The sequence below is a fragment of the Xenorhabdus japonica genome (genome assembly GCF_900115195.1).
In the GTDB taxonomy this organism is placed as follows: domain Bacteria; phylum Pseudomonadota; class Gammaproteobacteria; order Enterobacterales; family Enterobacteriaceae; genus Xenorhabdus; species Xenorhabdus japonica.
Genome location: NZ_FOVO01000011.1, coordinates 1 through 57,671, shown reverse-complemented (window position 1 = coordinate 57,671; position 57,671 = coordinate 1). Strand labels below are relative to the sequence as shown.

The window sequence follows — 57,671 nt, the reverse complement described above, 5'->3', positions numbered from 1 at the left end:
TTGCGATCAACGCCAACATATTTAGCTTCAACTTCATCGCCAACGTTCAGAACTTGAGTTGCATCTTCAACGCGGTCACGAGAAGCTTCTGATGCACGCATGTAACCTTCAACGCCGGCAGCTAATTCAACTGTAGCACCTTTTGCGTCAAGTGCGGTAACTTTACCAGTAACAATTGTGCCTTTCTTGTTTACAGACAGGTAATTGTTGAATGGATCTTCTGCCAGTTGTTTGATGCCCAGAGAGATACGCTCACGTTCTGCATCTACTTGCAGAACTACAGCAGCGATTTCGTCGCCTTTCTTGTATTCACGAACTGCTTCTTCACCTGCAACGTTCCAGGAGATGTCAGACAAGTGAACCAGACCATCAATGCCGCCGTCCAGACCGATGAAGATACCGAAGTCAGTGATAGACTTGATCTTACCTTCAACGCGATCGTTTTTGTTGTGAGTCTCAGCAAATTGCTGCCAAGGGTTAGATTTACACTGCTTCAGACCCAGGGAGATACGACGACGTTCTTCGTCGATATCCAGAACCATAACTTCCACAACATCACCAACGTTAACAACTTTGGATGGGTGGATGTTTTTGTTGGTCCAATCCATTTCTGAAACGTGCACCAGACCTTCAACGCCTTCTTCGATTTCAACAAAGCAACCGTAGTCAGTCAAATTAGTTACGCGACCAGTCAGTTTAGTACTTTCTGGATAACGCTTAGCGATTGCTACCCATGGATCTTCACCCAGTTGTTTCAGACCCAGAGATACGCGGGTACGCTCACGGTCGAATTTCAGTACCTTGACTGTGATTTCATCGCCCACATTGACGATTTCGCTTGGATGTTTAACGCGTTTCCAAGCCATATCAGTAATGTGCAGCAGGCCATCAACGCCGCCCAGATCAACGAATGCACCGTAATCAGTCAGGTTCTTAACGATACCTTTAACTTCCATACCTTCTTGCAGGTTTTCCAGCAGCTGATCGCGCTCTGCGCTGTTTTCAGATTCGATAACAGCACGACGGGAAACAACTACGTTGTTGCGTTTCTGATCCAGCTTGATGACTTTGAACTCAAGCTCTTTGCCTTCAAGGTGAGCAGTATCACGAACTGGACGAACGTCAACCAATGAACCAGGCAGGAACGCACGGATACCGTTCAGTTCTACAGTGAAGCCGCCTTTTACTTTGCCATTGATAACGCCAGTGACAGTTTCAGCTTCTTCGTATGCTTTTTCCAGCATCAGCCATGCTTCGTGACGTTTCGCTTTCTCACGGGACAGGATAGTTTCACCGAAACCATCTTCTACCGCATCCAGAGCTACATCAATTTCATCGCCAACTTGGATTTCCAGCTCGCCTTGAGCATTTTTGAATTGTTCTACAGGAATTGCAGATTCTGATTTCAGACCTGCATCAACCAATACAACGTCTTTATCGATAGCAACTACAACACCACGAACAATGGCACCTGGACGAGTTTCGATAACCTGTAGGGATTCTTCAAAGAGTTGAGCAAAAGATTCTGTCATGTTAATGATCTTCAAGGTTTTTAATTAACGTCCATTTAGCATCCAGCCGAATGGGGTTGTTTTACATACCTCACAACTTTTCCTTGTTATAAGGTGTTTTGGTGTACCAGCATATTTCACTACCAATACACCAGAATTCTATATACATCTTCTTGATACGCTACTGCAATAGCGTATTTGCGAAAATTAACGATTATGCAGGTATTTCCAGCGCGTTTTTCGCATAAGTCAGTGCTTTATTAATCACTTCTTCGATAGACATGCTGGTCGAATCTAAGATCAATGCATCTTGTGCAGGCACTAAAGGCGCAACTGCCCGATTGCGGTCTCGGAAGTCCCGCTCCTGTATTTCGGACAAAAGGCGGTCAAAGTTAACACTAAAACCATTCTCCTGCAACTGTAACATGCGTCTGCGGGCACGTTCTTCCGCACTTGCATCAAGAAATATTTTTACTGGTGCATCAGGAAATACAACAGTTCCCATATCACGACCGTCCGCTATCAGCCCTGGAGCAATGCGGAAAGCTCTCTGCCGACGTAAGAGCGCTTCACGGACGCGCGGGAATGTCGCTGTCTGTGAAGCCGTGTTTCCAACAGTTTCGGTACGAATTTCATTGCTGACATCTTCGCCTTCCAGAATAACCCGAAGTTTACCATTTGCAGGCATAAAACGAACATCCAGATTTGCAGCCAGAGGAACCAGAGCGTCTTCAGACTGGATATCCACCTGATGGTGAATGGCAGCCAATGCCAATACTCGATAAATGGCACCTGAATCAAGTAATTGCCAATCTAACGCTTCAGCCAACGCCTGACATAATGTTCCTTTGCCAGCACCACTTGGCCCATCAACGGTTATTACTGGAGCTATTGCCGCCATCATTATCCTCCTCTTCGCGTGACATTCGTATAACAGGCAGGTCATTTACCGAATGCATAAAATTGCTTAATTAGCAAGCAATAAAAAACCTGTCTTATTATACGCGCTCAGCAGATGAGAGAAACAGGCTTAGCACAATTATCCCCAAATTTCATATCGAGTCATTTTTTCACCACGAATTTTCCTTTAAAACCCATTTAGTTATATCTATTTTGTATATTGACTAAGTTTTTCAAGCTGATTGAAATAATCTGGGAATGTTTTTGCTGTACAACCCGGATCAAGGATGGTGACTGGTGTATCAGACAAAGCCACCAGCGAGAAACACATTGCAATTCGGTGATCATTATAGGTTTCAATTTCAGCATAATTGAGCTTTTCTGGTGGACAAACTCGAATATAGTCATGTCCCTCTTCCACTTCGGCACCTATTTTTCGTAATTCAGTTGCCATTGCATTGAGCCGATCTGTTTCTTTTACCCGCCAATTATAAATATTGCGGATAATTGTTTCTCCCTGCGCAAACAGCGCAGTTGTCGCAATAGTCATTGCAGCATCAGGAATCGCGTTCATATCCATATCAACGCCTGTCAATGTACCACGTTCACATTCGACAAAATCATCCCCCCAGCGAATAGTAGCTCCCATTTGTTCCAGCACATTGGCAAATTTGGCATCCCCTTGCAGGCTATTTCTGCCAATGCCAGTGACACGAACTATTCCACCTTTAATTGCTGCCGCTGCCAGAAAATAAGATGCCGATGAAGCATCACCTTCCACCAGATATTGTCCCGGAGACAAATATTGTTGCTGCCCTTTAATGTGAAAAATCTGATATTGTTCAATGTCTATCGTTACACCAAAACTTTTCATCAGTGCCAATGTAATATCAATATATGGTTTAGAGACCAAATCACCTTGTATATGAATTTCCGTGTCGTTTGCTGCCAATGGTGCTGCCATCAATAAAGCTGTCAGGAATTGGCTGGAAACACTGCCATCAACAGTAATTTTTCCACCTGAAAATCCCCCCTTGATATGTAAAGGCGGATAATTTTCTTGTTCAAGATAATCAATTTCGGCCCCCCCTTGACGCAGTGCGTCGACCAAATGACCAATCGGACGCTCTTTCATACGCGGTTCACCGGTCAACACCACGCTCATACCGCTATTTCCCAAACATAGCGCCGCTGCCAATGGGCGCATTGCTGTACCTGCATTGCCCAAGAACAGTTTAATTCCGCTTTTTCCGGTAATGTGGCCTCCAATACCATCTACTTCACAAATAGTACGATCGGCGGATAAACGATAGGAAATGCCCAAAGCAGTCAGCGCATTAAGCATGTAACGAATATCATCGCTGTCCAATAAATTGGTTAGCCGGGTAGTTCCTTTAGCAAAAGTCGCAAGTAACAAAGCGCGGTTAGAAACGCTTTTAGAGCCGGGCAAATTAATCGTTCCATTAATACGGGAAATAGGTTGTAACGTAAGGGATTGCATAATAGAGAGGAGTCTCCGGTTTTTAATTGGGATATATTTTTAACTTTTAGGATAAATTGAGGATTTTGAGATCGGGAGGTGTCATCTCTCCCGACGATAAAAATTAAGCGTTACGACGTTCAAAATCAGCCATAAATTCAACCAATGTTTTTACCCCCTCATAAGGCATGGCGTTATAAATAGAAGCACGAGCGCCTCCCGCCACTTTGTGCCCTTTCAACGCATGTAGCCCATGTGCATAGGCTTCTTCCAAGAACTGACCATCTAACATTGGGTTAGCTAGCTGGAATGGCACATTCATGATAGAACGATTTTGAGGGGCAACATGGTTGATATATAACTTGCTGTTATCAATGGCACGATAAAGATGTTCAGCTTTTGCAAGATTGCGTTTGCGGATTTCTTGTAACCCTCCCTGCTCTTTCAACCACTTAAATACCATGCCAGATAGATACCATGCAAATGTCGGTGGCGTATTGTACATAGAGTCGTATTGAACCTGTACAGTATAATCCAGGATCGACGGTGTATGCTGGTGTGCTTTACCCAGAAGATCTTCACGGATAATAACGACGGTAATCCCTGCTGGCCCAATATTTTTTTGTGCGCCAGCATAGATGACACCATAACAGCTAACATCAATAGGTGCAGAGAGAATGGTTGAAGAATAATCGGCAATCACAATCTTATCATCACCAAAATCAGGCTCTTCAAAAATAGCAATACCTTCAATAGTTTCATTAGGACAATAATGGACATAAGCAGCATCACTGCTCCAACCCCATTCACTCATTGGTTTCACACTGGTGATACCATCTATTTCTACTCTGATATCAATGACATTTGGTGTGCAATATTTTTTTGCTTCTTTCGCTGCACATTCAGACCAGTAACCACTAACGATATAATCTGCTGTTGATTTATCACCCAATAAGTTCTGTGGCAATGCCGAGAATTGTGCACGAGCCCCACCATGACAAAACAGCACCTTGTAATTCTCAGGTATCGATAATAAATCTCGGAGATCTTTTTCTGCTTCTGTTGCGACAGCCACGAATTCTTTGCTACGGTGGCTGATTTCCATCACAGATGTCCTCAGGCCGTGCCAGTTGCAAAGTTCCTGCTCTGCTCGTCGTAATACTTCTGCTGGCAACATAGCTGGACCAGCGCTGAAATTATATACCTGACTCATTAACCTCACCCTATCAATGGATACAATCAAATCGGATGCATTGGTTTTATCACTCCCGCTCTGCCGCTGCAATGGTTATTAAAAGATTGTTGCAAACTATTGTTACAGCCTATTGCATTACTGGCAGATAGATTGTGTTACCGGAAACTTAATTATCAAAAATACCAATAAGAAAGTCAGAATAAAATTTTTCAACCTATACAGAATGGTTAAAATTCACCTCAAGAATAATTTACATCTATAAATATAAACATATGGATATTTCGTTCTAATAAAAACATGAAAAAACAACATCCTAACAGATGATATATTAATTAATATAAAATGCATTAGTTAACAAAAGGGAAGTTGTTACCTTAAAAAATGAATTAACTGATTAATATATGAGATACTATTTTTAATATATAAGTAAGATAACCTTTTCTAATTTTCGTAACAGAAAATAGAAGTCTCCCATAAATATTGTTATTGGCCTCACCAATATTTTACTGACGTAATAAGGATATGTGATGATTAAAAAAATAGTTCCTGATTTCCATCAATTAGAACAAAAAAAAACACTGAATATGATTTAATTGATATTTTTATACAAAAAGCAAAAGAATATCCTGAACATCATGCAATCATTACTGAAGAACGTACTGTCAGTTATCGAAAACTTGCTCAGCAGGCGCAGTTACTGGCTGTTCATTTATATAAAATGGGCATACAACATGAAACTCCTGTCGCTGTTTTATTGGAGCCTGGAATTGAGCAAATCATTGCCCAAATCGCTATTTTACTGGTGGGAGGAAGCTGTGTTCCACTCGATACCACAATGCCTGATGACAGGCTGTGTTTTATGTTACAGGATTTACAAATAAACCTGACACTAACAATTCCTCAGTTTCAAGAACGCACCTTACCCACAGATTTTATCATTATTAATCAAGATGTACTGAAATCCCCAGAGACGGGGCACTTTCCTTTGGTTCATGGTGGGAAAAATCATCGAACTCATATTTTATTCACTTCGGGAACAACCGGAAGGCCCAAAGCAGTTGAAATTGAAGCTCAAGGTATTATCCAACTTATATAAACTTAAGCTGTACTGATAAAATAGCTTGCATTGCCAATCCTACATTTGATGCTTCTCTATTTGAAACTTGGGGAGCATTATTAAATGGAGCTTCCATAGTCATTATTCCGAGAAAAATGGTTGTCGATCCCTATCTGTTTCAAGCAATGTTAGAAAAATTCTCCGTCAGTTTTATGATTATTACTACATTATTCAATTTGGTCGCTAATACCTGCCCTCAAGCATTCCGTGGTCTACGCTACCTTATTCCCGGTGGAGAGGCACTAAACCCTTATACCTTGCGTCAAGTTTTGCAATCTGCTCCACCACAACATTTAATAAATGGTTATGGACCAACTGAAAGTACCGTCATGTCTTTAATTCATGAGATCACACTGGATCAACTGACAGAAGAAAATATACCAATTGGAAAGCCAATTGCTAATAGCGAAATTTATATTTTAGATGATCAACAACAGCTTGTTGCGCCGGGTCAAATCGGCGAAATCTGTCTTGGTGGAGAGGGATTAGCACGTGGCTATTGGAATCGCCCAGAAATAAACTCTCAGTGTTTCATTATGGTTGATATTGAAAACAATAATGAATTAAAAAGGATATACCGCACTGGTGATTTAGGCTGGCAGCGTTCTGATGGTATTTTTATGTATGCTGGGCGAATGGATAATCAGATAAAAATACGTGGTTATCGTATCGAGATTGGAGAGATAGAAACTCAGCTACTAAAAAGCCAGTTATTGAAATCAACAGCTGTATGTGTAGTAAAAAAAGAGAATATAGAACCTTATTTAATTGCTTTTATCGTTCCTAAAGATTTAAATACTTTTTCAACACAAATGTTAAAACAATGGATTAACCTCTATTTACCAGATTATATGCTGCCCAGACTTGTTGTTGTCGAGCATATCCCCCTCACCTTCAACGGAAAAACAGATAGGCCGCGCTTATTAGCAGAATATGCGGAGAATCAAAAACAACAACAACTATCTCAGCAAAAAACAAAAATGAGTAAAGAAGAATCAATCGTTTTAAATAGTTGGCGGCAAGCCTTAGATTCTTATGATATTACTCTAGATAGCAATTTCTTCCAGCTGGGCGGAAATTCATTACAGGCAACCAGACTCATTATTGATATTGGACGCCAGTTCCAGCGCAGTTTGCCGGTACAGCTCTTGTACGACTCTCCCACACCACGAAAATTAATAGAAGCTCTCCAACAAAATAAGCTAGAACCCGCTGATTTATGCAACATTATGCTCAAAGATAGTTTACTTCCTTCTCATATTCAGCCCTTGTCTCAGCCACTCCAGCCATGGTTAACACCTGATACCGGACGAGTGTTATTAACTGGCACAACCGGATTTTTAGGGGCTTTTCTCCTACGTGATCTTTTGTTACAAGCTGGGATTAATCAGATAACTTGTTTAGTTCGTGCGCACAATAATGATTCGGCTTTACTGAGAGTTAAAGATAATTTGAAGCAATATGGCCTGTGGAAAGACGAGTTTCTTTTTAAATTACAGGTTCTTGCCAGCGATCTTACCAAACCTAAGCTAGCACTTAGTCAACAGATTTATGAACAATTATCTGTAGAATGTGATGTCATTTTTCATTTGGCTGCTCATGTAAATTATATCCAACCTTATTCAGCTCATTATTCTGGAAATGTTTTGGGGACACTAAACGTATTACATTTTGCTGTCAGCAAGAAAATAAAACCTTTGCACTATGTATCCACTCTTGCTGTTTTTGGCCCAGCAAAACTCTGCTCATCTATAACCAGAATTTATGAGGATGATGACATCATAGCTTATTTGAATGGACTGAAATATGATTCAGGTTACTCACAAAGCCAATGGGTTGTTGAGCGAATGATATGGCAAGCCAGAGACAGAGGAATACCTCTTGCGGTATATCGACCTGGTTTTATTATGGGGGATAGTTTGACAGGAGCCAGTAACCCTAAAGATTTTGTCTCTAGATTAGTTCAAGGTTGCATAAAGATAGGCGCTTACCCATTATTAGCTAATCAACGAAAAGAATTCGTACCAGTAAATTATGTCAGCCAAGCCTTGCTTAATATTTCTATGGATAATCACAGATTGGGCAAAGCTTACCATTTAGGAACCCCTAATAATCAACAATCCGTCGATATGAATCCGTTTTTTGAGTTACTTAATCAATGTGGTTATCAGCTTAAAGGATTACATTACTCTGAATGGCTGGATAAATTAGAGTCAGATCCAAAACTGGTAGAAAATCCATTAATGCCATTGTTGCCTGTGTTATCCGAAAAAATTTATGGGCAACTTACCCGATGGGAAGTATACGAAAATATGCCCGTTTATGATGCAAAGAATACAGAGTCAGCTTTAAAGGGAAAATACGATTTATATTTACCTATGGATAATTATTTATTAGAACGCTATCTCTCTTATTGGATACAAACTGGTTTTATATCTTAATTAAATGATCTTTTTTCTCAAAAAATAGGAAGGTGCATAAAGCACTTTCCTATTTTTATAGATCAGGAATTAAATCAGAAATTAATACTTACTGAACATTTCCTGAATTTTTGCCACATCAGAAGTCTGTGTCAGAGCCAATTGCAGAAGAACTCGAGCTTTCTGTGGGTTCAGGCGTTCTGATGCCACAAATCCATATTTACTGTCGTTAACTTCAGCATTCTGAGTTGTATAGCCAAAAGGAATGCGGCTAGAGCGAACAACAACAACACCATCTTTAGCTGCTTGAACCAAAGTATCAAAAATGGACGTATGGATATTACCATTACCTACACCTGCGCTGATAATGCCTTTATAGCCGTTTTCAACAAAAGCTTTTGCTGGCAGATCAGATGCGTTGGAGTAGTTATAAACGATGCCAACTTTTGGCAATTCATCCAATTTGCTAACATCAAAAGCGGCTTTGCTGGCTTTTACTGGTGCCGCAGAATAGTAGTTCACTTTGCCGTTGTGAACGAAGCCTTGTGTACCAGCATTCACAGCCTGAAATGCCTGAACTTCAGTTGTGCTCAGCTTACTAATATCACGACCATGAATAACGGTATCATTCATCGCAAGCAGAACACCACGGTTTGCAGAATTTTTATCAGCAACAACAACAACAGCGTTGTACAAGTTCAGGGGGCCATCAGCACCCAGTGCAGTAGATGGACGCATTGCGCCAACCATCACGATAGGTTTCTGGCACTGAGTGGTCAGATCGAGGAAATAAGCGGTTTCTTCCATGGTATCAGTACCATGGGTAATAACAAAACCGTCGGTTTTGTCACAATCTGCATTGATTTTTTTCGCCAGAGTCAGCCACACCTGATCGTTCATGTCCTGAGAACCAATGCTGACAACCTGCTCGCCTTTCAAATCAGCAATGTTCTTAATTGCTGGTACAGCATTCAGCAGGACATCAATTCCCACTTTGCCAGCGGTATAATTAGATTGAGTTGCAGATTCACCACCACCAGCAATTGTGCCACCAGTTGCCAAAACAGTAATGCTTGGCAGAGCGAAAGCAGAGCCATTGACTAAAGCCAGAAAACCGACTATTGCTGTTATTTTAGTCTTTTTCATTATTCAACCTCTCGTAAAAAAAGCCATTTTATTATGTAAACTCAGAATAAAGAAACTCTGATTAACAATAATTTTGGGGGAACTAATAGAGCGGATGAAAAAAACGCCGTATGATATACGGCCTTTAACATAAATTGAAGTGAATCACTACGATGACGCAAACCTATATCCTAGGCAAAGACGCCGCGTTGGAAGACTCCATTAATCGTTTTCAGCATAAGCTGGAGTCTCTTGGTTTTAATATTGAAGAAGCCTCATGGCTGAATCCTGTCCCGAATGTCTGGTCAGTACATATCCGCGATCGTGACTGTCCTCTGTGCTTTACCAATGGCAAGGGGGCCAGCAAAAAAGCTGCGTTGGCTTCCGCATTGGGAGAATATTTTGAGCGTCTATCAACAAACTATTTCTTTGCTGACTTTTACCTCGGCGATACCGTTGCCAATGGCGAGTTTGTTCATTACCCAAATGAAAAATGGTTCCCGTTACCAGAAGATGATTCTCTGCCAGAAGGTATTTTAGACGAACGCCTGCATGATTTTTACAATCCAGATAACACGCTCTGTGCTAGCCAGTTAGTTGATCTGCAATCTGGTAATGAAGAACGGGGAATCTGTGCCCTGCCATTCACTCGCCAATCAGATAACCAATCTATTTATATTCCAATGAATATTGTCGGAAACCTATATGTTTCAAACGGAATGTCAGCTGGCAATACCATGAACGAAGCACGCGTTCAGGGATTATCTGAATTGTTTGAGCGATATGTGAAAAACCGCATTATCGCAGAATGCATCAGCTTGCCTGAAATTCCACAGGATATTATGAACCGCTACCCAAGTGTGGTTGAATCAGTCAATAAATTGCAGGAAGAAGGCTTCCCACTCTATTGTTACGATGCTTCGCTTGGTGGACAATTCCCGGTTATTTGCGTCATCCTGTTCAATCCTAATAATGGCACTTGTTTTGCGTCTTTCGGTGCTCATCCTGACTTTGGTGTTGCGCTGGAGCGTACAGTCACAGAATTACTACAAGGCCGTAGTCTAAAAGATCTTGATGTCTTTACTCCACCAAGTTTCGATGACGAGGAAGTTTCTGAACATACTAATCTGGAAACTCACTTTATTGATTCAAGCGGTGCAATCAGTTGGGATCTATTTAAGCAAGATGCTGATTATAAGTTTGCTGACTGGAATTTTAGCGGAACGACAGAAGAAGAATTTGCCACCCTGATGAGAATCTTCAATAAACTGGATGCTGAAGTTTACATTACTGATTATGAACATCTTGGTGTTTATGCCTGTCGTATTCTGGTTCCCGGTATATCAGATATTTATCCGGTCGAAGACCTGCATATTGCCAATAACACTATGGGAACTCATCTGCGTGACACTATTCTGGCATTGCCGGAAAGCCAATGGCAACCAAAAGAATATCTGGCTTTCCTCGAACAACTAGATGATGAAGGTTTGGATGACTTCACTCGTGTCCGTGAATTATTGGGGATTGCTGCGGGTAAAGATAATGGTTGGAGCAACCTGCGTATCGGTGAATTGAAATCCATGTTGGCACTGGCTGGTGGCGATTTGGAACAAGCGCTGATTTGGGTTGAATGGACACAGGATTTCAATGCCTCTGTTTTCACCGCCGAACGAGCTAACTATTATCGCTGTCTGCAAACGCTGTTACTGTTGACCCAAGAAGAAGATCGCAAACCAGAACAATATTATCAGGCATTTGTAAAAATGTACGGTCGAGACACTGTCGATGCTGCTTCTGCCACCATTGTCGGAGAAAACTGCTTCTATGGTTTATGGGCTATTGATTCGGAATTAAAAACATTGCCAACTCATCAAGCATTATTGAATGCTTATGAAAAACTGCAAAAAGCCAAGCGTGAATTTTGGGTCAATAAATAAACCATTAAATTAAAGTTTATTAATCATTAAAAGTAAAATTCAGGTTAAATATAATTCATTTTGAAATAACAAATAAATAACAATTTAACCTGTTATTTTACTTTTAGCGTCCAACATACCGAAATCATTTCTGAAAGATCAAAACCTGCTATATAAAATATTTTTATAAATTTTAAAAAATATTTTTTCTCTATAAATCATATTATTAAAATCAAATTACCACATTTAGGCAGCCATATTTCATCAGACTTTCAGTCTAACATGATCCATATCAAATTCAGGCCAATGTCCATTTGTTACTATCAATGAGTGCTATAATTAATTAAGGATAAAGAGAGTGTTAGGATGAAAACTGACAACCCTTTTAATTTATTTCCACCTGCTGTAATGGCACAAATCGCTGATGATAGTGGTGTATACAAAGTCAATAAACATCCCGCAGTGACTTATTTATCGGCAATCATGGCAGGTATGTTTATTTCCATTGCTTTTGTTTTTTATATTACGGCAACAACAGGAACTTCTTCCATTCCTTATGGATTGGCTAAATTAACTGGCGGGATCTGTTTTTCCCTTGGTTTGATGTTGGTAGTAATATGTGGTGTTGACCTCTTCACTTCCACAGTATTGACAATCATTTCAAAAGCAACAGGACGTATTACTTGGTCCCAAATGTTCAAAAACTGGATTAATGTTTATATCGGTAATCTGATTGGCGCACTATTTTTCGTGGCTTTAATTTGGTATTCCGGCCAATATGCCGTTGCCAATGGTGCTTGGGGTCTGAATGTATTACAGGCAGCAAACCATAAAATGCACCATTCTTTTATTGAAGCGGTATGCCTGGGCATTTTAGCGAATCTGATGGTATGCCTTGCGGTCTGGATGAGCTATGCCGGACGCAGCCTAATCGATAAATTATTCGCATTGATACTGCCAATTGGTATGTTTGTCGCCAGTGGCTTTGAACATAGTATCGCTAACATGTTTTTAATTCCGTTCGGGATCGTTATCAAAAATTTTGCACCAGATAAATTTTGGGTGAAAGCAGGAGCAACCCCTGAGCAGTTTCCTCAACTCAACATTTCAAATTTTATTACCGATAACTTAATTCCGGTGACAATAGGTAATATTATTGGTGGTGCGGTATTGGTTGGATTGACTTATTGGCTGATTTATTTACGTGGTGGTAAAAAACACTAATTCACCTCCGTGTCAGATTTCTTAAAAGTTCCACTGTTAAAAGGTAGAAGTATCATGTCCGAGTTAAACAAAAAATTTTCTGTAGCATGGCAAGGTTTTAACGAGGGTAGTTGGCAGAATGAAGTCAACGTTCGTGATTTCATCCAGAAAAACTATACCCCGTATGAAGGTGATGAATCATTCCTTGCAGGTGCCACAAAAGAGACAGATGTTTTGTGGGAAAAAGTAATGGAAGGTATTAAAATTGAAAACCGCACTCATGCGCCAGTGGATTTTGATACTGACGTTGCGTCTACAATTACTTCTCATGATGCTGGTTATATTGAAAAAGATCTGGAACAAATCGTTGGTCTGCAAACCGAAGCGCCTCTGAAACGTGCCATTATTCCATTTGGTGGCATTAAAATGGTTGAAGGTTCTTGTAAAGCCTACAATCGTGAGCTAAACCCGAAACTGAAACAAATTTTCACTGAATATCGTAAGACTCATAATCAGGGAGTATTCGATGTTTATACACCTGATATCCTGAAATGCCGTAAATCAGGTGTACTGACTGGTCTGCCTGATGCCTACGGTCGTGGCCGAATCATCGGCGATTATCGTCGTGTAGCATTGTATGGTATCGACTTCCTGCGTGATGAAAAATTTGCCCAATTCACTTCATTACAGGAAAAATTGGAAAACGGCGAAGATTTGGAATCTACTATCCGTCTACGCGAAGAACTTGCTGAACAGCACAGTGCTCTTGGTCAAATAAAAGCGATGGCCGCTAAATATGGCTATGACATTTCCAATCCTGCTACCAATGCTAAAGAAGCCGTACAATGGACTTATTTCGCTTATCTGGCAGCCGTTAAATCTCAAAACGGTGCTGCGATGTCTTTCGGTCGTGTTTCCAGCTTCTTGGATATCTATATCGAACGGGACATTCAAGCAAGTAAATTGACCGAACAACAAGCTCAAGAGCTGATCGACCATTTGGTCATGAAACTGCGCATGGTGCGTTTCTTGCGCACTCCTGAGTACGATGAACTGTTCTCAGGCGACCCGATTTGGGCAACTGAATCACTGGCCGGTATGGGCTTAGATGGCCGTACTCTTGTGACCAAAAGCAGTTTCCGTTTCCTGAATACGCTATACACCATGGGGCCATCCCCAGAGCCTAACATGACCATTCTGTGGTCTGAAAAACTACCAATTAGTTTTAAAAAGTTCGCAGCAAAAGTATCGATTGATACCTCATCCCTGCAATATGAAAATGATGACCTGATGCGTCCTGACTTCAACAGCGATGATTACGCTATCGCATGTTGTGTCAGCCCAATGATTGTTGGTAAACAAATGCAGTTCTTCGGTGCTCGCGCAAACTTGGCAAAAACCATGCTGTATGCCATCAACGGCGGTGTGGATGAAAAAATGAAAATGCAGGTTGGCCCGAAAGAGGAACCAATGAGAGATGCCATACTGGATTATGACAAGGTCATGGATCGTATGGATCACTTCATGGATTGGCTGGCAAAACAATATGTCACTGCTCTGAACATCATCCACTACATGCATGACAAATACAGTTATGAAGCTTCATTAATGGCACTGCATGATCGTGATGTATTCCGTACCATGGCATGTGGTATCGCAGGTCTGTCCGTTGCTGCTGACTCATTATCTGCCATTAAATATGCGAAAGTTTCCCCAATCCGTGATGAAGATGGTTTGGCAATTGATTTCAACATTGAAGGTGAGTACCCACAATTCGGTAACAACGATCCACGTGTTGATGATATCGCTTGTGATTTGGTTGAACGCTTCATGAAGAAAATCCAGAAACTACAAACATATCGCAATGCGGTTCCAACACAGTCTGTACTGACTATTACCTCAAACGTGGTTTATGGTAAAAAAACGGGTAATACCCCTGATGGACGTCGTGCTGGTGCACCATTTGGGCCGGGAGCTAACCCAATGCACGGACGCGACCAAAAAGGTGCAGTTGCTTCATTGACTTCGGTTGCTAAACTGCCATTTGCCTATGCTAAAGATGGTATTTCATACACTTTCTCTATCGTGCCTGGCGCATTGGGTAAAGATGACGAAGTACGTAAAGCAAATCTGGCGGGCCTGATGGATGGTTATTTCCATCACGAAGTAGATATCGAGGGTGGTCAGCATCTGAACGTTAACGTGATGAACCGCGAAATGCTGCTGGATGCAATGGAAAATCCTGAGAAATACCCACAGTTGACTATTCGTGTATCAGGTTACGCTGTGCGGTTTAACTCGCTGACTAAAGAACAGCAACAAGACGTTATCACCCGTACATTTACTCAATCAATGTAAATAATCAGAATAGAATAGTAGCATCGAAAATGTCATTATTTTCTGACGAAATAAAATGAAATACACTAAAGGCCCTCCTCAATTGGGGCCTTTATCAGCTTGTCAGTATTTGGAGAAATCCTTTCATGTCCGTACTTGGTCGTATCCACTCATTTGAATCTTGCGGAACCGTAGATGGCCCCGGTATCCGCTTTATCGCGTTTTTCCAAGGTTGCCTCATGCGCTGCCTCTATTGCCATAACCGCGATACTTGGGATACCCATGGAGGAAAAGCAGTAACTGTTGAAGAATTAATAAAAGAAGCAACAACCTATCGTCATTTTATGAATGCTTCGGGTGGCGGAGTCACTGCTTCCGGTGGTGAAGCAATTCTTCAGGCGGAATTTGTTCGTGACTGGTTCAGAGCTTGCCATGAAGAAGGTATTCATACCTGTCTGGATACCAATGGCTTTGTTCGCCGTTATGATCCGGTGATCGATGAACTATTAGATACGACTGATCTGGTTATGCTAGATTTAAAACAGCTTAATGATGATATTCACCAAAAATTAGTCGGCGTATCCAATCATCGGACTCTTGAATTTGCTCGTTATCTGGCAAAACGCAATCAAAAAACCTGGATCCGTTATGTTGTCGTTCCTGATTGGTCAGATGACGATCAATCAGTTCATTCACTGGGTGAATTCACCAATGATATGAAAAATATTGAAAAAATAGAATTATTACCTTACCACGAACTTGGTAAACACAAATGGATTACCATGGGTGAAGAATATAAATTAGAAGGTGTTAAACCTCCATCAAAAGAAACAATGGAAAGAGTAAAAGGAATTTTAAGCAGTTATGGGCATCATGTAATTTATTAGATACATTCATCTCTCTTCTCCAACGACCAAATTAATAACCTAGTCTGTAATTCTTAAGAGAAACTGGCTCTCTCAATCACTTGAGGTCAGTTTCCTTCGAAGGAATTTAAATCCAATCGGCTATTTGCAACCATTACATTGAATAAATTTTTAAACTCCTTTATATTCTGCTCCATAGCTGATAGTAAGAAATACTGTTAGATACAATCTACGTACATATCCTAAATATTATTGCTAGCTATCACCCGTTTTTAAGTAAAATTAATCAACCATAAGCAATTAATATCTAATGCATTTTATTATTTTATCCATCTAAAATAAGCTATCCCTCTATATTTGGAGGAAAAATAAATCAGAATAATCTACTGACAATAGTGTTAAATACTTTATTCTAAAAACAGATAATCCCTGATAACCAAAATTAAATCATTACCTTAAGTAAAGATGACCTAGGAAATTAACTCAAAGTGATATCAGCATAAGTAATAAAAAACCTAAAATCATTCGTTATTACATATAAAAATACACCTTTCTCTCCTGATAAGAATCAAAATTAATACTTGTTGATTAATAATTTTTATATGATAATCCTGCCGTTTTCTCTAACAATTTGTGTTAATGGAATGAAAATAGAGAAAAATCAATTCGGAAATTGCCATTCAATAATGATAAATCGGAAAAAAGATGGATAATCAAGAGATTAATTTAAATTCAGGAGAGAAAAACGTTTCCCTGAGTAAAGCAAAAAATGTATTTATTCCAGGTGGTCGTGCCGTAGGAGCTGGAGCAGCAATAGAGTGGATTGGTAATTCATGGGAAATATTTAAAGTAAATCCAATAAAATGGATACTGCTAACCTTAATTTACTTAGCTATCCTAACTGGAATTCAGTTCATTCCTTTCTTCGGTATCGTTGCAATGTTATTTGGATCTGTATTTATTGCTGGTTTTATCGCTGCTGCTGAAAAACAGCGGACAACAGGTAACTTTGACATAGAGCTATTCTTCTATGGATTTAAGAATAAGTTAGGTTCACTCGTTGCTGTTGGAGGACTGTTCTTTGGTATATATCTGCTTGGTATAATAGCTGCTATGATTGTTGGCGGAGCAAGTATATTCCAATTAATTTTATCAGAACAAAACTCAGATCCTGCACTGTTACTAGGTAGCCTATCTACTTTATTTTTGGCAATCCTTGTTCTATACCTTTTCATGATGGTTGCTCTTGCATTTAGCTGGTTTGCTCCTGCTCTAATTATCATTAATGATTTAAAATTTGGTGAAGCAGCATCAATGAGCTTGAGTGCTGTAAAGAAAAACCTATTCGGTGGTTTTCTTTTCTTCTTGCTGATGGGCATTCTGATGGTTATTTCTGCAATTCCATTATTATTAGGTCTGCTTATTACTTTTCCTATGTATATGGTAACTTATTATACAACTTATCGCAGCATTTTTTATTATCCAGAACCTCAAGAGACAAAATCTCGCTTAATCAGCTAAACATTTTCTAATAAATATTTATACGTAAAAAGCGCTAGAGATAGAGCTTTTTTACTATTCAATGTTATGTATATTGAGATGAAAAAATAATGAATAATCAAAATATTCATCCGGATTTGGAAAAATCACCTAATAATTCAGACAATGAAAACAGTATCTTCATTCCCAACGGTCAATCAATTGGAGCAAATGCAGCTATATTTTTTGCTGGAATTATTGCCATTTGTGAAACACAAAGAATAACTGGTAAATTTGTGTTAGGAAAACTATTCTATAGTATTTATAATAAATGTGGTGCCCTGCTGGCAGTCGGTATCATTATTTTTGGAATAAAGATATTAGGGAGTCTTATTTCTGCTCTGCTAGATGGTAACGATGATCTCTATCAATTTATTTTAGATGATCTCTCTTTATATAGTAATTATGATTCAGAAATATCATTTTTATCTTTCTTTACTATCCTGATTTCCTTGTTTTTATCTAGCGCGTGCTCTTGGTTTGCATCTGCATTGATTATACTAAACGGTTTTAACATAGAAAAAGCTCTTTCAAACAGTCTAAAAGCTATATGGAAAAATCTCTTAGGGGTATTACTATTCCTTTTCTTTATGTACCTTTTGATCTTTATTTCTGCAATTCCTCTATTCTTGGGGCTTTTTTTCACAACACCATTGAGTCTGGCAATATCTTACACCTCTTATCGCAGTGTTTTTTATAAAAAAGAAACAAAAAGAGATGAATTCACCATGATAAATTAGTTCATGATATTTACTCATAAAAAAAGCGCCATTATTTGGCGCTTTTTTTATGAGTAAATGGCATTAACCAATGTATTCCAATCCATTCATATAAGGACGCAATACTTCCGGAATTTCAATGCGGCCATCAGCTAACTGATAGTTTTCCATTATTGCAACCAAAGTACGACCTACCGCAAGACCAGAACCATTCAGTGTATGCACCAACTGGGTTTTCTTGTCATCTTTACCCCGGAAACGCGCTTGCATGCGACGCGCCTGAAAATCCCACATATTAGAGCAAGAGGAAATTTCGCGATAAGTATTTTGCGCAGGTAACCAAACTTCCAGATCGTAAGTTTTTCTTGCACTCGCTCCCATGTCACCCACACACAGCAGCATTTTGCGGTAAGGAAGATTCAATAATTGCAATATCTTCTCTGCATGCCCTGTCAGTTCTTCCAGTGCATCCATGGATTTTTCAGGATGAACAATCTGAACCAATTCAACTTTGTCAAATTGGTGCATACGGATCAGACCACGAGTATCACGACCATAAGAACCCGCTTCGGAACGGAAGCAAGGTGTATGTGCCGTCATTTTCAGTGGTAATGCGCTTTCATCCAGAATTTCATCACGAACTAAGTTGGTCACTGGTACTTCAGCAGTTGGAATCAATGCATAATGACTGCCAGACTCTTCTTCCAGTGGTCTAGTATGGAACAGATCTTCACCAAACTTAGGTAACTGGCCTGTACCACATAAGGAATCATGGTTAACCAGATAAGGGACATAAGTTTCCAGATAACCATGCTGCTCTGTATGCAAATCCAGCATGAACTGCGCGATGGCACGGTGCAGACGAGCAATCTGACCCTTCATTACCACGAAACGTGAACCCGTCAATTTAACCGCAGCAGCAAAATCGAGGCCGCCAGCCAGTTCTCCCAGTGATACATGATCTTTGACTTCGAAGTCATATTGGCGTGGTTCACCCCAACGACTAATTTCCAGATTATCACTGTCATCTTTTCCGTCCGGAGAAGAATCATCTGGGATATTCGGCATGCTTAATGCGATGCTACGGATCTCAGCCTGCAAGGTTTCCAGTTCAGCTTTTGCTGAATCCAGTTTTTCTCCCAACTGATTCACTTCCTGACGCAGTGGTTCAATATCTTCACCACGAGCTTTAGCCGCACCAATAGCCTTCGATCGGGAATTACGTTCTGCCTGCAGGGTTTCAGTTTCAACTTGTAAAACTTTGCGGCGCTCTTCTTGTTTGCGCAGCATCTCCACATCAAGGGTATAACCCCTGCGAGCCAGTTTTTCGGCGACTGCGTCTAGCTCATTACGCAGTATATTTGGATCGAGCATGCTAGTCCTGTGCTTGTTGTTATTGAAAAAACTACAGCTCTTAGCTGCAGTTTGAAATTGTTAGATATATACTCTTCGTCTTTCAAGTTGCCTCTTTGTTGGCTACACTCACTCACCCCAGTCACATAGTTATCTATGCTCCCGGGGATTCGCTCCCTTGCCGCCGCGATGCATCTTGAAACCCATTGAGTATAAACCTTACCGTATCAAGAAAATTAACGATAGCGTTTTATTGGGCTATTTTGATCCTGTTCTATTAGCCAGTTTAACTTCTCACCTATCTTACCTTCCAACCCTCTGGCAGTCGGATAATAATAACGTGTTTGTTGCATTTCTGGTGGAAAATAGACTTCGCCGGCGGCATACGCATTTGCTTCATCATGGGCATAACGGTACGCTTCGCCAAATCCAATCTCTTTCATCAGTTTAGTCGGAGCACTGCGCAAATGAGCAGGAACATCATAATCTGGCTTGTTTTGCGCGTCCGCCATAGCGGCTTTGAATGCTGTATAAACCGCATTGCTTTTCGGTGCACATGCAAGATAGACAATCGCCTGGGCAATTGCCCTTTCTCCTTCAGCCGCTCCTACGCGCGTAAAACAATCCCATGCGGCAATAGCTATCTGCATTCCACGTGGATCAGCATTACCCACATCTTCAGAAGCAATTGCCAGTAGCCGACGGGCAATATAAAGTGGATCACCACCTGCGGTAATAATTCGGGCATACCAGTAAAGTGCTGCATCAGGTGCTGAACCACGAATTGATTTATGCAAAGCAGAAATTAAATCGTAATATCGATCACCTTTATTATCAAACCTTGCACTCCTTTCCCCACTCACTTCTTTCAACAACTCCGGCGTCAAAATCCGTTGTCCTTGTGCATTGGCTTCCGCCATATCTGACATCATTTCTAGCAAATTCAGTGAACGACGTGCATCTCCCGCAACAAGTTCTGCTATCATCTGGCGAGTATTGTCCGGTAATACGATGTTTTGTCCTCCAACGCCACACTCTGTATCGTTCATGGCCTGAATAAGCACCTGTTCAATTTCTGCTGTCGAAAGTGATTTCAATAAATAGACGCGAGCCCGTGACAACAATGCTGAATTTAATTCGAAAGAAGGATTTTCGGTTGTTGCACCAATAAACGTGATCGTACCGTCTTCAATATGTGGTAAAAATGCATCCTGCTGGCTTTTATTAAATCGATGAACCTCATCGACAAATAAGATAGTTCTGCGCCCTGCATTACGATTTTGTCGTGCTTTTTCTATGGATTCGCGGATTTCTTTAATGCCAGAAGTGACTGCCGAAATACGTTCAATATCAGCTTGCGCGTAATAACCAATGATTTCAGCTAACGTTGTTTTTCCTGTTCCGGGCGGCCCCCACAAAATCATGGAATGGAGGTGACCGGCTCGGATTGCTTTTGGCAAAGGCTTTCCTTCCGCCAATAAGTGTTGCTGACCGATATAATGATCTAATGTGGCTGGCCGCATTCTTGCGGCCAGTGGCTGAAATTCATTCTGTGAAAAATCGAGAGAAAGATTGTTCACTTAAACCTCACTGGCGTTGATCATCCAGCGTGACTCCTTCCGGTACGGTAAATTTGAATTTTGCCGCATCCACGTTTGCGTTTTGCTGCCCTTTCAATTGATAAGCACTTTTTTGCCCATCCTGTTCAACAGTAGTAAATTTTTGGATCGTTCCCTCTGGAGTCACGGTAATTGAAAAATGTTTTAAATTGCCATTGGTATTATGAGGAGTCAGCTCAAAGTTATTGCCGTTCTGAACAACTTTGTACTGTTTCCAGTCAGCCGGATCATTACGCGCAATTAGCATAAATGGCGTATTTCCCGTTGCTTCTTTTAACCAATTTGCTGTTACTTGTTCAACAAAAGGGTTATAAAACCACAAAGTTTTACCATCAGAAACTAAAACGCTCTCATCAGGTGATGTCATATGCCAGTTAAACAAATTAGGGCGTTTGATCCAAAGTTCCCCTTCTCCTTTTTGGATCGTTGAACCATCATTACTAATGACTGTTTGGGTGAAACCAGCATGAAAGCTATTCACCTTTCCCAAACGCCCTTGTAGATCCTGCGTTGCATCAGCCCACGCAGAACTTATGCTCACACCCATCATTAGGCAACCAATTAACATCAGTTTTTTCATGTGCGAGATACCTTCAATTCGTTTTATTATTAGCCATCAACTGCCGATACTGTATGGCATTTCACAGCGGTAATTAATGTTCATGCGGCGGAGGTGCCAAAACCTCACGATTACCATTATGCCCTGGTGTACTGACTATCTGCTGCGCTTCCATTTGTTCAACAATCCGGGCTGCGCGGTTATATCCAATACGGAATTGACGTTGTACACCCGAAATAGAAACACGACGTTTTTCAACTACAAATTCAACTGCTTGATCAAACAAAGGATCCAGCTCTTCATCGCTATCAAATCCCATACCGCCTTCACCATCTTCTCCCCCTTTGATAATACTATCTATGTATTGAGGGCGACCGCGGGCTTTCCAATCATTCACGACTTCATGAACTTCTTGATCGCGTACAAATGCGCCATGTACACGTACAGGAATGGAAGAGTTTGGTGCCAAGTAAAGCATATCCCCCATACCAAGCAATGATTCTGCACCACCTTGATCGAGAATGGTCCGGGAATCTATTTTGCTGGATACCGTAAATGCAATACGCGTTGGAATATTTGCCTTAATCAACCCGGTGATAATATCAACAGAAGGGCGCTGTGTTGCCAGTACCAAATGAATACCTGCTGCTCGTGCTTTCTGGGCCAAGCGCGCGATTAATTCCTCCACTTTTTTCCCGACTGTCATTATTAAGTCGGCAAACTCATCAACCATTACTACAATATAAGGCTCTTTTTTCAGCATAGGATGCGTTGCATCCATACTGTCACCCGGTTTCCAGAACGGATCAGGAATCGGGCGTCCCATATTTTCCGCCTGTTTGATCTTGTCATTATAGCCTGCAAGATTGCGCACCCCTAAAGCTGACATCAGCTTATAACGTCGCTCCATTTCGTTTACACACCAACGCAATGCATTGGCTGCATCTTTCATATCGGTAACAACTTCAGTCAATAAGTGCGGAATACCTTCATACACCGATAATTCAAGCATTTTTGGATCAATCATAATAAAGCGAACATCTTCTGGTTTCGCTTTATACAAAATGCTGAGGATCATTGCATTGACTCCTACCGATTTCCCCGAACCAGTAGTCCCTGCTACCAGTAAGTGAGGCATTTTACCCAAGTCAGCCACAACCGGCTGCCCTGCAATGTCCTTGCCTAAAACGATAGTTAACGGGGAAGGATTATCACGGAATTTCTCACAATCCAGAACTTCCCTTAAATAAACTGTTTGGCGTTTTTTATTGGGTAATTCCAAACCAACATAAGGTTTCCCCGGAATAACTTCCACGATACGGACGGCTACCGCTGAAAGCGAGCGAGCGAGGTCACGCGATAAGTTAGAAATACGGGAAGCTTTCACTCCCGGAGCCAGATCCAATTCAAATCGTGTGATTACAGGCCCTGGAGAGAATCCAACAACATCCGCTTTAACGCGATAGTCATTCAAACGCACTTCAATTAAACGAGAGATTTTCTCAAGCGCAAACATATCAACCGGTTCTTCTTCCTCTGGAGGTTCCGCCAAAAGATCCAGAGAAGGCATCGGCGTAGTTGGTTTTGTCAATGGCTGATCATTTCGCATCAAAAAAGGATGGAACAAGCTATCTTGCTGCGGTTGCTGCGGTTGCTGCGGTTGCTGCGGTTGCTGCGGTTGCTGCGGTTGCTGCGGTTGCTGCGGTTGCTGCGGTTGCTGCGGTTGCTGCGCAAAAGTATGCTGACTTTTCAATTTGTGAGAATCAAGAGCAATAGCTATATTTTTCTCCTCAACTTGTTGAGTCGAAGATTTTGTTGGCATCAATGCAGATTCAGCAAACTCAGATTTATTAAGATCACTTATCTGAGGGAAATAATTGGATTCTGGTATTTCATCCTGTGCTGAAACTTGTACCAAAGAGGCAGGTTGATTTATTTGATAACGTTCACGTTGCTGTTGTTCAAATGCTATTCGCAACGTTTCTTCCTGCGTTTTCTGTTCATCTACGCTATTTTTCGTAAATTCGGCTACTGATGGTTGTTTATGTATCAACGTACCTTCTTCACTATGCTCTCTATTTTCTTCTTCAAAATTGGCACCATAGCGTTCACGCTGTTGCTCGATAAATTGCTGACGCAACATATCTTGCTGTTGAGCATCCATTTGCTGTTCATTGGTTTCTGCAATCAGCTCATTCTGTTTCTCTTTTTCCTCCCGTTGCATGTGTTCTGCCAAACGGTAAGAGGGCACTTTGATGCCATACAATTCTCTGCGTGTTGGGATCCTAACAGGATTAGGACGAGGCATTTCTGGACCAATACCTTGCTTAACCTGTGGATTTTTCGATGCAACAGTAGAGTTGACAATACCCGCTGCCGCATTTTTTAAATTGGCATTAACGTTACCCGCTTCTGGATTTGTACCTGATTGGTAATCGTCGGGTAATTCAAAAGTATAACGAACAGGCTCTTGTCCCTGACTTCCCTCTTCCTGGTTTATTCCTTCCTGATGTTGTAATTCAGGTTGATCAAATGCTGGAGAAGAGTCTGTGGAGTGAGATTCTACTGAAATATTTTTTTGAAGTTTTTCGTTTTCTTCCATAACCAGAGAAGCCAATGCAGGCTGCACATCTGGATCTGTATTAGCTAATTCGACCACCGTCGGAGCTATCAATAATACATCATCTTCATCTGTGCTTAGCGTTTCTGTAACAACCGCTGGTTTATCCATATCATGTTCATCTACATGCTCTGTTCGTTTCTGTTCACTGACTGAGCGATTAGAAACTAACGCATTTTCTGAATCATCTTCGTCATATTCAGTATCATTACGACCACGGTTGACTACAAAACTCAGCGAATCCAGAATAACTGCGCCAATTTTTTCTGCGATCGTGAGCCATGACCACCCCGTAAACAGGGTGAATCCAACCGCCCAGATACCAAGAAGAGCCAATGTTGTTCCAAGGGTATTGGACCAAGGTAGAATCGCATTGCTGAATAAATTACCAACGACTCCACCTGCAGCAAAATCATTTAAATCATCAACATTGAGTGCAGCCAAGCCACATGAAGTCAGTATCAGGGCTAAAGCGCCAATGACACGTAATGCGAGTATGAAGAAATCAATGTACTCTTGCCTATCTTTCTGACGGAAAGCATTCCAACAACCTAAAAACATAAACGGCGGGACTGCATAGGCAAGAACACCAAATGCTGAGAACAGCGCGTCAGATAACCAAGCACCAACACTACCGCCCCAATTGTGAATAGGTTCATGCCATGATGTCTGTGACCAACTAGGATCAGATGGATTGAAGCTGATAAGCGCTACCATCAAATACACGGCACAAATAACAATAACCAACAGAGAGGCTTCCAGAAGCCGGCGGCTACTGCTTATTTTCTTTAACTTAACACGTTTGTCTTCTGTATATTCCTGGTTCAAGAAAGACTCTCCAGGTTTTCCTGTTGATTAAACGGAACAACGCTGAGGGTAGCTCAGCGTTGAAACTGTATACATAAACAGGAGTGTACCTAAATTTTTCCTGTTTTGCATCTGTACATTTTTTTAGGCAAAAGCTTAACGAGTCTTAATTACCAAACGGTTACTCTGTTTCACTTCTTCCATTACAACATAAGTACGGGTGTCGTTAACGCCAGGAAGGCGTAACAAGGTTTCGCCGAGCAATTTACGATATGCAGACATATCCGGCACACGTGTTTTCAGCAAGTAATCAAAATCACTAGAAACTAAATGACATTCTTGAATTTCCTCTAGTTTCTGAACAGCTGTATTGAATTGTTCAAATACATCTGCTGCGCCGCGGTTCAACGTAATTTCAACAAATACCAGCAATGATGCATCCAAATAATGAGGATTCAGCAAAGCTGTGTAGCCAGAGATAAAACCCTGACGCTCCAAGCGACGTACACGTTCCAAACAAGGGGTTGGTGATAAACCAACTCTCTTGGATAACTCCACATTAGAAATACGGCCGTCTTTCTGCAACTCGTTAAGGATATTACGATCTATACGATCAAGATCTTTTCCTGGACGCTTCTTATTATCTATCATCTTATTGCTCTCTCTTTATTTCCTACACCTATAACATTTTCCCTATCTCTTTCAAGCAGTTGAGCTGGAAAAGATGTCTTCAAAGGCTAAAGCTCAATCTGTAACCAAAGATTTGAGGTCTACCACAATTTTTCAGAATACAATCTTCTGACATTCGATTATTATCCCTTTTTACCTTCCAAGTTGCTGCTATATTGGCTGTGCTCACACACCTCAGCCGCTAATATAATTTCTATACACTTAAGGTTTCGTTCTCTTGCAGCCAAACTTCGACTTATAATCTATTGGGCATATAGTATGATTTATCAGAATGATATTCTCCAGAACACTATTTTACGGAGTACTATTTCCCAAAATACTATCTCCTAAAACATCAGGTTTTTCAGAAAACAGCTTAACGACAATTTTTAATATTCAATAAGAAAATTATCCACACTAATTTGTCTATTCTATATAAATAATTGATTAGCGACGCAGATAGTTATCCCTTACACCGATGTTTTCGCAAATGCACAGCTGATTGTCAAAGTAAATGAACAAAAATCAGAACAACCTACCGGACAAATTTTCAATAAATCGTTTCAATAGCTTGTTTCATACCTCAAATGTATAAATGATATTCGATTCAGAAAGTTAAACAATCTATTCTTACAATTCGATTACATCACAGTTACTATCTATCGGTAAAATCGTTAATAACATAAATATTTTATCTGATAATCGCTTTTTTTAACTTATTATTTCTCCTACAATCGCTTAATCCGCAATATGCGATAATGGAAATGAGGTATTCATGAGCACAGCCAAACACAGTAAACTTATCATTCTTGGCTCAGGTCCTGCTGGTTATACCGCTGCTGTGTATGCAGCCCGCGCTAATCTAAATCCCGTCCTCATTACTGGGGTTGAGAAAGGCGGCCAATTGACCACCACGACTGAGGTTGAAAACTGGCCCGGTGATCCTGAAGGGCTGACTGGCCCAGATTTGATGGAGCGCATGTTCCAACACGCTGAAAAATTTCAAACAGAAATCATTTCTGACCATATTCAGAAAGTTGATTTCTCAAACAGGCCGTTCCGTTTATTTGGTGATGAGCAGGAATATACCTGTGATGCTTTAATCATCGCTACAGGCGCTTCAGCCCGTTATCTCGGATTGCCTTCCGAAGAGGCTTTCAAAGGTCGCGGAGTGTCTGCTTGTGCAACATGTGATGGTTTTTTCTATCGCAAACAAAAGGTTGCTGTAGTTGGTGGTGGTAATACTGCTGTCGAAGAAGCGCTGTATTTAGCGAACATTGCCTCTGAAGTACATTTGATTCACCGTCGTGATACTTTCCGTTCAGAGAAAATTCTGATTGACCGCATGATGGAGAAAGTGAAGAACGGCAATATTATTCTGCATACTGATCGTACTCTAGATGAAGTCCTCGGTGATGATATGGGGGTTACGAGTATCCACATTCGTGATATGAAAAATGACAATATTGAAGAACTAGATGTCACTGGAGTGTTCATCGCCATTGGTCATAGCCCGAACACTGGCATCTTTGACGGTCAATTGGAACTGGAAAACGGATATATCAAAGTTCAATCTGGATTGCATGGTAATGCCACCCAAACCTCTATTCCAGGTATCTTTGCTTCTGGAGATGTTATGGATCATGTATATCGCCAGGCTATCACCTCAGCAGGTACAGGCTGTATGGCTGCACTGGATGCAGAAGGTTTCCTTGACGGGTTGGCAATCAAATAATCCATCTTTCCCCAAAAGCGCTATCGAAATAGCGCTTTTTTACAGGTAACATACAGCTTGTTTTGATATTCCGTATCATCACCCGCTTAATCAGAAATTTTTCTTATGGACAAAGTAAGACAATCTGAACTTGTTCGATGGCTGAAGCAGCAAACTGCTCCTGCCCGTCGGTGGCTTCGTTTATCAATGCTACTTGGCCTAATCAGTGGACTGCTGATTATCTCTCAGGCCTGGCTCTTAGCTACCATCCTTCAAGCCCTGATTATGGACAATGTTCCCCGCGAAAATCTTATCAACCAGTTTTTCATGTTGGCAGTCACCTTTACATTACGGGCAATTGTCAATGCCGTTCGGGAACGTGTCGGGTTTATCTGTGGCAAGGTTGTACGCCAACAAATCCGTAATATGGTACTGGATAAGCTTGAACAACTGGGACCACTGTGGGTTAAGGGGAAACCAGCAGGAAGCTGGGCAACCATTATCCTAGAGCAGATAGAAGACATGCAAGATTTTTACTCTCGCTATCTACCTCAAATTACTCTTGCTATGATGATTCCTATCTTAATCCTGATTACCGTGTTCCCAATTAATTGGGTCGCAGGATTGATTTTATTTGTAACCGCACCATTAATTCCTCTGTTTATGGCCTTGGTTGGATTAGGCGCAGCAGATGCCAATCAACGCAATTTTGTTGCTCTCAGTCGATTAAGCGGTAATTTCCTCGATCGTTTACGGGGCCTGGAAACGTTGCGCCTGTTCCACAGAGGAGAAGCTGAAGTTAAACAAATCACTGAGTCAACAGAAAACTTTCGTCGTAAAACGATGGAAGTATTGCGCATGGCATTTTTATCTTCAGCTGTTTTAGAGTTTTTTGCCGCAATTTCCATTGCCATTGTTGCTGTTTATTTTGGTTTTTCCTATTTAGGAGAATTGCATTTTGGCAGTTATGGGATGGGTGTAACGTTATTTGCAGGATTTCTCACCTTAATCCTTGCCCCTGAGTTTTTTCAACCTCTGCGCGATTTAGGTACGTTTTATCATGCAAAAGCTCAGGCAATCGGAGCAGCAGAATCGCTTTTCACCTTGCTTAGCAGCAATGGAGAACAGGCCGCAATCAGTGGTGAGAAAACACTATTAGATAAAAAAACAGCAGATAAAAAACCAGTAACCATTGAAGCCAACAAACTGGAAATTATGTCTCACGATGGTCATCGCCTTGCTGGACCCTTGAATTTTATGATTGATAAACACCAGCGAATTGCTTTGGTTGGAAAAAGTGGGGCCGGCAAAAGTTCGTTGATCAATGTATTACTGGGATTCCTACCTTACCATGGTTCCCTGAAAATTAATGGAATTGAGTTGCGTGAACTCGATCTTACTAAATGGCGCGAATGTTTGAGTTGGGTTGGGCAAAACCCACATCTGCCAGAACAAACACTGCTCGATAATATTCGTCTTGGTCAATATGACGCAACACAAGAGCAAATCAATGATGTGATGGAACGAGCTTATGTCAGTGAGTTTATTAACGATCTTCCGGATGGAATCAATACGGTGGTAGGTGATAACGCTGCCCGCCTGTCTGTCGGACAAGCACAGCGTATTGCGGTGGCACGAGCGTTATTAAATCCTTACCAATTATTGCTATTGGATGAGCCAGCCGCTAGCCTTGATGCTCATAGCGAACAACGTGTGATGATGGCCTTAAATCAAGCATCTCATCAGCAAACCACATTGCTGGTGACTCACTTGCTGGAAGAAACACTAGCATATGACCAGATTTGGGTAATGGAAAATGGATTACTCATTGAGCAAGGTGATTATCAAACTTTAAGCCAGTCTCAAGGTGTATTTTCTCGTTTGTTGTCTCACCGTAGTGTGGAGCTTTAATCATGCGTGTATTACTCCCATTTCTCGCCCTCTATCGCCGCCATTGGTTTCTCATTAGCTTAGGCATGATATTGGCAATTGTAACGCTGCTAGCCAGTATTGGGCTGCTAACACTATCTGGTTGGTTCCTTGCCGGCACAGCTTTGGCTGGATTCGCGGGGTTATATACATTCAACTACATGCTGCCCGCCGCTGGCGTTCGTGGAGCTGCTATTTTCCGTACTGCTGGCCGTTATGGCGAACGGCTTGTTAGCCACGATGCAACATTTCGTGTATTGGCTCATTTACGTGTTTTTGCTTTTCAAAAAATACTGCCACTTTCTCCCGGAGGCATTGCCCGTTTTCGTCAAGGTGAGTTATTAAATAGGCTCGTTGCTGATGTCGAAACACTGGATCATCTCTATCTACGAGTTATTTCTCCTGTCCTCGCCGCATTTGTCGTAATTCTGGTACTGACGTTTGGCCTGGGATTCCTTGATATCACCCTCGCCTATACCATTGGCGGTTTAATGCTAGGGCTACTGCTGATATTACCTTTCGTATTTTACCACGCAGGAAAACCCTACGGCAGGAACATTACCCAACAACGCGGTCAGTATCGTACATTACTTACCAGCGCCTTGCAGGGACAAGCTGAATTAAGTGTATTCGGCGCACTCAACCGCTTTCGTCAATCCATGACAGAAGTTGAAAACGACTGGTTGAAAAGCCAGCAAAAACAAGCCAATTTAACCGGGCTTTCACAAGCCATCATGATTTTTGCCACAGGCATGACAGTGACGCTGATACTTTGGCTCGCTGCGGCTGGTATTGGTGAAATAGATGTTGGAGAAAATAGTCAGGCGGGTGCACTAATTGCGCTGTTCACATTCTGCACCCTTGCTGCGTTCGAGGCGCTTGGGCCAGTCACAGTAGCATTCCAGCACATGGGGCAAGTCATTTCATCTGCGACTCGTGTTTCTCAGTTAATGCACCAAAAACCGGAAGTCACCTTCCCTTCTCATGGACCTCAGGCGAATAATGAAATCAGCCTTGAGATAAAAAATGTCGATTTCACCTACCCTGAGCAACTGCTGCCAATATTGAAAAACATTTCGCTATCCCTAACATCAGGCGAACATATTGCTTTATTAGGAAAAACAGGGTGTGGTAAATCAACACTCTTGCAGTTATTGACACGTGCGTGGGACATCGATAGCGGTGAGATTCAACTCAATCAGCATCCTATCTCCCTCTATGATGAGGCAACGCTGCGTTCAATGATGTCTATTGTTCCCCAACGGATACATGTATTTAGTCATACCCTGCGTGAAAATCTTTTATTGGCAAAACCAGATGCTAATGACGATGAATTAACAACCGTATTACAACAAGTAGGTTTAGGATATTTGCTAGACATTGATAAAAAACTAAACTGTTGGGTGGGAGAAGGTGGCCGTCAACTTTCTGGTGGAGAACAGCGCCGTTTGGGGATTGCCAGGGCATTGTTACACAATGCTCCCTTGATGCTTCTGGATGAGCCGACTGAAGGGCTTGATGCAGATACAGAACAACAGATTCTATCGCTGTTACGCCGTAGCTGTCAGCATAAGACACTAATTATTGTTACCCATAGACTCACAGGCTTACAATATATGGATCGAATCTGTGTGATGGATGGAGGGCATATTATCGAGCAAGGCAAGCATAATGCGCTACTAGCTCAACAAGGGCGTTACTATCAATTCTATCAACGGCAACAATTTTATCAGCCACAGAGCTACCCTGAGCAAGGGTAATTCAACTTATGATGTCAATAGCTCAACTGGATAACTCATATGAATTCCCGCATCCCACCAATGCACTAGCTGAACCTAATGGTTTACTGGCGTTTGGAGGAGATCTGAGTTCAGAACGTTTACGAGTAGCGTATCATGAGGGGATTTTTCCATGGTATTTGCCTGATGAGCCTCCTTTATGGTGGTCTCCCGATCCTCGGGCAGTGCTGATTCCGGGAGAATTGCATACTGGCCGAACGCTACGTCGTTTTATTCGCAAACATACTTACCAAATTACGGTAAACTATGCTTTCGATGAAGTGATTTATAATTGCTCCCAACGGCAAGAAGGCACCTGGATTGGGCCAGAAGTTCAAAAAGGTTATCAAACCTTACATAAGGAAGGTTTGGTTCATTCAATAGAAGTCTGGCATGATCATCAACTTGTGGGTGGCTTATACGGCGTTTGTGTCGGTACACTATTTTGCGGTGAATCGATGTTTAGCAAAACGGAGAATGCCTCCAAGTGCGCTTTTGTAGCATTCTATCACCACTTTTTACGTTATGGCGGCCAATTGTTTGACTGTCAGGTATTAAATCACCATACAGAATCATTGGGTGCTAAAAATATTCCGAGAAACAAGTTTCTCCAGCATCTTTATCAATTAAGAAGACAGTCATTGCAATCAGGATGCTGGTCTGTACAAAGACTGGATTTATAATCATCTCTTAGAGATTAATGCTGTTCACGGTGGGAATGTCACTAACTATCATCTTATCGTATATAAAATGATGGCTTAAAATACAACATTCCTTTACATAATGATGGTTTTTCGGCATTATCTTGCCGATTAAAAACTAGGGTTGTTACATTTAGAGGATTAAATGGCCAAAGAAGACAATAATTTTGAAATGCAAGGTACCGTGTTAGAAACACTACCAAATACTGTGTTTCGCGTTGAATTAGACAACGGGCACATTGTCACTGCTCACATCTCAGGAAAAATGCGTAAGAACTATATCCGCATCCTGACTGGAGACAAGGTTACAGTTGAGCTAACTACATATGATCCGGAAAAAGGACGCATCACTTTCCGTAGCCGCTGATTAAGATACCTTTAGCACCACAGGTGATCGCATTCACCTGTGGTGTGGCTATGTTTTTTACCACCAGTTACCAGTTTCTATCACTGATACCACTTATACCCTATGCTTATAACACGGCATCTTCTGATTTCTTTCTGTTCGATTTTTGAGCGCTCTTAAAATCATATACTAATGCCTGTTTAGCTTTGTCAAGTTTAATCCTGACCGAACCGCCATGTACCAAAGAGCCAAATAACAGCTCATTCGCCAATGGTTTTTTGAGGTTGTCCTGAATTATACGAGCCATAGGACGAGCACCCATTGCCTTATCATAACCTTTATCACATAACCACTGGCGGGCATCTGCACTGATTTCTAGAGAAACACCTTTTTCATCCAGTTGAGCTTGTAACTCGACGATAAATTTATCAACAACTTGCTGAATAACTTCGGAAGAGAGTGCATCAAACCAGATGATGCCATCAAGACGATTGCGGAATTCAGGTGTGAAAATCCGTTTTATCTCTTCCATTCCATCTGTGCTGTTATCCTGTATAGTGAACCCAATAGATTTACGCTGTATTTCACGTACCCCAGCATTGGTTGTCATCACCAAAATAACATTGCGGAAATCAGCCTTACGGCCATTATTGTCAGTCAATGTACCATTATCCATAACCTGTAACAACAGGTTAAATACATCGGGATGGGCTTTTTCAATCTCATCCAGCAACAGTACAGAATGAGGATGTTTGATGATTGCATCGGTCAATAATCCGCCCTGATCATACCCAACATAACCCGGTGGAGCGCCAATTAAACGGCTGACAGTATGACGTTCCATATATTCTGACATATCGAATCGCAATAATTTGACATTCAATACCTTGGCAAGTTGGACAGTTACTTCCGTTTTCCCCACCCCGGTAGGCCCTGCAAACAAGAAAGATCCTACTGGCTTATAATCCTGCCCCAATCCAGCACGGCTCATCTTAATAGCTTCCGTCAAGGCACCAATAGCTCTGTCTTGACCAAAAACCAACATTTTCAAACGATCATCCAGTGTTCTCAATACATCTTTATCACTGGCTGACACAGTTTTTTCTGGAATACGAGCTATGCGAGCAACCACAGACTCAATATCAGAAACATTGATCGTTTTCTTGCGTCGGCTAACTGGTACTAATCTTGTCCTTGCCCCTGCTTCATCAATGACATCAATGGCTTTATCCGGTAAATGACGATCGGTAATGTACTTCACAGATAACTCAACTGCAGCACGGATGGCTTTCGCTGTATAACGAACATCATGATGTGCCTCATATTTAGTACGCAGCCCATTGATAATCTGTATCGTTTCTTCAGAAGAAGGCTCAAGAATGTCAATTTTTTGGAATCGACGAGCTAAAGCCCGATCTTTTTCAAAAATATTGCTGAATTCGTGGTAAGTCGTTGAGCCAATCACCCGTATACGCCCACTGGACAACAGCGGTTTAATAAGATTAGCTGCGTCCACTTGCCCACCTGAGGCAGCACCAGCTCCAATAATAGTATGGATTTCGTCAATAAAGAGAATACTTTTACTGTCTTGCTCCAGTGTTTTTAACAAAGATTTGAAGCGCTTCTCAAAATCACCGCGATATTTTGTACCTGCCAGCAATGAGCCAATATCCAGAGAATAGATGGTACAATCCAGCATTACTTCGGGAACATTTTTTTGGACAATACGCCATGCGAGCCCCTCAGCAATAGCCGTCTTACCAACTCCAGATTCCCCAACAAATAAAGGATTATTCTTACGGCGACGGCACAGTACCTGAATTGTCCTTTCCAATTCATTCTGACGACCAACCAGCGGATCAATTTGCCCTTTCTGTGCCAATTGATTCAGGTTAGTAGTGAAATTCTCTAATCTATCTTCACTAATTACCTGCTCTTCCTGAACTGGATTAATACTATGGTGAGAATCATTATCGAATTCATCTTTACGTGTTCCATGAGAGATGAAATTCACAACATCCAAACGACTGACATCGTGCTTACGCAATAAATAAGCAGCTTGTGATTCCTGTTCACTAAAAATGGCAACTAAGACATTCGCCCCTGAAACTTCTGAGCGTCCCGAAGATTGAACATGAAATACCGCGCGTTGCAAAACACGCTGAAAACTTAATGTAGGTTGTGTATCCCTGTCATCATTCTCAGATAACAAGGGGGTGGTTTGTGCAATAAAACTTTCTAATTCCTGGCGTAACATTGCCAGATCGACTTTACAAGCCTCCAGTGTTTCTCGCGCTGATGTGTTACTTAACAACGCCAGCAACAGGTGCTCTACAGTCATAAATTCATGTCTGTTATCCCTTGCTTTGGCAAAAGCAATGTTGAGACTAAGCTCCAGTTCTTGATTGAGCATAAGCACCTCCTCCTAAATTCAGTGAGCCAGATCAGACCTTTTCCAGCGTGCAAAGTAACGGATGCTCGTGCTCCTTAGCATACATGTTCACTTGCGCAGCTTTAGTTTCTGCGACCTCTGCCGTATAAATTCCGCAAACTGCTTTCCCTTTTTGATGGACATCCAGCATTAGTTGCGTTGCTCGTTCAACATCATAAGAAAAGAACTTTTGCAATACGTCAACCACAAACTCCATAGGGGTATAATCGTCATTATTAAGAATAACCTTATACATTGATGGTGGTTGTAGTTTTTGTTTTGCTTCATCCCCAATAAATTCTTCAATTTTCAAGGTGTTATAAAACTCAGTCATTATTCTTCCATTGGGTATTAGCTTTCCGCTGAATTTTAGTATGAATTAATTCATTCTACTGCTATATATTTTATCACTTCATAAAGCACTCTGCTTACCCCTCTTTGATTAACGAATAAGGATTTTGCTTAAAAATCGGATATCGTTATCTATATCAAACTTTGGTCATTTGAGACAACTTGACGCTGTTTATATGCTTGACGACGCAATCAATTTCACTACAGTATATTTTATGAACACCACCCTCTGTCTGGGTGTCTGTTCATATTTCAAAATGTTTAGTGACTCTTAAACCCGAAATCGAGATACGAGGGATAGAGAAGTATGGAAACAGGTACTGTCAAATGGTTCAATAATGCAAAGGGCTTTGGCTTTATTTGCCCAGCCAGCGGGGGCGATGATATATTCGTTCACTATTCAACCATTCAGATGGATGGTTATAGGACGCTTAAAGCTGGGCAGAAAGTGAACTTTAGCGTTCATCAAGGCCCCAAGGGTAACCACGCCAGCCTTATTGTGCCTCTGCAAGATAGCTCAAAATCGAAACAAGAGTAACCGATAAACTCATAATTTCCACGCCACAAATAGGTTATGGGCTTATTTGTGGCGTGCTATTTTATTCCCTTGCAAAGGCCTCTATGGGATTGAGACGAGCTGCATTTCTCGCAGATAGGAAGCCAAAGACTATTCTATTGCCGTTGAACAACCAAACGCGATAATAAATACAATGGGATTATAAACGAAATTCCATTTCGGCAGCATCCACTGTATTCTCCCGATTAAACAAACCAAAACAGCTTCAATAAGAAATTGCTGCATAATGTCACTAGTTATGGCACCAACTGCCATGCGAATACCAATCTCCTACCTCTTGCGTACGCGGTCGTGTATTCATCTCTCTTAAAAGTAATGGGATAGCGGCAAATCAGAGATTAAAAAATGCGTTGAGTTTCAGTATGTTTCCCTTTATCCTTTTTGTTTCTTTAGTGTAAATTTTTTGTTTCCATATATTTACTAGCCTTTATGACTGGCTTTAGTTATCAGGACTAGATAAGAAGATGTTTTTTATTGGATAAGGATATGAATCATGTATTCAGGACTGTTGATTATTCTCCTGCCTTTGACTCTGGGCTACCTTATTCATCTGAATAATAAATCGATGCTAATCCTTGTGCATCAGCTACTCAATATCATGGTTTATATCATTCTCATTCTGATGGGCATCAGCCTCGCCATGCTGGAAAACCTAAGCAGTAATTTACTTTCTATTTTGCTGTATGCGATGACGTTTTTCCTGTGCATTTTTATAATTAATATACTAGCGCTTTACCTCTTGGATAAACGAGATCCGTGGATTATTAATGTACATAAACAGGAAAAACCCCCTTCCCGATTACATATGGCATTAGATTCCGTCAAATTATGTGGTGCATTAATATTGGGATTTCTTATTGGGTTAACAGGCTGGTCATGGTTTCATTTTTCCAGCCGAGCCAGTGAAATTGCTTTGGTTCTTTTACTATTTCTGGTTGGAATTCAACTACGTAATAACGGTATGAGCTTAAAACAAACACTGTTGAATCGCCGTGGCACAATTATCGCCATAGTGGTTGCCATCAGCTCTTTGCTTGGCGGCGTATTGGCCGCATTTTTACTGGGATTGCCCATCAAAACAGGACTTGCCATTGCGTCTGGATATGGTTGGTATTCGCTTTCCGGCATTTTAATTTCTGATGCTTATGGGCCTATACTTGGTAGTACTGCGTTTTTCAATGATCTGGCTCGTGAACTGGCATCAATCATGCTTATTCCCATGCTAATAAACCGCTACCGGTCAACCGCATTGGGTTTAACTGGTGCTGCTTCAATCGACTTTACCTTACCAATCTTACAACGCTGTGGTGGTGTAAGTATCGTGCCGGCGGCCATCGTTCATGGTTTTATATTAAGCTTAATAACTCCTTTGTTTATCGCATTTTTTACTCAATAAAGAGCAATCTTCATTTGATACACGAACTGACTAAAAAAGCTTTCTTGATATAAAGGTTAGCCTATTTAATCAAGGAAAGAACAAAAATTGATATGAAAAATGGCTTCAACTTGATTATTTAACCTGTTAATTCGATTAAAATAACTATTTTTCCGGATATTATTGCATAGTTATGCCAGCAAGATTAATATCACACCAACCAATTAACTATTCATATTTTTCGCATGAGCATTCAACTAAAAAACATCAATTGTTTCTATGGCTCACACCAGGCTCTGTTCGATATCAATTTTGAATGTACATCGGGAGAAACTGTTGTCTTACTAGGGCCAAGTGGGGCTGGAAAGAGCTCTTTGCTGCGTGTCTTGAATCTGCTGGAGATGCCTCGCTCTGGGCAGCTCAATGTGGCAACACACCAATTTGATTTCAAACAACGGCCTAACCACAAAGAAATTCTAGCATTGCGACAAAAAGTTGGTATGGTTTTCCAACAATACAATCTGTGGCCACATTTAACCGTGATGGATAATTTGATTGAAGCGCCTTGCCGAGTATTGAAGCAATCTAAACAACAGGCGAGGGGAAAAGCGGTAAAACTACTTTCCCGACTTCGTTTGGATGAATTCACCAATCGTTTTCCACTACATCTTTCCGGTGGGCAACAACAGCGGGTTGCCATTGCACGCGCATTAATGATGGAGCCTCAAGTTCTATTGTTTGATGAACCCACTGCAGCACTCGATCCCGGAATCACCTCCCAAGTCGTTGACATTATCAAAGAACTGACTCAAACCGGTATCATCCAAATTATCGTGACTCATGAAATGGAGCTAGCCCGCAAAACAGCAAGCCAAGTTATATATATGGAGCAAGGACACATTATTGAAAAAGGTGACGCAACTCATTTTATGCGGCCTCAAACAGAAGCCTTTGCTCATTATTTATCACACTGAAATACCAGACTGAATCTATAAATCCGATAGATTTCAAGCCACGGCATAACCAATAAAGCAGCAGCTTGAAAAATGAAGTGTATATATCGATAATCGATTGCAAAATAAACATCAAAGCAGTTATCAACCATAAAGATCATGAACGACAGGATATTGCTATGAAAAAATTATTGTTTGCAGCTTTGTTGAGTGCAGTAACCTTATCAGCAACCGCAGCAGAAAAAGCCATTCTCCGTTTTGCAACAGAAGCAACTTACCCTCCATTTGAATTTATTGATGCAAACAATAAGATTCAAGGATTCGACGTCGATTTGGCAAATGCCATATGTGCAAAGCTCAACACAAAATGTACATTCTCCAATCAGGCTTTCGATAGCCTCATCCCCAGCCTGAAATTTCGCCGTTTTGATGCTCTGATGGCTGGCATCGACATTACACCAGACCGCCAGAAACAAGTTGATTTCACCCACCCCTATTATGATAACTCTGCCATTTTTATTGTCACCAAAGGGAAATTTGACCAAATTACGGCTCTCAAAGGCAAGCAAGTAGGGATCCAGAATGGAACTACACACCAAAAGTATTTGATGGAACAGCATAAAGAGATCAAGACTGTACCTTATGACAGCTACCAAAATGCAATTCTGGATTTAAAAAATGGTCGTATTAATGCTGTATTTGGTGATACTGCCGTTGTCAATGAATGGCTGAAAAAGAACCAAGAATTAAGCACAGTTGGCAATAAAGTGACAGATAAAAACTATTTTGGTATCGGCTTAGGAATTGCAGTTCGCAAAGGCAATACTGAATTGCTGGATAAACTGAACAAAGCACTAGCAGAAGTTAAACAGGACGGTACTTACGATACCATCTACAAAAAATGGTTCAAACAATAAACTAAATCCCAATGAATGAACTTCAATCTTTAATCAGTGCCGCCGGAATTACCGGCGGCCTTGCTCTTTCTTCGCTGGTCATCGGTTTAATTCTGGCAATGCTTTTTGCTGCATGGGAATCTATTCGCTGGAAACCTATCGCATTTTTAGGCTCCTGCTGGGTTACATTGATCCGAGGGCTACCTGAGATTTTAGTTGTTCTCTTCATCTATTTTGGAAGTTCACAGCTTCTAATTATGCTGTCCGAAGGTTTTGATATCAATCTTATTGCCTGGCACTTCAGAATACAGATGGAAATTGACAATTTTGATGTCAGTCCTTTCCTATGTGGCGTTATTGCTTTGTCTTTACTCTATTCTGCTTATGCTTCACAAACGCTGCGGGGAGCACTGAAAGCGGTTCCAATAGTGCAATGGGAAGCCGGACAAGCTCTGGGATTGAGCCAAAGTCGTGTCTTTTTCCGCTTGATTATGCCTCAGATGTGGCGCCATGCACTACCAGGACTGGGTAATCAGTGGTTAGTTTTATTAAAAGATACTGCGTTGGTTTCATTAATTAGTGTTAATGACTTAATGTTACAAACAAAAAGTATTGCAACCCGAACCCAAGAACCATTCACATGGTATATGATTGTTGCTGCGATCTATCTGATAATTACCTTGATCAGCCAATTTATTCTCAAACAGCTTGAAATACGCACCACCCATTTTGAACGGAGTTCTACATAATGTTTGAGCATATCAAGGAAATTTTACCCGGTTTGCAAACCAGCCTCAGTTTGACTTTCTCAGCACTCTTGACTGCACTCATGCTATCCATTGTCCTGACCATGATTCTGACAATGAAATTGCCCGTACTTTCTCAATTGGTAAAAGGCTATATCACACTATTTACCGGAACCCCACTCCTCGTTCAGTTTTTTTTGATCTACTATGGGCCGGGGCAATTCCCGTCAATCAAAGAATATCCGTGGTTATGGAAACTTATGTCAGAGCCGTGGCTGTGTGCAATGGTTACACTGGCATTAAATAGCGCAGCCTACTCAACCCAGCTATTTTACGGGGCTGTCAAAGCAATTCCTGCTGGACAATGGCAATCCTGCCAAGCTCTTGGTATGCCTAAAGCGCATTCTATGCGCATTCTGTTACCTTATGCTTTTAAGCGAGCGCTCTCTTCTTATTCCAATGAAGTTGTATTGATTTTCAAGAGTACTTCACTGGCCAGTACAATCACCCTATTAGACATAATGGGATATAGTCAGCTCCAATTCGGGCGCAGTTATGATGTAACGGTATTTGTTGCTGCAGGTATTATTTACCTCTGCATAAATGGTCTTTTGACACTACTAATGCGTATGATTGAACAGCAAGCCTTATCATTTGAACATCGAAATTAATCAACCTCCATACTGAATAACCTGACTTTACTTCCCCTACCGTGATAACTTACCGTTATCACGGGTAATCATATAAATCAGGTTATTAATTTATGTCAAGAACTAACAATGCCAATGTTTCATAGTGTTCAGTATGAGGAAACATATCAAATAACTGAATTTTCTCTATTCGATATTGTTTAAGTATAGTTATATCTTTCGCCATTGTCTGAGCATTACAACTCGAATAAAGAATAAATTTTGGCGCCATCCGGCTAAGGTATTCACAGAGTTCCTTACCAACGCCTCTCCTAGGAGGGTTTACCAGTACTAACTCAGGTATTTGTGATTCATCAAGAGCGAAATGAGTGGAATCCAGCGCCTGAAAGTCCACCTGTTCTAATCCAAGGCTTTCAGCAGAACTTTTGGCGCAACTAATCGCTTCTGCACTGATCTCAATACCCGTCAGCCTGGTCTTTTTATCTGCACAATGCAGGCCAAAACCACCAGCACCGCAAAACAGATCCCACATACTGCTAATATTCAATTCCCTAACCCAATGCCCAGCTATTGCATACAGTTCTGAAGCAATATCCGGATTCGTCTGGAAAAAACTACGTGGGCGAATATACAGCGGAATATCGTTAAAAACTTCCATCAACATTTTTCGCTCAGTAAAAATGATTTCCTTTTCACCTTCCAAAATCGCCATGTGGGTTGGTTGAATATTAGCGGAAATCACTGTTATTTGTGGCAACTGTTCCTTTAACCAAGGCAAAGCCCGCTCCAACTGAGCCAATTTTGTTTCTGAACGTAAGACAAAGCGCAGCATCATTTCACCATTAGCACGACTTTCCGTCAGAAGAATATATTTTAATTCCCCTTTCTTACGTTCAACGCTGTACGGAACCAAGCCAGCTCGGGCGATAAATGTTTTTATTATTGCAAATACTGTCTGAAAATATTTTGGATACAGAGGACAGTCACAAAGATCCACCGTTCTGCCATCACGATGCAACATGCCAAGCAATGGGCGTTCAACACTACCACTTACTACCATCTTGGCTTTATTACGAAACTCACTCGTTTTGCTGGTCACTGGCGATAGCCAATGTACTACTGATGCTTCCTGTAAAAGTTGTTTTAAATGTTCTTGTTTATCAGATAATTGCTGTGAATAGGACTTATCGAGCCACTGGCAAGAGTGACAATGCCCCGCGGTATACTGCACACATTGCATTGTAAAAAACCGTATCAAAAAATATTAGTGCAAAGTAAATGTTGATGTTTCCGTCGAGATCAAAGAGTCTTCATCTTCTACCTCAATATCCATCTCACTTTCCATATCATGATTAACATAGAGAAGATTATTGCTGTGAATCTCAAAAATCACATTAGCAATTTGCTCTTCACCCTGCTGTATAAAATTGGAAAACTGTTTGAAAGTCATTCCAGCAGCAACTGGAAATGCCTGACAAACAATCAACTTAGGCAAGTTTTCATCCTGAATATCAAGAAATGCCTTTACAGTGAGGGAGCTGGCATTAATTTGACTCAAATTAGCAACCAGTGGAATTATCGCAGTTGGCCTAACTTCAGCCAGAGCAGAAAACAATACTACATCCCCCAACAGATCGATCTTCGCATCAAACAAGCCATCAATATTCTGCATATGAGGCAAATGCAAGACTGAGCCTGAATCATTCTCAAAATAAGAGATCTTGAGTTGTTCAAGCCACGTGCGCAAAATTGACAAATCGGGAATAACCATAGAATCCATCGAATTACCTCATATGACCGAGAAGTTACACATGCTACCTAAAGGACCCCCTGCAAGTAGCAGAATGAACAATAATTAATCTACTTTATTTTTTTCATCATCAGTGACAATCCGATGATTTTTATCCGCTGTCTTATGATCGATTCCCAAAAAGGAAAGATTATAGACCGCACGCCAGATAATATGGATAGCTGCCGGTATCAGGCAACCGATACCCAATAAGATCATAGCAATGTGCGCTTCTGTCGTCATTAATAAAGGTGATAGAATTATGCTATCAGTTATCGACAAGTAGGCCAGAACTAATAGACCAATTCCCAATACTTCCAATAAAATTACTAAATTAGGCATATCAACCAATGAGCGCATCTCTTTTGATGGTTTAATGTTCATTCTTTAACCTGTTTCAGTCTGAAAAATAGGTTTTCTATGACTCATTAGACTTCAGTAGATTATAGTAAGCCTATCATACCTGAGCCCACTTATTGACAGGGCTAATTACAATAAAAGGTAATTCCTGCTTTTTTTTATTAATGCTTACAGGCATAGTTACTCCAGATAACACTCAATAAAGTTAATGATCATTACCACTAAGGAGTTTGTATGTACACTGTCATTTTTGGCCGCCCTGGTTGCCCATACTGCGTTCGTGCCAAGGAGCTAGCAGAGAAACTAAAAACAGAGCGCGACGATTTTGATTACCGCTATGTGGATATCTGGGCCGAAAACATCACCAAAGACGACTTATCAAAAACAGTGGGCAAACCTGTTGAAACTGTTCCTCAGATCTTTATTGACGAGAAACACATCGGTGGTTGCACAGATTTCGAAGCCTATGCCAAAGAAAATCTGGAACTATACAAATAACTGAACCAGATAATTAGCTAGAAAATCGGTCACTTAAAAACCGTTATCCAGCCATAAGCCTTATCCCTACTGGATAGCGGTAACCTTAATCATACTACTCTTCGAAAGGGATTCCATCTTCTTGAAAAAATTTTGTAATTTTTTTCTCAAGGATGAGAACTTTCACATCATAATGTAGTCTTAATTATTGCCACTGCTTTTCTTTGATGTCCCCATATTGAGGAGCCCGATAGTCATCCACTTTGGTTAAAGACTATCGGGTTTTTTATTGTTCACGATACTAATTATGAGTTACTTGCAGGATAGAAGTTACCTTTCATTACCATACCCAATAGATTGATTCTCTTTTTTTATAGGTTATATCTTGTAAAATTACTGTTTTTAACAATAAGTTGATAAAATAGAATCATCTTGTTTGCATAATATCTCGCTTATGAGGCTTACTTTGCTAGAACAACTTAACCACAATCTGTTTACGTTTATCAACGCAACACCAGATTCGCCACCAGTAATGATCTCGCTGGCCATCTTTATAGCGAAATATTGCGTATTTATTTACCCCATCACATTGGCCACTTGTTGGCTTTGGGGAAAAGAAAGGGCCATTACATCTCAACGCATAGTTGTCAGTAAATCTTGCATTGCTTTTGCCTTTGGTATTACTGCTTCCTATATCATTGGGACAATTGTTCCACATGCCCGGCCATTTGTTGAAGGTTTTGGCTATAACGTTCTCTATCACGCTCCTACGGAATCTTTTCCCAGTAACCACGGCACAGCAGTTTTTACTTTCGCCCTGGCATTTATATTTTGGCACCGGATTTGGTCAGGTTTATTTTTAATGCTTATTGCCTGTGCAATTGCCTGGTCTCGTGTCTATGTGGGGGTTCACTGGCCAGTTGATATGGTAGGCGCATTTTTAGTAAGCCTGTTAGGGTGTGCTTTTTCCCAAATACTTTGGAAACAATATGGAGAACGTTTACAAAACAAACTAACTCAGCTTTACCAATTCTGCTGTGCATTCTTTATCAAAAAAGGATGGATAAGAAATTAATCAAACTCCAATAATACAGCCTCAATAGATTTCAAATAGTGGCGTAGAAACGGGTTCTTAAGTACATGGTAACTATGCACCAGTCACATATCTATAATAACTATGTGGCTGTTGTCACTGATATGGCTGCATATAGTTAACAAAATGAATAAAGACATCACCGCATAATAAAACAAATTTTTAACATGTAATTTACCACTCATGGTAACTTTAGATATCAGAATAAAATCCTTCGTTATATTTAACAATATATAATCTAACAAATGATTACCATCTCTTCATAAACACAGAGTAAATGACAAAACCTCACGCGAAAAAATTGCTTATTCTTAAACCATTATCGATGCACAATCAATAAAAAACAAATTTTCATCTAAAGATAAAATGTCATATAAAACAAAAATAAAAAAAATTCACCTTATTTATCATTTAGTTAACCAAACACAGATTACAGATAAATATAGAAAGATAAAAATATTGACATTTATAATTCAATTTAAGACCATGCCAACATCAAAAAATAGAACTCATTAATATATAAATATCATTGAACGGAAAATCAGATAGGTATTAGAGTTTAAAATAAAAATAATGATACATCCTTTAACCGAGATTGAGATTTATTTTATTTAATATTTAATCAACATTTAGACGAATATTTATAACAACCTTCATTTTATATATAAATCTTGCAATTGCGAGAGTGATCACGGTACATTTCACTGAAAATAACTATATTTTCCCCATCAAAAGTCTGGGGTTAATTTTTTGGATTTAGGAATCAAAAAAACAAAGCAAATGAGTTGAAAAATCCATTGTTTTAAATGAACAGATTTTAGTCAACTTATTAATGTAATAATAGTGTAATAACAATGTAGTAATAAAGACGTTTAGATAAACACCAACGTAATATCTGACAACTTATACATATAAAAAAATCCAACTCGCGCATTCAATTAATGTGCGGGTTTAGCAGTTTTTAAATTTTACTTTACCGCGTTATTTCGGAGATATTTATGGACACATCTCAATCAGGTTCAATCGCATCCTCTGCTTCCAGCGAAAGCGATTACACTACCTGGCGTAAATCAGACACTGTATGGATGTTGGGATTATATGGCACAGCGATTGGTGCCGGCGTTTTATTTCTTCCCATCAATGCTGGTATCGGTGGTTTGATTCCACTCATCATTATGGCAACTCTTGCGCTTCCCATGACATTTTTTGCCCACCGTGGAATGTGTCGTTTTGTTTTATCAGGTAAAAGCAGCGGTGAAGATATCACTGGAGTAGTAGAAGAACATTTTGGTAAAGTTGCAGGCTTCCTGATCACGATCCTCTACTTTTTTGCCATTTATCCTATCCTGCTAGTATACAGCGTTGCACTGACCAATACGGTAGAGAGCTTTATTGTGCATCAGCTACAAATAGATGCTCCTCCACGTGCATTGCTGGCGTTGGTATTGCTTCTTGGTGTAATGAGCATTATCCGCTTCGGTGAGAAAGCCATCGTTAAGGCGATGAGTATATTGGTATTCCCATTTGTCACCGTTTTAATGCTGTTGGCACTGTATTTAATCCCTCACTGGAACACAACCATCTTTGATACCCTGTCGCTGAGCAATACCATGTCTTCCACAGGCAATAATGGTTTGCTATTTACCCTGTGGCTGGCAATTCCTGTTATGGTTTTCTCCTTTAACCATTCTCCAATCATCTCAGCCTTTGCAGTTGCAAAACGTGAAGAGTATAGTGAACATGCAGAGAAAAAATGTTCACGCATTCTGGCTTATGCCCATATCATGATGGTGTTGACAGTCATGTTCTTTGTTTTCAGCTGTGTACTGAGCTTGTCACCTGAAAACTTGGCAGAAGCAAAAGCACAGAACATCACTATTCTGTCCTATCTGGCTAACCACTTCCGCGTACCAACTATTGAATATATTGCTCCACTCATCGCTTTTATTGCTATTACCAAGTCTTTCCTTGGTCACTATCTCGGTGCTCGTGAAGGTTTCAACGGCATTGTGAACAAAGCAATGATGAACACTAGAGGAAAAACTATTCAGCACAAAACGCTGAATCGTATCACCAGTCTCTTTATGTTAATCAGTGCTTGGTTCGTAGCTACACTTAACCCAAGTATCCTGAATATTATTGAGTCACTGGGTGGGCCAATTATTGCGATGATCCTGTTTATCATGCCAATGTACGCAATCAGCAAAGTTCCAGCTATGCGCAAATATGCAGGTAAACCAAGCAATATTTTTGTTATTGTGACGGGTTCAATTGCTATTTCAGCGGCAATTTACTCAGTCATGTAATCAAAATCCATGCACTACTTTTTTCGACGGTAGCACCTAGAAAAATGCCAGTCACCAAAAAGGCTGACTGGCATTTTTACTAACCGAAAATCGAGTTAAACCAACCAAGAACCGTTTTTACAACGAAATCCCACATACGTCCAAAGAAACCACTTTCTTCTACTGCTTCTTTAACGACTAACGGGCGCTGGTCAATGATTTTATCATTCAGCACAAAGTCCACTGTGCCTACAATTTGATTCTTAGCCAATGGTGCTTCAAGTGAAGCGTTATTCAGAGTAAAGCTCGCTTTCAGGTTTCCTGTTTGTCCACGGGGAACTATCACAGAAGCATCTTTTTCCACTCCCAATGCTACTTTTGAACGAGCTCCATACCATACTTTTTCCGTCACCAATGTATCACTGGCCTTCAACAGTGTAGCAGATTCATAAAAACGGAATCCCCATGACAAAAGTTTTTCGCTGTCAGAAAAACGCGCTCGATCACTGGGAGCACCCAATACTACTGAAATAAGGCGCATTGACCCCTCAGTTGCCGATGCAACAAGGTTATAGCCAGCTCCACTTGTATGTCCGGTTTTGACACCATCCACGTTCATGTTTTTATTCCACAACAGACGATTGCGGTTAGGTTGGCGAATGTTGTTAAAAGTGAAATCTTTTTCTTTATTCAGGGCGTATTCTTCCGGCACATCACGGATCATAGCCTGACTCAAAAGAGCCATGTCATGGGCGGTACTATACTGCCCTGCTGCATCAAGGCCATGCACTGTCTTAAAGTGGGTATTCGTCAATTTTAGTGTTTCCGAGTACTTATTCATCAAATCAACGAAAGCATCCTGACTGCCTGCTACATAATCTGCAAGTGCAATGCTGGCATCATTACCGGATTGAATTACAATACCGCGGTTCAGATCAATCACCTTAACCCTGTCACCCGGCTTCAAAAACATCAGGGATGATCCCTTAAGTACTGGATTCCCTGTAGCCCAAGCATCTTTGCCAATGGTTACCATATCTTCTGTAGAAATTTTGCCTGACTTAATCGCCTGCCCAATGACATAGCTGGTCATCATCTTCGTTAAGCTGGCAGGGTCTAACCGCTCATCCGCGTTATGTGAAGCTAATATTTTTCCACTGGAATAATCCATCAACACATAAGCTTTTGCATCAATTCCAGGTGCTGTAGGTTGTTCTATTGCGTATGCGTTGACACTTACCAACCAGAAAACACTCAAGCTAAAAGTAAAAGATTTAATTATCGATATCTGCTGCTGCTTTTTTTTCATCGTCGCTCTCCCTTTTTCTCTACCACTCAACTTTGTGTCGTATCGACAGAGTAAATATGAAAAATAAAAACTCTATTAATATAGGATGTTATAAGAGTTATGATAGAAATAAATTAAGCTTTTTCTTGTTAGCTCATTGGCATTCTGCCGGGATCTGGGAACTGGTATTCAAACCCTAGTTCCCGACAGATACGGCTACCATCAACTATCTTGCTCTCGATTTCTACACTTTCTGATTGCAAAAATTCTGGTGGAGTCAGATTGAGCTGACGACTGGCTAACGGATAAAATTCCGATCTTTTCGGATGTATTGGCGCGCACAAATTAAAGATATGCCCACCTTCCGGTTGTTGAATAAGAAGCTTAATGGCAGAAATAACATCATCTTGATGAACCAAATTGACCGCATTGTTTCCTCCCCTGAGTGCTTTTTTCCCTGAAAGAAAATGCCCAGCATGACGTCCATTGCCCACCAAACCAGCCAGACGTAATACATCGACCGATGTATTGGGGAGTTGATGAAGCCAGTTTTCCAACTCTACTAACGCCTTGGCTGATTCAGTTTCGGGGCGCAATAGTTCATCTTCATTGAGATAGCCAACAGACGATCCATAAACTGAAGTTGAACTAGTAAAGATAATCCGTGGAACCGAATACGCAAGCGCGGTATCTACAACCAATTGCACTGCTTGCACATATCTTTCCCCACCACCAGCAACACCACTAACGGGCAGTGCCAAAACCAATACATCAACAGACATCAGTTGATCAAGAACATCTGCATCACAGATAATCTGAGGCTCCAAGTTCAATAGATAACAATCTATCCCACACATACATGCAGCTTCAACACCATCTGGTGTTGTTTTACTACCCACGACCTGCATCCCTCCGCTTTGTAATGCTTGGGCCAATGGCATTCCTAACCAGCCCAATCCAATAATAGAAACTTTTCTCACCATGATTCTCCCAAGAGCAATATCATTTTTACCGGTAGGCCATTATGTGACCATGACTAACATTACTCAGATATTGACTTAATGGCAATTGAACACATTTCAATTCAAAAACAATGTGTTAACGCAAAATAAACATCTTTTTCAAAAAAAAGTTTGCCTTTCATCCATAAAATCGGGTAGGTTAAACAACATGCAACCAACTCCTAGTCGTCAACATTACGTATAAGCATCACTCAGTGCAACGTATCCTTGTATAAAGGCTGTTTCTATAAAAAACAGTCTTTATACAAAAACAGTCTTACATAAAAAAATAGCACTGAACATAACATCAAGCGCAAATAGAGAACTCATATACATGAATCGTATTCAATTTAACCATCATCATCATCCTGATTAGTCTTTCAGGCTGCTGTGTGCTGGAAGACATTTGACCCGTCTTCCGGTGGCATGAATATGATGAAAAACCCTCGGAAGATTTTCCGGGGGTTTTTTTATTCCTGATTTTTACGAATTAATTACTGACTGAATACTGAGATAGGGTAAAACACAACATGTTAGATAAAACACGCTTACGCATAGCCATTCAAAAATCAGGCCGCCTTAGTGATGACTCCAGAGCATTGCTGGCTCGCTGTGGTATCAAAATTAATTTACAACAACAACGCCTGATTGCATTTGCTGAAAATATGCCTATCGATATCCTGCGTGTCCGCGATGATGATATCCCAGGTCTTGTTATGGATGGTATTGTCGATTTAGGTATTATTGGGGAAAACGTCCTTGAAGAAGAATTACTGACTCGCCGGGCACAAGGAGAAGACCCTTGCTACTTAACATTGCGTCGCCTCGATTTTGGCGATTGCCGCCTCTCTCTGGCAACACCTTTTGATTTCGATTATACAGATGTGGAATGTCTGCAAAATTCCCGTATTGCTACCTCTTATCCGCATTTATTGAAACGTTATTTAGATCAAAAAAACATTCGCTTCAAATCCTGCCTTCTCAATGGCTCAGTTGAAGTTGCCCCTCGTGCAGGGCTTGCTGATGCTATCTGCGATTTAGTTTCAACGGGCGCTACATTGGAAGCCAATGGCTTACGGGAAGTTGAGGTTGTTTATTGCTCAAAAGCCTGTTTGATCCAGCGTGATGGAGAAATGCCAGTAACCAAACAGCAGCTCATTGACAAGTTGATGCTCCGCATCCAAGGCGTCATTCAAGCGCGAGAATCCAAATACATCATGCTACATGCTCCCAATGACAAACTGGAAGAGATTATATCCCTGCTTCCGGGCGCAGAACGCCCCACTATCTTGCCACTGGCAGGTGCACAAAATCGCGTAGCTATACATATGGTCAGCAGTGAAACTCTGTTCTGGGAAACGATGGAAAAGCTCAAGGCATTAGGTGCCAGCTCCATTCTGGTTCTGCCAATTGAAAAAATGATGGAGTAACCTTGATGAACACCAATTTTAAGACCATCATTCGCTGGCAAGAATGCACGCCAGAACAACAAAAAATATTGCTGACACGCCCGGCGATTGCCGCATCCGACAATATTTCCAACACGGTTAAACAGATTCTGGAAACCGTAAAAATACGCGGAGATCAAGCATTACAAGAATTCAGCCAACGCTTCGACAAAACGACTATTGAAACCATTCAGATTTCTACAAATGAAGTGAATGCCGCCGTCACTCGCCTAACGCCAGAAATCAAGCAGGCCATGCAACAGGCCATGAACAATATCCGTCAGTTCCACAATGCCCAAAAACCAGCAGAAATTGACATTGAAACATTACCGGGCGTTCGCTGCCAGCAAGTTACGCGCCCAATAGATTCAGTTGGGCTCTATATTCCCGGAGGCTCTGCCCCTTTGCCTTCCACAGTACTAATGTTAGGTACACCCGCCAATATTGCGGGTTGCCGTAAAGTCATCCTGTGTTCACCTCCCCCCATTGCCGATGAAATCCTCTATGCTGCCCAACTATGTGGGATCAGTGAAATATTTCAAATCGGTGGAGTCCAAGCAATTGCAGCAATGGCATTCGGAACCGAATCCGTTCCCAAAATAGACAAAATTTTTGGTCCCGGAAACGCATGGGTTACAGAAGCCAAACGTCAGGTAAGCCAACAGATCGACGGTGCAGCGATCGATATGCCCGCTGGTCCATCTGAGGTACTGGTTATCGCTGACAGCGGAGCCAACCCCATATTCACAGCAGCGGATCTACTTTCACAAGCAGAACATGGCCCCGATTCTCAAGTCATACTGGTAACCCCCGATAAAAACTTGGCAGAACAAGTTATCCGTGAAATTGAAACCCAGCTTGCAGTTTTGCCACGCCAGCAGATCGCAACACAAGCCTTGCAAGCCAGCCGGATTATTATTACTGAAAATCTCACCCAATGCGTGACAATCAGCAATCAATATGGCCCAGAGCATTTGATCATTCAAACTCGTCAGCCTGAGCAACTGGTTGAGCAGATTACTAATGCTGGTTCTATTTTTCTCGGTGATTGGTCGCCTGAATCCGCTGGAGATTACGCTTCTGGCACTAATCACGTTCTGCCTACCTATGGCTATACTTCAACCTATTCCAGCCTCGGCCTGGCTGATTTCCTGAAAAGAATGACCGTTCAGCGGCTCACTCCCCAAGGATTAAGAAACCTCGCACCAACTATCGAAACACTGGCACAGGCAGAACAGCTCATCGCGCACAAAAATGCCGTTACGTTACGCATGACTGCCTTGAACAACTCAGATTTAGAACCACGGGGTTTAAAACCATAAAAAGTTAAGGAACAATCATGAGTACGGTTTTTGATATCAATTCACTGGCAAGAGAAAACGTTCGCAAATTAGTCCCTTATATGTCTGCCCGCCGTCTGGGCGGTCATGGTGATATTTGGTTAAATGCGAATGAATACCCCATCGCACCCAATTTCCAACTCACTGAAAACACACTCAATCGCTATCCTGAATGCCAACCAGCAACAGTAATTCAACGTTATGCCGATTACGCTGATCTGCAACCGGAGCAAATTCTTGTCAGCCGTGGCGCAGATGAATCTATCGAATTGCTGATCCGAGTTTTTTGTGAGCCGGGACGCGATGCTGTACTGTTTTGTCCGCCCACCTATGGCATGTATAGCGTTAGTGCCGAAACCTTCGGCATAGAGCAGAAAAAGATCCCTGCCGGCATCGACTGGCAACCGGATATTGCCGCCATCAAAAATAATCTGGATCGCGTCAAGCTAATCTATATCTGTAGTCCCAACAACCCTACAGGCAACCTCATTGATCCGGCTGCATTACATCAGATCCTTGAATTGACTCGTAACCGTGCCATCGTTGCCATTGACGAAGCCTACATCGAATTTTGCCCACAACATGCAACTACCCATGCTACCACCCGTTGGCTACAAGACTATCCTCACTTAGTCATTTTGCGAACCCTCTCGAAAGCTTTCGCTTTGGCTGGATTGCGTTGTGGATTTACATTGGCTTCTGCCGATATCATCGCGCTGATGCTGAAAGTGATTACCCCTTATCCACTTGCTACACCTATCGCAGATATCGCGGCACAAGCGCTAACTGAAACGGGCATTCAAACAATGAGAAATCGGGTGAAAGAGATCGTCAGCAATCGGGCTTATCTCCAGCAAGCACTCAGTAAATTGGCATTGGTTGAAAACGTGTTTCCAAGCGAAACCAACTATATTTTGGTGAAATTTATCAATGCAGAGTTCGTATTCAAAACGCTATGGGAGCAAGGGATCATCTTGCGTGATCAAAGTAAACAACCGGGATTAGAAAATTGCCTGCGCATTACCATCGGCAGCCGGAATGAATGTGAACAGCTAGTCAGTGCCATTAGTGCACTTTCCAGTCAAACTCAACAAATCAAGGAAACTGAGAACCCATGAGCCAGAAAATGCTTTTTATTGACCGCGATGGAACATTGATCACCGAGCCACTCAGTGATTACCAAGTTGATCGCCTTGATAAATTGGCTTTTGAGGTTGGAGTGATCCCTGCCTTACTGTCTCTGCAAAAAGCCAATTACAAATTAGTGATGATTTCTAATCAGGACGGATTAGGTACAGCCAGTTTTCCACAAGCGGATTTTGAACCACCCCATGCCCTGATGATGCAGGTTTTCACTTCACAAGGTATCCATTTTGAAGAGGTGCTGATCTGCCCACACAAACCAGAAGATAGCTGTCTTTGCCGTAAACCCAAGCTCGGATTGGTACAAAAATATCTGGTCGAAAATGTTATTGATACTGAAAACAGTTATGTCATCGGAGATCGGGAAACCGATCTGCAATTAGCCCAAAACATGGGTATCAAAGGCATTCGTTATCAACCTGAAACACTAGGATGGTCAGCCATTTGTGATCAATTACTCCGCAATGAATTAACTCGTAACGAATTAACCCGTAAAGATCGCCATGCTCACGTTGAACGAAAAACCAAAGAGACCGTTATTGATATTGAAATTTGGCTGGATCATGAAGGAGAAAGCCGCATCAATACTGGCGTCGGTTTCTTCGATCACATGCTGGATCAGATTGCGACTCACGGAGGCTTCCGCATGAATATACAAGTCAAAGGTGATCTCTATATTGACGATCATCATACTGTTGAAGATACCGGTCTCGCGCTGGGAGAAGCGTTAAAGCAAGCATTGGGAGATAAACGTGGCATTGCCAGATTTGGCTTCACACTGCCAATGGATGAGTGCCTTGCACGCTGTGCTCTGGATATTTCCGGTCGTCCACACCTCGAATATAAAGCCGAATTTAAACATCAGCGTGTTGGAGATTTGAGCACAGAGATGATCGAACACTTCTTCCGTTCCCTCTCTTACACCATGGGATGCACCCTACACCTGAAAACCAAAGGCAAGAATGATCACCATCGGGCAGAAAGCCTGTTTAAAGTCTTTGGCCGGACATTGCGGCAGGCCATTCGCATAGAAGGCGATACTCTGCCTAGCTCCAAAGGTGTTTTATAGGAAATGCTATAAAGGAAGTCATGATGAACGTTGTTATTCTAGATACAGGCTGCGCTAACCTTGCTTCTGTTACCTATGCTATCCGTCGGTTAGGTTATAAACCCATTATAAGTTTAGATGCAGATATTGTACGAACAGCCGATAAATTACTTCTACCGGGGGTAGGTACGGCTACCACCGCAATGAAACAGCTTGGACAGCGACAATTAATTCCCTTAATTCATTCTATTACCCAACCTGTATTGGGTATCTGCCTCGGCATGCAATTACTTGCTAAAGTCAGTGCAGAGGGAGATAACGTTCCCCTACTGAAATTAATTGATGCTCCCGTCGAAAAAATAATGACCGCAGGTCTGCCATTACCACATATGGGCTGGAATCAAGTGAAAGCACAGTCAGGTAATCCGCTGTTTCGCTATATCACCGATAACTCCCGTTTCTATTTTGTTCATAGCTATGCTCTGCCTGTTGGTGAGTTTACGATTGCCCAAACCGAATATGGCAATACATTCAGCAGTGCGATTGCAAGAGATAATTTCTTTGGTGTGCAATTTCATCCTGAGCGCTCAGGTGCAGCAGGCGCACAATTACTAAAAAATTTTTTGGAGATGTAAGCGCATGATTATGCCTGCATTAGATTTAATTGATGGAAATGTGGTGCGCCTGCATCAAGGAGATTATGACCAACGTCGGGATTATGGCAGCTTTCCACTCTCCCGATTACAACGATATGAACAGGAAGGCGCTAAATGGCTGCATTTGGTGGATCTCACTGGCGCAAAAGATCCCGCCAAACGCCAAATTGCACTTTTGAAAAAGCTCCTGGCAGGAGTTACTATTCCCGTTCAAGTCGGTGGAGGAATTCGTTCAGAGGCAGATGTAAAAGCATTACTTGAAGCAGGAGCAAGCCGAGTTGTAATTGGCTCTACTGCAGTTACACAACCTGAATTAGTCAAGCAATGGTTTCAACAATATGGGGCAGAAGTAATTGTACTGGCGCTGGACATCCGCATCAATGCAGATGGGGTTAAACAAGTCGCCATCAGTGGTTGGCAGGAAAACAGCAATGCCACTCTTGAGTATGTCATTGAACAATATCTCCCTGTTGGACTAAAACATGTTTTATGTACCGATATTTCCCGTGATGGCACATTAAGCGGCTCCAATATTGCGCTCTATCAGGAGATCAGCCAACAATATCCACAAGTCCAATTTCAAGCCTCTGGTGGTATTGGCAGCCTCACCGATATTTCTCCCCTGCCTGCATCTGGTGTCGCAGGCGTTATTGTCGGACGCGCATTACTGGAAGAAAAATTTACACTGACGGAGGCTATCCAATGTTGGCAAAACGCGTAATTCCATGTCTGGATGTCCGTGATGGGCAAGTCGTCAAGGGCGTACAATTCCGTAACCACGAAACTATTGGTGACATTGTTCCTCTCGCACAGCGCTATGCACAAGAGGGTGCTGATGAGTTGGTATTTTATGATATTACCGCCTCTTCCGATGGTCGCGTGGTAGATAAAAGTTGGGTGGCAAAAGTTGCTGAAGTCATCGATATCCCTTTCTGCGTGGCAGGTGGAATTAAAACTGTCGAAGAAACAGGGCAAATATTGGCGTTCGGTGCAGATAAGATTTCTATCAACTCTCCAGCCTTAGCTGACCCGGATTTGATTAACCGTCTGGCTGATCGCTACGGTGTCCAATGTGTCGTCGTGGGTATTGATACGTGGTTTGATGAGAAAACCAACAGCTATCAGGTTTACCAGTTTACAGGAGATGAAAAACGCACAACCGCAACACGCTGGCAGACATTGGATTGGGTCAAAGAAGTACAACAACGTGGTGCTGGTGAAATCGTTCTGAACATGATGAATCAAGATGGTGTCCGTAATGGCTATGACCTTACTCAGCTAAAATTAGTGCGCGATGTCTGCTCTGTGCCATTGGTTGCTTCCGGGGGAGCTGGCACACCAGAACATTTTCTGGATGCTTTCCAACTTGCAAATGTTGATGGAGCTTTGGCTGCTTCCGTTTTCCACAAACAGATCATTAATATCAGTGAACTTAAACAATATCTTGCTACACAGGGTGTCGAGGTTAGAACATGTTGACAGCACGACAATTAACAGCTCAAGAAATTGAGAAACTGGATTGGAAAAAAGTAGATAATCTGATGCCTGTCATCGTTCAACACGCCACCTCTGGAACGGTGTTAATGATGGGCTACATGAATCAGGAAGCACTGAATATAACGCTCGATTCTGGCAAGGTAACCTTTTTTTCCCGTACTAAACAGCGATTGTGGACAAAAGGCGAAAGCTCCGGCCACTTCCTGAATCTGGTAGAGATCTATCCTGACTGCGACAATGATACTCTGCTAGCCTTAGTGAACCCTATTGGTCCAACCTGTCATAAAGGCACTGAGAGCTGCTTTGCGCCTGCACAAACCGAATGGAGTTTTCTCTATGAATTGGAACAATTACTGGCAAGCCGAAAAAATGCCTCACCGGACAGTTCCTATACTGCTCGCTTATATGCCAGTGGAACAAAACGCATCGCCCAAAAAGTTGGCGAAGAAGGTGTAGAAACCGCATTAGCGGCTACAGTCAATGATAGAGAAGAGTTGACCAACGAAGCCGCAGATTTGATCTATCACCTGCTGGTTTTACTCCAAGATCAAGAACGCGATCTCAGTAGTATCATCCGTCAATTGCGGGAACGGCACGCAGCCAAAGAATAATTTTCAGTGCAGGTATCAACGTTTAAAAGGTAAATTGAGTAGATCCAAGAACTCAATATTACCGTGTATAAAATGTACATTACTTTCGTTGTAGCCATAGGCTTCTCGGTGATATTCGACGTAACTCTTGGCAAATTCAATTTGCTCAAGAGTAGTATCCACGCCGATAACGTTCCCTTCTGGTCCTACCAACTTAGTACTACAGCCGTGAACACTATTTCTCGATAGGAGATCCGCCATAAAAAGATTGAAATTACATAGTTTCTTAATTTAGCGATTATCAGATAACACGTTGATTTGCGAAAATCTACGGCTGTAGTATTAGATACTGTCGTCATGAAATTTTCAGCCAAAGAACAAAGCAACGAATTTGCACTACGGCAGGAAAAGACGCACTATTTTTTGCATAGCGAGTGGCTATACCACGCCAGCGCTTAAGATGAAGAAAGCATTTTCAACCAAATGGCGAAGCCGGTAGAGTTCACGATCATATTCTCTGGCGACCTTCCGATTTTTCCGGCTAGGGATCTAGACTTGCATGCCTTGTTGTTCAGCTTTTTCTACTATTGCGTTGCTATCATAGCCCTTGTCCGCCAAGAGATGCTCTGCATTGAGCCCTTCAATTAAGGTCTCAGCTTGTGAACAATCCTCTGTGGTACCGCTTGTAATAACAATTCTGACTGGCATACCAGGCGCATCCACGGCCAAATGTATCTTTGTATTGAGCCCCCTTTTGTGAGACCCATATCCTGATTACCTCCTGTGGCTCCTGCCGCATCGGGATGAACCTTAATATGGCTGGCATCAATCATTAACCACTCGAAATCGGGGTCATTGACCAACTGTTCGAGCCGCTTTTCCCATATACCTTTGTCTCTCCAGCGGCAAAAACGACGGTGGGTATTTTTCCAGTCACCATAATCAGTATGGAGGTCTCGCCAAGGCGCACCCGTCCGTAAAATCCAAAACACCCCTTTGATAAAACGCCGATTATCTTCAACTACACGCCCCCAAGCGCCTTTACGCCCTGGCAAATGAGGTTCAAGCAGGCTCCAGGCGCGATCTGAAATATCGTGGCGGCGGTGTGCAGGTGTACTCATGGTTAATCGACTCTTATGATGGAATGATGGAATGATGGGTAGGGCAAACGGGTCTAATTTATACAGATGAAAATCCCACTGTCAGGATTTTCATCATATAGCCATTATCCCAGCCAGCCTTCTGGCGCTTAGT

At 41.5% G+C, this 57,671-nt stretch carries 47 protein-coding genes, 4 pseudogenes and 1 other annotated feature (1 of these 52 running past the window's edge); of the genes and pseudogenes, 30 read left to right on the top strand and 21 right to left on the bottom strand.

Annotated elements, in window-relative coordinates; translation table 11 throughout:
* The 4 genes from rpsA to serC form a co-directional block, all read right to left on the bottom strand.
* On the bottom strand, positions 1–1,532 hold the 5' portion of the coding sequence (gene rpsA / locus BM135_RS06370; RefSeq protein ID WP_092518918.1) for a 30S ribosomal protein S1. It extends 142 nt beyond the left edge of the window; 1,532 of the gene's 1,674 nt are visible here — the first part of the coding sequence; the start codon lies at positions 1,530–1,532; its stop codon lies off the left edge, out of view.
* A 193-nt stretch (positions 1,533–1,725) separates the two neighbouring features.
* A complete protein-coding gene (gene cmk / locus BM135_RS06365) occupies positions 1,726–2,412 on the bottom strand; it encodes a (d)CMP kinase (protein ID WP_092518916.1) in 687 nt (228 codons plus the stop codon).
* 207 nt (positions 2,413–2,619) lie between these two features.
* Positions 2,620–3,912 (bottom strand): 3-phosphoshikimate 1-carboxyvinyltransferase, encoded by a 1,293-nt coding sequence (gene aroA, locus BM135_RS06360; protein ID WP_175485991.1) that lies wholly within the window; start codon positions 3,910–3,912, stop codon positions 2,620–2,622.
* 103 nt (positions 3,913–4,015) lie between these two features.
* A complete protein-coding gene (serC, locus tag BM135_RS06355) occupies positions 4,016–5,104 on the bottom strand; it encodes a 3-phosphoserine/phosphohydroxythreonine transaminase (protein ID WP_092518912.1) in 1,089 nt (362 codons plus the stop codon).
* A 541-nt stretch (positions 5,105–5,645) separates the two neighbouring features.
* Between serC and BM135_RS17655 the strand changes: the two genes are divergently transcribed.
* Together BM135_RS17655 and BM135_RS17305 are read left to right on the top strand one after the other, a co-directional pair.
* Positions 5,646–6,182 carry an AMP-binding protein gene (locus BM135_RS17655; RefSeq protein WP_339385137.1) on the top strand — a complete coding sequence of 179 codons (537 nt, stop codon included), beginning with the start codon at positions 5,646–5,648 and terminating at the stop codon, positions 6,180–6,182.
* The gene (locus BM135_RS17305) at positions 6,179–8,644 is read left to right on the top strand and encodes a thioester reductase domain-containing protein (protein ID WP_339385136.1); all 2,466 of its coding nucleotides are present in this window, start codon (positions 6,179–6,181) and stop codon (positions 8,642–8,644) included. The genes BM135_RS17655 and BM135_RS17305 overlap by 4 nt, the downstream gene beginning before the upstream one ends.
* 81 nt (positions 8,645–8,725) lie before the next feature.
* Here the strand turns inward: BM135_RS17305 and ansB are convergent, their stop codons facing one another.
* On the bottom strand, positions 8,726–9,769 hold the full coding sequence (ansB, locus tag BM135_RS06345) for an L-asparaginase 2 (protein WP_092518910.1): 1,044 nt from the start codon (positions 9,767–9,769) through the stop codon (positions 8,726–8,728).
* A 152-nt stretch (positions 9,770–9,921) separates the two neighbouring features.
* Between ansB and ycaO the strand changes: the two genes are divergently transcribed.
* The 6 genes from ycaO to BM135_RS06315 all read left to right on the top strand — a co-directional run bounded on the left by ycaO (position 9,922) and on the right by BM135_RS06315 (position 18,349).
* Positions 9,922–11,685 carry a 30S ribosomal protein S12 methylthiotransferase accessory factor YcaO gene (gene ycaO, locus BM135_RS06340; protein WP_092518908.1) on the top strand — a complete coding sequence of 588 codons (1,764 nt, stop codon included), beginning with the start codon at positions 9,922–9,924 and terminating at the stop codon, positions 11,683–11,685.
* A gap of 345 nt (positions 11,686–12,030) precedes the next feature.
* On the top strand, positions 12,031–12,888 hold the full coding sequence (focA, locus tag BM135_RS06335; RefSeq protein WP_092518906.1) for a formate transporter FocA: 858 nt from the start codon (positions 12,031–12,033) through the stop codon (positions 12,886–12,888).
* Between the two features lie 54 nt (positions 12,889–12,942).
* On the top strand, positions 12,943–15,225 hold the full coding sequence (pflB, locus tag BM135_RS06330) for a formate C-acetyltransferase (RefSeq protein WP_092518904.1): 2,283 nt from the start codon (positions 12,943–12,945) through the stop codon (positions 15,223–15,225).
* Positions 15,226–15,350: 125 nt separating this feature from the next.
* Positions 15,351–16,091 carry a pyruvate formate lyase 1-activating protein gene (gene pflA, locus BM135_RS06325; protein WP_092518902.1) on the top strand — a complete coding sequence of 247 codons (741 nt, stop codon included), beginning with the start codon at positions 15,351–15,353 and terminating at the stop codon, positions 16,089–16,091.
* A 684-nt stretch (positions 16,092–16,775) separates the two neighbouring features.
* A complete protein-coding gene (locus BM135_RS06320; protein ID WP_092518901.1) occupies positions 16,776–17,591 on the top strand; it encodes a BPSS1780 family membrane protein in 816 nt (271 codons plus the stop codon).
* Positions 17,592–17,680: 89 nt separating this feature from the next.
* Positions 17,681–18,349 carry a hypothetical protein gene (locus BM135_RS06315; protein WP_092518900.1) on the top strand — a complete coding sequence of 223 codons (669 nt, stop codon included), beginning with the start codon at positions 17,681–17,683 and terminating at the stop codon, positions 18,347–18,349.
* 63 nt (positions 18,350–18,412) lie between these two features.
* Here the strand turns inward: BM135_RS06315 and serS are convergent, their stop codons facing one another.
* From serS to lrp, 6 genes and pseudogenes are all read right to left on the bottom strand, one after another.
* On the bottom strand, positions 18,413–19,702 hold the full coding sequence (serS, locus tag BM135_RS06310) for a serine--tRNA ligase (RefSeq protein WP_092518899.1): 1,290 nt from the start codon (positions 19,700–19,702) through the stop codon (positions 18,413–18,415).
* A 215-nt stretch (positions 19,703–19,917) separates the two neighbouring features.
* Positions 19,918–21,261: a replication-associated recombination protein A gene (locus tag BM135_RS06305; protein WP_092518898.1), complete on the bottom strand. Its 1,344-nt coding sequence runs from the start codon at positions 21,259–21,261 to the stop codon at positions 19,918–19,920.
* Between the two features lie 7 nt (positions 21,262–21,268).
* Positions 21,269–21,880, bottom strand: coding sequence for an outer membrane lipoprotein periplasmic chaperone LolA (lolA, locus tag BM135_RS06300; protein WP_092518897.1), 612 nt, complete (start codon positions 21,878–21,880; stop codon positions 21,269–21,271).
* Between the two features lie 73 nt (positions 21,881–21,953).
* Positions 21,954–24,194, bottom strand: a pseudogene (locus BM135_RS06295) (DNA translocase FtsK); the annotation flags it as partial.
* A gap of 600 nt (positions 24,195–24,794) precedes the next feature.
* A pseudogene (locus tag BM135_RS17905) lies at positions 24,795–25,196 on the bottom strand (DNA translocase FtsK 4TM domain-containing protein); the annotation flags it as partial.
* A 246-nt stretch (positions 25,197–25,442) separates the two neighbouring features.
* Positions 25,443–25,937 carry a leucine-responsive transcriptional regulator Lrp gene (gene lrp / locus BM135_RS06290; RefSeq protein ID WP_092518895.1) on the bottom strand — a complete coding sequence of 165 codons (495 nt, stop codon included), beginning with the start codon at positions 25,935–25,937 and terminating at the stop codon, positions 25,443–25,445.
* 793 nt (positions 25,938–26,730) lie between these two features.
* On the opposite strand from lrp, the gene trxB reads away from it, so the two are divergent.
* The 5 genes from trxB to infA all read left to right on the top strand — a co-directional run bounded on the left by trxB (position 26,731) and on the right by infA (position 32,444).
* Positions 26,731–27,690, top strand: a complete 960-nt coding sequence (gene trxB / locus BM135_RS06285) for a thioredoxin-disulfide reductase (protein ID WP_092518894.1) — start codon at positions 26,731–26,733, stop codon at positions 27,688–27,690.
* A gap of 105 nt (positions 27,691–27,795) precedes the next feature.
* Positions 27,796–29,580 carry a heme ABC transporter permease/ATP-binding protein CydD gene (cydD, locus tag BM135_RS06280; RefSeq protein ID WP_092518892.1) on the top strand — a complete coding sequence of 595 codons (1,785 nt, stop codon included), beginning with the start codon at positions 27,796–27,798 and terminating at the stop codon, positions 29,578–29,580.
* A gap of 2 nt (positions 29,581–29,582) precedes the next feature.
* Positions 29,583–31,358: a heme ABC transporter ATP-binding protein/permease CydC gene (gene cydC / locus BM135_RS06275; protein ID WP_092518890.1), complete on the top strand. Its 1,776-nt coding sequence runs from the start codon at positions 29,583–29,585 to the stop codon at positions 31,356–31,358.
* A gap of 11 nt (positions 31,359–31,369) precedes the next feature.
* Positions 31,370–32,059, top strand: a complete 690-nt coding sequence (gene aat / locus BM135_RS06270; protein ID WP_092518957.1) for a leucyl/phenylalanyl-tRNA--protein transferase — start codon at positions 31,370–31,372, stop codon at positions 32,057–32,059.
* Positions 32,060–32,222: 163 nt separating this feature from the next.
* Positions 32,223–32,444, top strand: coding sequence for a translation initiation factor IF-1 (gene infA / locus BM135_RS06265; protein WP_086111255.1), 222 nt, complete (start codon positions 32,223–32,225; stop codon positions 32,442–32,444).
* Positions 32,445–32,550: 106 nt separating this feature from the next.
* Here infA and clpA read toward each other — a convergent pair whose 3' ends face one another.
* Positions 32,551–34,836, bottom strand: a complete 2,286-nt coding sequence (clpA, locus tag BM135_RS06260) for an ATP-dependent Clp protease ATP-binding subunit ClpA (RefSeq protein ID WP_092518888.1) — start codon at positions 34,834–34,836, stop codon at positions 32,551–32,553.
* 31 nt (positions 34,837–34,867) lie between these two features.
* Positions 34,868–35,188, bottom strand: coding sequence for an ATP-dependent Clp protease adapter ClpS (gene clpS / locus BM135_RS06255; RefSeq protein ID WP_092518886.1), 321 nt, complete (start codon positions 35,186–35,188; stop codon positions 34,868–34,870).
* A 324-nt stretch (positions 35,189–35,512) separates the two neighbouring features.
* Between clpS and cspD the strand changes: the two genes are divergently transcribed.
* Positions 35,513–35,743, top strand: a complete 231-nt coding sequence (gene cspD / locus BM135_RS06250) for a cold shock-like protein CspD (RefSeq protein ID WP_092518884.1) — start codon at positions 35,513–35,515, stop codon at positions 35,741–35,743.
* A gap of 61 nt (positions 35,744–35,804) precedes the next feature.
* On the opposite strand, the pseudogene BM135_RS17300 reads toward cspD, so the two are convergent.
* Positions 35,805–36,052 (bottom strand): annotated as a pseudogene (locus BM135_RS17300) (hypothetical protein); the annotation flags it as partial.
* Positions 36,053–36,275: 223 nt separating this feature from the next.
* Between BM135_RS17300 and BM135_RS06240 the strand changes: the two are divergent.
* The 5 genes from BM135_RS06240 to artM all read left to right on the top strand — a co-directional run bounded on the left by BM135_RS06240 (position 36,276) and on the right by artM (position 40,423).
* A complete protein-coding gene (locus BM135_RS06240) occupies positions 36,276–37,178 on the top strand; it encodes a LysO family transporter (protein WP_092518882.1) in 903 nt (300 codons plus the stop codon).
* Between the two features lie 224 nt (positions 37,179–37,402).
* The gene (gene artP, locus BM135_RS06235; protein WP_092518880.1) at positions 37,403–38,131 is read left to right on the top strand and encodes an arginine ABC transporter ATP-binding protein ArtP; all 729 of its coding nucleotides are present in this window, start codon (positions 37,403–37,405) and stop codon (positions 38,129–38,131) included.
* Between the two features lie 158 nt (positions 38,132–38,289).
* Positions 38,290–39,027, top strand: a complete 738-nt coding sequence (gene artJ, locus BM135_RS06230; protein WP_092518878.1) for an arginine ABC transporter substrate-binding protein — start codon at positions 38,290–38,292, stop codon at positions 39,025–39,027.
* An 11-nt stretch (positions 39,028–39,038) separates the two neighbouring features.
* Positions 39,039–39,755, top strand: a complete 717-nt coding sequence (gene artQ / locus BM135_RS06225) for an arginine ABC transporter permease ArtQ (RefSeq protein WP_092518867.1) — start codon at positions 39,039–39,041, stop codon at positions 39,753–39,755.
* Entirely contained in the window at positions 39,755–40,423 is a 669-nt protein-coding gene (gene artM / locus BM135_RS06220) for an arginine ABC transporter permease ArtM (RefSeq protein WP_092518866.1), read from the top strand. Before artQ ends, artM begins: the two co-directional genes overlap by 1 nt.
* An 85-nt stretch (positions 40,424–40,508) precedes the next feature.
* Here the strand turns inward: artM and rlmC are convergent, their stop codons facing one another.
* The 3 genes from rlmC to BM135_RS06205 form a co-directional block, all read right to left on the bottom strand.
* Positions 40,509–41,642, bottom strand: coding sequence for a 23S rRNA (uracil(747)-C(5))-methyltransferase RlmC (gene rlmC, locus BM135_RS06215; protein WP_092518865.1), 1,134 nt, complete (start codon positions 41,640–41,642; stop codon positions 40,509–40,511).
* A gap of 24 nt (positions 41,643–41,666) precedes the next feature.
* On the bottom strand, positions 41,667–42,182 hold the full coding sequence (locus tag BM135_RS06210) for a type III secretion system chaperone family protein (RefSeq protein ID WP_092518864.1): 516 nt from the start codon (positions 42,180–42,182) through the stop codon (positions 41,667–41,669).
* 75 nt (positions 42,183–42,257) lie between these two features.
* Positions 42,258–42,575 (bottom strand): YbjC family protein, encoded by a 318-nt coding sequence (locus tag BM135_RS06205; RefSeq protein WP_092518863.1) that lies wholly within the window; start codon positions 42,573–42,575, stop codon positions 42,258–42,260.
* A gap of 210 nt (positions 42,576–42,785) precedes the next feature.
* On the opposite strand from BM135_RS06205, the gene BM135_RS06200 reads away from it, so the two are divergent.
* The 3 genes from BM135_RS06200 to BM135_RS06190 all read left to right on the top strand — a co-directional run bounded on the left by BM135_RS06200 (position 42,786) and on the right by BM135_RS06190 (position 46,427).
* The gene (locus tag BM135_RS06200) at positions 42,786–43,049 is read left to right on the top strand and encodes a GrxA family glutaredoxin (protein WP_092518862.1); all 264 of its coding nucleotides are present in this window, start codon (positions 42,786–42,788) and stop codon (positions 43,047–43,049) included.
* 445 nt (positions 43,050–43,494) lie between these two features.
* Entirely contained in the window at positions 43,495–44,103 is a 609-nt protein-coding gene (ybjG, locus tag BM135_RS06195; protein ID WP_245737304.1) for an undecaprenyl-diphosphate phosphatase, read from the top strand.
* A gap of 1,016 nt (positions 44,104–45,119) precedes the next feature.
* Positions 45,120–46,427, top strand: coding sequence for a serine/threonine transporter (locus tag BM135_RS06190; protein ID WP_092518860.1), 1,308 nt, complete (start codon positions 45,120–45,122; stop codon positions 46,425–46,427).
* Positions 46,428–46,506: 79 nt separating this feature from the next.
* Here BM135_RS06190 and BM135_RS06185 read toward each other — a convergent pair whose 3' ends face one another.
* Complete coding sequence (locus tag BM135_RS06185; protein WP_092518859.1) at positions 46,507–47,715, bottom strand: serine hydrolase; 1,209 nt, start codon at positions 47,713–47,715, stop codon at positions 46,507–46,509.
* Positions 47,716–47,843: 128 nt separating this feature from the next.
* A complete protein-coding gene (locus BM135_RS06180; protein WP_175485995.1) occupies positions 47,844–48,674 on the bottom strand; it encodes an SDR family oxidoreductase in 831 nt (276 codons plus the stop codon).
* A 372-nt stretch (positions 48,675–49,046) separates the two neighbouring features.
* Positions 49,047–49,169: a sequence feature (His leader region), on the top strand.
* Between the two features lie 56 nt (positions 49,170–49,225).
* Here BM135_RS06180 and hisG point away from each other — a divergent pair.
* From hisG to hisIE, 8 genes are read left to right on the top strand one after another with little or no spacing between them, the layout of a single operon-like run.
* Positions 49,226–50,125, top strand: coding sequence for an ATP phosphoribosyltransferase (hisG, locus tag BM135_RS06175; RefSeq protein ID WP_092518857.1), 900 nt, complete (start codon positions 49,226–49,228; stop codon positions 50,123–50,125).
* Positions 50,126–50,127: 2 nt separating this feature from the next.
* Positions 50,128–51,465 (top strand): histidinol dehydrogenase, encoded by a 1,338-nt coding sequence (hisD, locus tag BM135_RS06170; protein ID WP_175485989.1) that lies wholly within the window; start codon positions 50,128–50,130, stop codon positions 51,463–51,465.
* A 17-nt stretch (positions 51,466–51,482) separates the two neighbouring features.
* Positions 51,483–52,601: a histidinol-phosphate transaminase gene (hisC, locus tag BM135_RS06165; RefSeq protein WP_092518855.1), complete on the top strand. Its 1,119-nt coding sequence runs from the start codon at positions 51,483–51,485 to the stop codon at positions 52,599–52,601.
* The gene (gene hisB, locus BM135_RS06160) at positions 52,598–53,695 is read left to right on the top strand and encodes a bifunctional histidinol-phosphatase/imidazoleglycerol-phosphate dehydratase HisB (RefSeq protein WP_092518854.1); all 1,098 of its coding nucleotides are present in this window, start codon (positions 52,598–52,600) and stop codon (positions 53,693–53,695) included. The genes hisC and hisB overlap by 4 nt, the downstream gene beginning before the upstream one ends.
* Before the next feature lie 23 nt (positions 53,696–53,718).
* Entirely contained in the window at positions 53,719–54,309 is a 591-nt protein-coding gene (hisH, locus tag BM135_RS06155) for an imidazole glycerol phosphate synthase subunit HisH (RefSeq protein WP_092518853.1), read from the top strand.
* A 4-nt stretch (positions 54,310–54,313) separates the two neighbouring features.
* Positions 54,314–55,051 carry a 1-(5-phosphoribosyl)-5-[(5-phosphoribosylamino)methylideneamino]imidazole-4-carboxamide isomerase gene (gene hisA, locus BM135_RS06150; RefSeq protein WP_092518852.1) on the top strand — a complete coding sequence of 246 codons (738 nt, stop codon included), beginning with the start codon at positions 54,314–54,316 and terminating at the stop codon, positions 55,049–55,051.
* Complete coding sequence (gene hisF / locus BM135_RS06145; RefSeq protein WP_092518843.1) at positions 55,033–55,809, top strand: imidazole glycerol phosphate synthase subunit HisF; 777 nt, start codon at positions 55,033–55,035, stop codon at positions 55,807–55,809. Before hisA ends, hisF begins: the two co-directional genes overlap by 19 nt.
* Positions 55,803–56,438, top strand: a complete 636-nt coding sequence (gene hisIE / locus BM135_RS06140) for a bifunctional phosphoribosyl-AMP cyclohydrolase/phosphoribosyl-ATP diphosphatase HisIE (RefSeq protein WP_092518842.1) — start codon at positions 55,803–55,805, stop codon at positions 56,436–56,438. The genes hisF and hisIE overlap by 7 nt, the downstream gene beginning before the upstream one ends.
* A gap of 15 nt (positions 56,439–56,453) precedes the next feature.
* Here the strand turns inward: hisIE and BM135_RS06135 are convergent, their stop codons facing one another.
* The gene (locus BM135_RS06135; RefSeq protein ID WP_245737303.1) at positions 56,454–56,600 is read right to left on the bottom strand and encodes a hypothetical protein; all 147 of its coding nucleotides are present in this window, start codon (positions 56,598–56,600) and stop codon (positions 56,454–56,456) included.
* A 172-nt stretch (positions 56,601–56,772) separates the two neighbouring features.
* Positions 56,773–57,538: pseudogene (locus tag BM135_RS06130) on the bottom strand (IS5 family transposase).
* Positions 57,539–57,671 lie beyond the last annotated feature (133 nt).

Coding starts and splice junctions, on each gene's coding strand:
- cmk (WP_092518916.1), bottom strand. CDS start 2,412: ATGGCGGCAATAGCTCCAGTAATAACCGTTGATGGGCCAAGTGGTGCT.
- aroA (WP_175485991.1), bottom strand. CDS start 3,912: ATGCAATCCCTTACGTTACAACCTATTTCCCGTATTAATGGAACGATT.
- serC (WP_092518912.1), bottom strand. CDS start 5,104: ATGAGTCAGGTATATAATTTCAGCGCTGGTCCAGCTATGTTGCCAGCA.
- ansB (WP_092518910.1), bottom strand. CDS start 9,769: ATGAAAAAGACTAAAATAACAGCAATAGTCGGTTTTCTGGCTTTAGTC.
- ycaO (WP_092518908.1), top strand. CDS start 9,922: ATGACGCAAACCTATATCCTAGGCAAAGACGCCGCGTTGGAAGACTCC.
- focA (WP_092518906.1), top strand. CDS start 12,031: ATGAAAACTGACAACCCTTTTAATTTATTTCCACCTGCTGTAATGGCA.
- pflB (WP_092518904.1), top strand. CDS start 12,943: ATGTCCGAGTTAAACAAAAAATTTTCTGTAGCATGGCAAGGTTTTAAC.
- pflA (WP_092518902.1), top strand. CDS start 15,351: ATGTCCGTACTTGGTCGTATCCACTCATTTGAATCTTGCGGAACCGTA.
- BM135_RS06320 (WP_092518901.1), top strand. CDS start 16,776: ATGGATAATCAAGAGATTAATTTAAATTCAGGAGAGAAAAACGTTTCC.
- BM135_RS06315 (WP_092518900.1), top strand. CDS start 17,681: ATGAATAATCAAAATATTCATCCGGATTTGGAAAAATCACCTAATAAT.
- serS (WP_092518899.1), bottom strand. CDS start 19,702: ATGCTCGATCCAAATATACTGCGTAATGAGCTAGACGCAGTCGCCGAA.
- lolA (WP_092518897.1), bottom strand. CDS start 21,880: ATGAAAAAACTGATGTTAATTGGTTGCCTAATGATGGGTGTGAGCATA.
- lrp (WP_092518895.1), bottom strand. CDS start 25,937: ATGATAGATAATAAGAAGCGTCCAGGAAAAGATCTTGATCGTATAGAT.
- trxB (WP_092518894.1), top strand. CDS start 26,731: ATGAGCACAGCCAAACACAGTAAACTTATCATTCTTGGCTCAGGTCCT.
- cydD (WP_092518892.1), top strand. CDS start 27,796: ATGGACAAAGTAAGACAATCTGAACTTGTTCGATGGCTGAAGCAGCAA.
- cydC (WP_092518890.1), top strand. CDS start 29,583: ATGCGTGTATTACTCCCATTTCTCGCCCTCTATCGCCGCCATTGGTTT.
- aat (WP_092518957.1), top strand. CDS start 31,370: ATGTCAATAGCTCAACTGGATAACTCATATGAATTCCCGCATCCCACC.
- infA (WP_086111255.1), top strand. CDS start 32,223: ATGGCCAAAGAAGACAATAATTTTGAAATGCAAGGTACCGTGTTAGAA.
- clpA (WP_092518888.1), bottom strand. CDS start 34,836: ATGCTCAATCAAGAACTGGAGCTTAGTCTCAACATTGCTTTTGCCAAA.
- clpS (WP_092518886.1), bottom strand. CDS start 35,188: ATGACTGAGTTTTATAACACCTTGAAAATTGAAGAATTTATTGGGGAT.
- cspD (WP_092518884.1), top strand. CDS start 35,513: ATGGAAACAGGTACTGTCAAATGGTTCAATAATGCAAAGGGCTTTGGC.
- BM135_RS06240 (WP_092518882.1), top strand. CDS start 36,276: ATGTATTCAGGACTGTTGATTATTCTCCTGCCTTTGACTCTGGGCTAC.
- artP (WP_092518880.1), top strand. CDS start 37,403: ATGAGCATTCAACTAAAAAACATCAATTGTTTCTATGGCTCACACCAG.
- artJ (WP_092518878.1), top strand. CDS start 38,290: ATGAAAAAATTATTGTTTGCAGCTTTGTTGAGTGCAGTAACCTTATCA.
- artQ (WP_092518867.1), top strand. CDS start 39,039: ATGAATGAACTTCAATCTTTAATCAGTGCCGCCGGAATTACCGGCGGC.
- artM (WP_092518866.1), top strand. CDS start 39,755: ATGTTTGAGCATATCAAGGAAATTTTACCCGGTTTGCAAACCAGCCTC.
- rlmC (WP_092518865.1), bottom strand. CDS start 41,642: ATGCAATGTGTGCAGTATACCGCGGGGCATTGTCACTCTTGCCAGTGG.
- BM135_RS06210 (WP_092518864.1), bottom strand. CDS start 42,182: ATGGATTCTATGGTTATTCCCGATTTGTCAATTTTGCGCACGTGGCTT.
- BM135_RS06205 (WP_092518863.1), bottom strand. CDS start 42,575: ATGAACATTAAACCATCAAAAGAGATGCGCTCATTGGTTGATATGCCT.
- BM135_RS06200 (WP_092518862.1), top strand. CDS start 42,786: ATGTACACTGTCATTTTTGGCCGCCCTGGTTGCCCATACTGCGTTCGT.
- BM135_RS06190 (WP_092518860.1), top strand. CDS start 45,120: ATGGACACATCTCAATCAGGTTCAATCGCATCCTCTGCTTCCAGCGAA.
- BM135_RS06185 (WP_092518859.1), bottom strand. CDS start 47,715: ATGAAAAAAAAGCAGCAGCAGATATCGATAATTAAATCTTTTACTTTT.
- hisG (WP_092518857.1), top strand. CDS start 49,226: ATGTTAGATAAAACACGCTTACGCATAGCCATTCAAAAATCAGGCCGC.
- hisC (WP_092518855.1), top strand. CDS start 51,483: ATGAGTACGGTTTTTGATATCAATTCACTGGCAAGAGAAAACGTTCGC.
- hisB (WP_092518854.1), top strand. CDS start 52,598: ATGAGCCAGAAAATGCTTTTTATTGACCGCGATGGAACATTGATCACC.
- hisH (WP_092518853.1), top strand. CDS start 53,719: ATGAACGTTGTTATTCTAGATACAGGCTGCGCTAACCTTGCTTCTGTT.
- hisA (WP_092518852.1), top strand. CDS start 54,314: ATGATTATGCCTGCATTAGATTTAATTGATGGAAATGTGGTGCGCCTG.
- hisF (WP_092518843.1), top strand. CDS start 55,033: ATGTTGGCAAAACGCGTAATTCCATGTCTGGATGTCCGTGATGGGCAA.
- hisIE (WP_092518842.1), top strand. CDS start 55,803: ATGTTGACAGCACGACAATTAACAGCTCAAGAAATTGAGAAACTGGAT.